General features: G+C 66.1%; 59 protein-coding genes (1 of these 59 only partly in view). 46 read left to right on the plus strand and 13 right to left on the minus strand.

Annotated features, from left to right (window positions below):
- Positions 1–542: DUF937 domain-containing protein (locus WMN78_RS04560; RefSeq protein WP_340532303.1), on the minus strand; the 542-nt coding region annotated here is incomplete at its 3' end.
- Between the two features lie 235 nt (positions 543–777).
- Here WMN78_RS04560 and WMN78_RS04565 point away from each other — a divergent pair.
- From WMN78_RS04565 to WMN78_RS04595, 7 genes are all read left to right on the plus strand, one after another.
- Positions 778–1,761: a bifunctional riboflavin kinase/FAD synthetase gene (locus tag WMN78_RS04565; RefSeq protein WP_340532305.1), complete on the plus strand. Its 984-nt coding sequence runs from the start codon at positions 778–780 to the stop codon at positions 1,759–1,761.
- A gap of 29 nt (positions 1,762–1,790) precedes the next feature.
- Complete coding sequence (gene kynA, locus WMN78_RS04570) at positions 1,791–2,645, plus strand: tryptophan 2,3-dioxygenase (RefSeq protein WP_340532307.1); 855 nt, start codon at positions 1,791–1,793, stop codon at positions 2,643–2,645.
- Complete coding sequence (gene kynU / locus WMN78_RS04575; protein ID WP_340532309.1) at positions 2,642–3,886, plus strand: kynureninase; 1,245 nt, start codon at positions 2,642–2,644, stop codon at positions 3,884–3,886. Before kynA ends, kynU begins: the two co-directional genes overlap by 4 nt.
- Positions 3,887–4,102: 216 nt before the next feature.
- The gene (gene rpsO / locus WMN78_RS04580; RefSeq protein WP_028271969.1) at positions 4,103–4,372 is read left to right on the plus strand and encodes a 30S ribosomal protein S15; all 270 of its coding nucleotides are present in this window, start codon (positions 4,103–4,105) and stop codon (positions 4,370–4,372) included.
- A 246-nt stretch (positions 4,373–4,618) separates the two neighbouring features.
- Positions 4,619–6,871 (plus strand): polyribonucleotide nucleotidyltransferase, encoded by a 2,253-nt coding sequence (locus WMN78_RS04585; RefSeq protein WP_340532393.1) that lies wholly within the window; start codon positions 4,619–4,621, stop codon positions 6,869–6,871.
- Positions 6,872–7,038: 167 nt separating this feature from the next.
- On the plus strand, positions 7,039–8,382 hold the full coding sequence (locus WMN78_RS04590) for a pitrilysin family protein (protein WP_340532312.1): 1,344 nt from the start codon (positions 7,039–7,041) through the stop codon (positions 8,380–8,382).
- Positions 8,383–8,474: 92 nt separating this feature from the next.
- Complete coding sequence (locus WMN78_RS04595) at positions 8,475–8,936, plus strand: DUF1579 domain-containing protein (RefSeq protein WP_340532313.1); 462 nt, start codon at positions 8,475–8,477, stop codon at positions 8,934–8,936.
- A 55-nt stretch (positions 8,937–8,991) separates the two neighbouring features.
- Here the strand turns inward: WMN78_RS04595 and WMN78_RS04600 are convergent, their stop codons facing one another.
- On the minus strand, positions 8,992–9,258 hold the full coding sequence (locus WMN78_RS04600) for a MoaD/ThiS family protein (RefSeq protein ID WP_340532315.1): 267 nt from the start codon (positions 9,256–9,258) through the stop codon (positions 8,992–8,994).
- Between the two features lie 7 nt (positions 9,259–9,265).
- The gene (moaA, locus tag WMN78_RS04605; RefSeq protein ID WP_340532317.1) at positions 9,266–10,396 is read right to left on the minus strand and encodes a GTP 3',8-cyclase MoaA; all 1,131 of its coding nucleotides are present in this window, start codon (positions 10,394–10,396) and stop codon (positions 9,266–9,268) included.
- A 68-nt stretch (positions 10,397–10,464) separates the two neighbouring features.
- On the opposite strand from moaA, the gene WMN78_RS04610 reads away from it, so the two are divergent.
- The 7 genes from WMN78_RS04610 (at position 10,465) to WMN78_RS04640 (ending at position 16,187) form a co-directional block, all read left to right on the plus strand.
- A complete protein-coding gene (locus tag WMN78_RS04610; protein WP_425341114.1) occupies positions 10,465–12,048 on the plus strand; it encodes a molybdopterin-dependent oxidoreductase in 1,584 nt (527 codons plus the stop codon).
- Between the two features lie 75 nt (positions 12,049–12,123).
- Positions 12,124–13,380, plus strand: a complete 1,257-nt coding sequence (glp, locus tag WMN78_RS04615; protein ID WP_340532319.1) for a gephyrin-like molybdotransferase Glp — start codon at positions 12,124–12,126, stop codon at positions 13,378–13,380.
- Entirely contained in the window at positions 13,368–13,862 is a 495-nt protein-coding gene (gene moaC, locus WMN78_RS04620) for a cyclic pyranopterin monophosphate synthase MoaC (protein WP_340532321.1), read from the plus strand. Before glp ends, moaC begins: the two co-directional genes overlap by 13 nt.
- Positions 13,859–14,383 (plus strand): MogA/MoaB family molybdenum cofactor biosynthesis protein, encoded by a 525-nt coding sequence (locus WMN78_RS04625; RefSeq protein WP_340532323.1) that lies wholly within the window; start codon positions 13,859–13,861, stop codon positions 14,381–14,383. Before moaC ends, WMN78_RS04625 begins: the two co-directional genes overlap by 4 nt.
- The gene (locus tag WMN78_RS04630; RefSeq protein ID WP_340532325.1) at positions 14,373–14,864 is read left to right on the plus strand and encodes a molybdenum cofactor biosynthesis protein MoaE; all 492 of its coding nucleotides are present in this window, start codon (positions 14,373–14,375) and stop codon (positions 14,862–14,864) included. Before WMN78_RS04625 ends, WMN78_RS04630 begins: the two co-directional genes overlap by 11 nt.
- Before the next feature lie 76 nt (positions 14,865–14,940).
- Positions 14,941–15,699, plus strand: coding sequence for a 4-hydroxy-tetrahydrodipicolinate reductase (gene dapB / locus WMN78_RS04635; RefSeq protein ID WP_340532327.1), 759 nt, complete (start codon positions 14,941–14,943; stop codon positions 15,697–15,699).
- A 5-nt stretch (positions 15,700–15,704) separates the two neighbouring features.
- On the plus strand, positions 15,705–16,187 hold the full coding sequence (locus WMN78_RS04640) for a hypothetical protein (protein ID WP_340532328.1): 483 nt from the start codon (positions 15,705–15,707) through the stop codon (positions 16,185–16,187).
- Here the strand turns inward: WMN78_RS04640 and WMN78_RS04645 are convergent.
- The gene (locus WMN78_RS04645; protein ID WP_340532329.1) at positions 16,184–17,419 is read right to left on the minus strand and encodes a heparan-alpha-glucosaminide N-acetyltransferase domain-containing protein; all 1,236 of its coding nucleotides are present in this window, start codon (positions 17,417–17,419) and stop codon (positions 16,184–16,186) included. The two genes, WMN78_RS04640 and WMN78_RS04645, sit on opposite strands and share 4 nt — an antisense overlap.
- A gap of 67 nt (positions 17,420–17,486) precedes the next feature.
- Here WMN78_RS04645 and WMN78_RS04650 point away from each other — a divergent pair, with 67 nt between their 5' ends.
- From WMN78_RS04650 to WMN78_RS04680, 7 genes are all read left to right on the plus strand, one after another.
- Positions 17,487–17,828, plus strand: coding sequence for a hypothetical protein (locus WMN78_RS04650; RefSeq protein ID WP_340532330.1), 342 nt, complete (start codon positions 17,487–17,489; stop codon positions 17,826–17,828).
- Between the two features lie 79 nt (positions 17,829–17,907).
- On the plus strand, positions 17,908–18,816 hold the full coding sequence (gene dapA, locus WMN78_RS04655) for a 4-hydroxy-tetrahydrodipicolinate synthase (protein WP_340532331.1): 909 nt from the start codon (positions 17,908–17,910) through the stop codon (positions 18,814–18,816).
- A gap of 43 nt (positions 18,817–18,859) precedes the next feature.
- Complete coding sequence (locus tag WMN78_RS04660; RefSeq protein ID WP_340532332.1) at positions 18,860–20,551, plus strand: ribonuclease J; 1,692 nt, start codon at positions 18,860–18,862, stop codon at positions 20,549–20,551.
- Positions 20,552–20,751: 200 nt separating this feature from the next.
- Positions 20,752–23,703, plus strand: coding sequence for an FtsK/SpoIIIE family DNA translocase (locus WMN78_RS04665; protein ID WP_340532333.1), 2,952 nt, complete (start codon positions 20,752–20,754; stop codon positions 23,701–23,703).
- A gap of 9 nt (positions 23,704–23,712) precedes the next feature.
- Positions 23,713–24,354: a CDP-diacylglycerol--glycerol-3-phosphate 3-phosphatidyltransferase gene (gene pgsA / locus WMN78_RS04670; protein WP_340532334.1), complete on the plus strand. Its 642-nt coding sequence runs from the start codon at positions 23,713–23,715 to the stop codon at positions 24,352–24,354.
- The gene (locus WMN78_RS04675) at positions 24,351–24,845 is read left to right on the plus strand and encodes a CinA family protein (RefSeq protein WP_340532335.1); all 495 of its coding nucleotides are present in this window, start codon (positions 24,351–24,353) and stop codon (positions 24,843–24,845) included. Before pgsA ends, WMN78_RS04675 begins: the two co-directional genes overlap by 4 nt.
- Positions 24,846–24,985: 140 nt before the next feature.
- Positions 24,986–25,438 (plus strand): helix-turn-helix domain-containing protein, encoded by a 453-nt coding sequence (locus WMN78_RS04680; RefSeq protein WP_078026444.1) that lies wholly within the window; start codon positions 24,986–24,988, stop codon positions 25,436–25,438.
- 92 nt (positions 25,439–25,530) lie between these two features.
- Here WMN78_RS04680 and WMN78_RS04685 read toward each other — a convergent pair whose 3' ends face one another.
- A complete protein-coding gene (locus WMN78_RS04685) occupies positions 25,531–26,040 on the minus strand; it encodes a MarR family winged helix-turn-helix transcriptional regulator (RefSeq protein ID WP_340532336.1) in 510 nt (169 codons plus the stop codon).
- A 41-nt stretch (positions 26,041–26,081) separates the two neighbouring features.
- Here WMN78_RS04685 and WMN78_RS04690 point away from each other — a divergent pair, with 41 nt between their 5' ends.
- The 6 genes from WMN78_RS04690 to dapF all read left to right on the plus strand — a co-directional run bounded on the left by WMN78_RS04690 (position 26,082) and on the right by dapF (position 31,606).
- Complete coding sequence (locus tag WMN78_RS04690) at positions 26,082–26,306, plus strand: DUF3046 domain-containing protein (RefSeq protein ID WP_340532337.1); 225 nt, start codon at positions 26,082–26,084, stop codon at positions 26,304–26,306.
- A 187-nt stretch (positions 26,307–26,493) separates the two neighbouring features.
- On the plus strand, positions 26,494–27,549 hold the full coding sequence (gene recA, locus WMN78_RS04695) for a recombinase RecA (RefSeq protein ID WP_043480159.1): 1,056 nt from the start codon (positions 26,494–26,496) through the stop codon (positions 27,547–27,549).
- Between the two features lie 64 nt (positions 27,550–27,613).
- Positions 27,614–28,117: a regulatory protein RecX gene (locus tag WMN78_RS04700; RefSeq protein ID WP_340532395.1), complete on the plus strand. Its 504-nt coding sequence runs from the start codon at positions 27,614–27,616 to the stop codon at positions 28,115–28,117.
- 17 nt (positions 28,118–28,134) lie between these two features.
- Positions 28,135–29,703 carry a tRNA (N6-isopentenyl adenosine(37)-C2)-methylthiotransferase MiaB gene (miaB, locus tag WMN78_RS04705; RefSeq protein ID WP_340532338.1) on the plus strand — a complete coding sequence of 523 codons (1,569 nt, stop codon included), beginning with the start codon at positions 28,135–28,137 and terminating at the stop codon, positions 29,701–29,703.
- Between the two features lie 3 nt (positions 29,704–29,706).
- Positions 29,707–30,609 (plus strand): tRNA (adenosine(37)-N6)-dimethylallyltransferase MiaA, encoded by a 903-nt coding sequence (miaA, locus tag WMN78_RS04710; protein WP_340532340.1) that lies wholly within the window; start codon positions 29,707–29,709, stop codon positions 30,607–30,609.
- Positions 30,610–30,661: 52 nt separating this feature from the next.
- Positions 30,662–31,606: a diaminopimelate epimerase gene (gene dapF / locus WMN78_RS04715; protein WP_340532341.1), complete on the plus strand. Its 945-nt coding sequence runs from the start codon at positions 30,662–30,664 to the stop codon at positions 31,604–31,606.
- Here dapF and WMN78_RS04720 read toward each other — a convergent pair.
- Complete coding sequence (locus WMN78_RS04720; RefSeq protein WP_340532342.1) at positions 31,587–32,201, minus strand: class I SAM-dependent methyltransferase; 615 nt, start codon at positions 32,199–32,201, stop codon at positions 31,587–31,589. The genes dapF and WMN78_RS04720 overlap by 20 nt on opposite strands.
- A 471-nt stretch (positions 32,202–32,672) precedes the next feature.
- On the opposite strand from WMN78_RS04720, the gene hflX reads away from it, so the two are divergent.
- On the plus strand, positions 32,673–34,241 hold the full coding sequence (hflX, locus tag WMN78_RS04725; RefSeq protein ID WP_340532343.1) for a GTPase HflX: 1,569 nt from the start codon (positions 32,673–32,675) through the stop codon (positions 34,239–34,241).
- A complete protein-coding gene (locus WMN78_RS04730) occupies positions 34,234–36,306 on the plus strand; it encodes an ATP-dependent DNA helicase (RefSeq protein ID WP_340532344.1) in 2,073 nt (690 codons plus the stop codon). The genes hflX and WMN78_RS04730 overlap by 8 nt, the downstream gene beginning before the upstream one ends.
- Positions 36,307–36,358: 52 nt before the next feature.
- Here WMN78_RS04730 and lexA read toward each other — a convergent pair whose 3' ends face one another.
- The gene (gene lexA, locus WMN78_RS04735) at positions 36,359–37,108 is read right to left on the minus strand and encodes a transcriptional repressor LexA (protein ID WP_043480173.1); all 750 of its coding nucleotides are present in this window, start codon (positions 37,106–37,108) and stop codon (positions 36,359–36,361) included.
- A 397-nt stretch (positions 37,109–37,505) separates the two neighbouring features.
- Here lexA and WMN78_RS04740 point away from each other — a divergent pair, with 397 nt between their 5' ends.
- The 8 genes from WMN78_RS04740 (at position 37,506) to WMN78_RS04775 (ending at position 43,875) form a co-directional block, all read left to right on the plus strand.
- Positions 37,506–37,889, plus strand: coding sequence for a LysM peptidoglycan-binding domain-containing protein (locus tag WMN78_RS04740; protein ID WP_340532345.1), 384 nt, complete (start codon positions 37,506–37,508; stop codon positions 37,887–37,889).
- A 100-nt stretch (positions 37,890–37,989) separates the two neighbouring features.
- Complete coding sequence (locus WMN78_RS04745; RefSeq protein WP_340532346.1) at positions 37,990–39,108, plus strand: histidinol-phosphate transaminase; 1,119 nt, start codon at positions 37,990–37,992, stop codon at positions 39,106–39,108.
- A 91-nt stretch (positions 39,109–39,199) separates the two neighbouring features.
- Entirely contained in the window at positions 39,200–39,826 is a 627-nt protein-coding gene (gene hisB / locus WMN78_RS04750) for an imidazoleglycerol-phosphate dehydratase HisB (protein WP_340532347.1), read from the plus strand.
- Complete coding sequence (gene hisH, locus WMN78_RS04755) at positions 39,823–40,584, plus strand: imidazole glycerol phosphate synthase subunit HisH (RefSeq protein ID WP_340532348.1); 762 nt, start codon at positions 39,823–39,825, stop codon at positions 40,582–40,584. Before hisB ends, hisH begins: the two co-directional genes overlap by 4 nt.
- Positions 40,585–40,743 (plus strand): hypothetical protein, encoded by a 159-nt coding sequence (locus WMN78_RS04760; protein WP_340532349.1) that lies wholly within the window; start codon positions 40,585–40,587, stop codon positions 40,741–40,743.
- 53 nt (positions 40,744–40,796) lie between these two features.
- A complete protein-coding gene (gene priA / locus WMN78_RS04765) occupies positions 40,797–41,543 on the plus strand; it encodes a bifunctional 1-(5-phosphoribosyl)-5-((5-phosphoribosylamino)methylideneamino)imidazole-4-carboxamide isomerase/phosphoribosylanthranilate isomerase PriA (protein WP_340532350.1) in 747 nt (248 codons plus the stop codon).
- Between the two features lie 13 nt (positions 41,544–41,556).
- Positions 41,557–42,504: an SseB family protein gene (locus tag WMN78_RS04770; protein ID WP_340532351.1), complete on the plus strand. Its 948-nt coding sequence runs from the start codon at positions 41,557–41,559 to the stop codon at positions 42,502–42,504.
- A 57-nt stretch (positions 42,505–42,561) separates the two neighbouring features.
- Positions 42,562–43,875: an MFS transporter gene (locus WMN78_RS04775; RefSeq protein ID WP_340532352.1), complete on the plus strand. Its 1,314-nt coding sequence runs from the start codon at positions 42,562–42,564 to the stop codon at positions 43,873–43,875.
- 188 nt (positions 43,876–44,063) lie between these two features.
- On the opposite strand, the gene WMN78_RS04780 is transcribed toward WMN78_RS04775, so the two are convergent.
- A complete protein-coding gene (locus tag WMN78_RS04780; RefSeq protein ID WP_340532353.1) occupies positions 44,064–44,462 on the minus strand; it encodes a DUF1844 domain-containing protein in 399 nt (132 codons plus the stop codon).
- Between the two features lie 385 nt (positions 44,463–44,847).
- Here WMN78_RS04780 and infC point away from each other — a divergent pair, with 385 nt between their 5' ends.
- The 4 genes from infC to WMN78_RS04800 all read left to right on the plus strand — a co-directional run bounded on the left by infC (position 44,848) and on the right by WMN78_RS04800 (position 47,747).
- Positions 44,848–45,915, plus strand: a complete 1,068-nt coding sequence (infC, locus tag WMN78_RS04785; protein ID WP_425341115.1) for a translation initiation factor IF-3 — start codon at positions 44,848–44,850, stop codon at positions 45,913–45,915.
- Between the two features lie 115 nt (positions 45,916–46,030).
- Positions 46,031–46,225 carry a 50S ribosomal protein L35 gene (gene rpmI / locus WMN78_RS04790; protein WP_009358635.1) on the plus strand — a complete coding sequence of 65 codons (195 nt, stop codon included), beginning with the start codon at positions 46,031–46,033 and terminating at the stop codon, positions 46,223–46,225.
- 118 nt (positions 46,226–46,343) lie between these two features.
- Positions 46,344–46,802, plus strand: coding sequence for a 50S ribosomal protein L20 (gene rplT / locus WMN78_RS04795; RefSeq protein ID WP_340532355.1), 459 nt, complete (start codon positions 46,344–46,346; stop codon positions 46,800–46,802).
- Between the two features lie 48 nt (positions 46,803–46,850).
- Entirely contained in the window at positions 46,851–47,747 is an 897-nt protein-coding gene (locus WMN78_RS04800) for an RNA methyltransferase (protein ID WP_340532356.1), read from the plus strand.
- A gap of 90 nt (positions 47,748–47,837) precedes the next feature.
- Here the strand turns inward: WMN78_RS04800 and WMN78_RS04805 are convergent, their stop codons facing one another.
- Positions 47,838–48,104 carry a GlsB/YeaQ/YmgE family stress response membrane protein gene (locus WMN78_RS04805; protein WP_305940431.1) on the minus strand — a complete coding sequence of 89 codons (267 nt, stop codon included), beginning with the start codon at positions 48,102–48,104 and terminating at the stop codon, positions 47,838–47,840.
- 234 nt (positions 48,105–48,338) lie between these two features.
- Between WMN78_RS04805 and WMN78_RS04810 the strand changes: the two genes are divergently transcribed.
- The gene (locus WMN78_RS04810) at positions 48,339–49,256 is read left to right on the plus strand and encodes a cation diffusion facilitator family transporter (protein ID WP_340532358.1); all 918 of its coding nucleotides are present in this window, start codon (positions 48,339–48,341) and stop codon (positions 49,254–49,256) included.
- 78 nt (positions 49,257–49,334) lie between these two features.
- On the opposite strand, the gene WMN78_RS04815 is transcribed toward WMN78_RS04810, so the two are convergent.
- Positions 49,335–50,546, minus strand: a complete 1,212-nt coding sequence (locus WMN78_RS04815) for an MFS transporter (protein WP_340532359.1) — start codon at positions 50,544–50,546, stop codon at positions 49,335–49,337.
- 179 nt (positions 50,547–50,725) lie between these two features.
- Here WMN78_RS04815 and WMN78_RS04820 point away from each other — a divergent pair, with 179 nt between their 5' ends.
- On the plus strand, positions 50,726–51,178 hold the full coding sequence (locus tag WMN78_RS04820; protein ID WP_340532361.1) for a (deoxy)nucleoside triphosphate pyrophosphohydrolase: 453 nt from the start codon (positions 50,726–50,728) through the stop codon (positions 51,176–51,178).
- 33 nt (positions 51,179–51,211) lie between these two features.
- Here the strand turns inward: WMN78_RS04820 and WMN78_RS04825 are convergent, their stop codons facing one another.
- Entirely contained in the window at positions 51,212–52,342 is a 1,131-nt protein-coding gene (locus WMN78_RS04825; protein WP_340532362.1) for an Rv2578c family radical SAM protein, read from the minus strand.
- Between the two features lie 87 nt (positions 52,343–52,429).
- On the opposite strand from WMN78_RS04825, the gene pcp reads away from it, so the two are divergent.
- Positions 52,430–53,104 (plus strand): pyroglutamyl-peptidase I, encoded by a 675-nt coding sequence (gene pcp, locus WMN78_RS04830; RefSeq protein WP_340532364.1) that lies wholly within the window; start codon positions 52,430–52,432, stop codon positions 53,102–53,104.
- Positions 53,105–53,116: 12 nt separating this feature from the next.
- On the opposite strand, the gene WMN78_RS04835 is transcribed toward pcp, so the two are convergent.
- Complete coding sequence (locus WMN78_RS04835) at positions 53,117–53,761, minus strand: SIMPL domain-containing protein (protein WP_340532365.1); 645 nt, start codon at positions 53,759–53,761, stop codon at positions 53,117–53,119.
- Position 53,762: 1 nt separating this feature from the next.
- On the minus strand, positions 53,763–54,239 hold the full coding sequence (locus tag WMN78_RS04840) for a hypothetical protein (protein WP_340532367.1): 477 nt from the start codon (positions 54,237–54,239) through the stop codon (positions 53,763–53,765).
- Between the two features lie 278 nt (positions 54,240–54,517).
- On the opposite strand from WMN78_RS04840, the gene pheS reads away from it, so the two are divergent.
- A complete protein-coding gene (gene pheS / locus WMN78_RS04845) occupies positions 54,518–55,579 on the plus strand; it encodes a phenylalanine--tRNA ligase subunit alpha (protein WP_305940439.1) in 1,062 nt (353 codons plus the stop codon).
- A 2-nt stretch (positions 55,580–55,581) separates the two neighbouring features.
- A protein-coding gene (pheT, locus tag WMN78_RS04850; RefSeq protein ID WP_340532368.1) for a phenylalanine--tRNA ligase subunit beta crosses the window boundary here: on the plus strand, positions 55,582–55,824 show its beginning. 2,301 nt of this gene lie beyond the right edge of the window; the window shows 243 of its 2,544 coding nt (coding positions 1–243); the start codon lies at positions 55,582–55,584; its stop codon lies beyond the right edge, outside the window.

Genomic DNA, 55,824 nt, shown 5'->3' on the forward strand with positions numbered 1-55,824 from the left:
CCACCCTGCGAGCCGCCGCCCTGCGCACCGCCGCCAAGAATGCCGCCCAGAATGCTGCCGAGGTCGATTCCACCCGGTCCTGCCGGGTTGCCGGCAGGACCGCCGCCTACCCCGCCGCCTGCCGGCGCGTTCCGGCCGCCAAGAACCTTGTTGGCGAGGTAGGACATCACGATGGGCGCCAGAATGGGCAGGAGCTTCCGGACGAGGTCGCCGCCCACTCCGCCGAGATTGGCAGTCCCCGCGAGCTGGCTTGCCACCTGGTCCTGTTGTCCGCCGAAAACATGGCTGACGATCTTTTCGCCGTCGGCGGTGTCCACCTGCGAGGCATCCACGCCGCCGTCGATGAGGCCGTCCTGGTGCTGGGCAAGCGCGGATTCAAGGGAGGCGGCGCCCTCCGGCGCCTGTGTGTTGCTCTGCATGCCGGCGAGCAGGGTGGGCACTGCAGCCTCGACGGCGGCCTGGGCGGATGCCCTGTCCGTGCCGAGCATCCCGGCAATCTGGTCAACGGGTATCTGTTCCAGGATCTCGTGGATGTCAGTCATAGCACTCTCCTTCAGCCTGCTGCGCGGCAGCGGGCGTGGTTGGCTGCGGCGCGCACCTGCGTCGCCGGATGCTGCCCTTGCATCCTAGTCCGGGACGCAGGGCGGTGGAAGGCACGCGTCGGGGGACCGGCCGGTACGTCGGTTGCCGCGGGCAATTGCGGGTAATCTTAGAGAGTTCCGGGGCCCGGCGCGGCATTCCGGACGAGTCAATGGCAGGCAGTAAAAGGCGAGGTTGATGGTCCACATCTGGAACGATCCGTCCGAGGTCCCCGCGGACTTCGGCCCTACCGTCGTCACGTTCGGCAATTTCGACGGCGTGCATCGGGGGCACCAGCAGGTGCTTTCACAACTCATCCGCACCGCCCGACTGAACCATGCCCGCGCCGTCGCGATCACTTTCGACCCCCACCCCGCCCAGGTGCACCGGCCCGAATCCGCGCCCGAACTCATCATGGGCCTCGAGGACAAGCTCGTCGCCCTTGGTGAGCTGGGCCTGGATGCCGTCCTGGTGATGAAGTACTCCCTGGAACTGGCAAGCCTCACGCCGGAGGAGTTCGTTGCCAGCGTCCTCGTCGACAGCCTCAAAGTCAGCCATGTGGTGATCGGCCACGACGCCCGCTTCGGCCGCGGCAACTCCGGTGACTTGTCCACGATGCAGGAGCTGGGCGAGAAGTTCGGGTTCACCGTCCAGGTCATCAGTGAGTTCGGTTCCGAAGGCTTTCCCATTCACGACGACGGCGGCAAGGACCGCCGTTGTTCGTCGACCTGGGTTCGTGAGGCCTTGCGGGACGGCGACGTCTCCACGGCAGCTGCGGTGCTGGGCCGCTCCCACCGGATGCGCGGCCAGGTGGTCCACGGTGCTGCCCGCGGCCGCGCGCTCGGATTCCCCACTGCCAACCTGGCCTCGGACGCCAGTGGCTACATTCCGGCCGACGGCATCTACGCCGGCTGGCTCGTTGACCAGGCCGGCACCCGATGGCCGGCGGCCATCTCCGTGGGTTCCAACCCCACGTTCGACGGCGTCAGCAGGCAGGTTGAAGCGCACGTCATTGACCGGCCGGAAGAGCCCGTTGAAAACTTCGATCTGTACGACCAGACAGTAGTTGTGGAGTTCGTGGCGCGGCTGCGGGGCATGGTGGCGTACCGTGGGCCGGAGGCGCTCGTCGATCAGATGCGCCTGGACGTCGTCCAGGCCCACGACATCCTGTTCCGGCGCTGACCCCAGTCACTGGCAAGGAAGGCACCGCTGTGTCCGTAGAGAAAAACACACGGAAACTGGAAAAGGACATTGTCCGGGATTTCAGTTCACGGATGAGCTATGCGTCGTACCTGCAACTGCCCACGCTGCTCAGCGCACAGCAGCCGGTCAGCGATCCTGAACACCACGACGAACTGCTCTTCATCATCCAGCACCAGACCACTGAGCTGTGGCTGAAGCTGGTCCTGCACGAGCTGCGCAGCGCCGCGGCCTGGCTCCGCAGCGACGACCTCGGCTCCGCCTTGAAGGCGATTGCGCGGGTCAAGCACATCCAGAAGACCCTGACCGAACAGTGGTCCGTGCTGGCCACGCTGACACCCACCGAGTATTCACAGTTCCGTGGTTTCCTGGGCAACTCGTCGGGATTCCAGTCCAGCCAGTACCGGGCTGTTGAGTTCGTCCTGGGGAACAAGAACCGCAAGATGCTGCCGGTATTCGAGTCAGACCCGGAAGCGTATGAGCAGCTGAGCCGCGTCCTGGAAGCGCCGAGCATCTATGACGAATTCCTGGCCTACCTCCACAGGCAGGGCTTCGCTATTCCGGCATCATTGCTGGAACGCGACGTCACCAGGGCCCATGAGTTCTGCCCTGAGCTGGTCCCGGTGTTCAAGCACATCTACGAAAATGCGGCAGACAACTGGGGTGCCTACGAGGCCTGCGAGGAACTGGTGGACCTGGAGGACAACTTCCAGCTCTGGAGGTTCCGGCACCTGCGGACGGTACAACGGACCATCGGCATGAAAGCAGGAACCGGCGGGTCCAGCGGGGCCGCGTTCCTGCAAAAGGCCCTGGAACTGACCTTCTTCCCCGAACTTTTCGCTGTCCGGACGGAGATCGGCCAGTGAGCACGGTTCAAGAGACTCAAGACGCCCTCCTGCAGCGCGCCATCGAACTCGACGCCGCAGACCCGCTGGCGGGCTACCGCGACCACTTCATTGGAACGGACACCGACCTGTCCTATCTGGACGGGAACTCGCTGGGCCGTCCGCTGAAGCGGACAGCCACAGACATCAACAGCTTCATCCAGCACAGCTGGGGTGGCCGGCTGATCCGCGGCTGGGACGAGGAATGGCTCCAGCTGCCTGAGGCCATCGGTGACCAGCTCGGCCGGGCGGTGCTGGGCGCTGCTCCCGGGCAGACCATCATTGCCGACTCCACCACCGTCGTCCTGTACAAGCTGATCCGCGCCGCCCTCGCCGCAGTCAGGGACCCCGCCAGGACCGAAATCGTGCTGGACACAGACAATTTCCCCACCGACCGTTACCTCCTTGAAGGCATCGCCCGGGAAGAAGGACTGACGCTTCGCTGGATCGAAGCAGATCCCGCCTCCGGAGTGACCGTGGAACAGGTGCGGGAGGCGACAGGGCCGGCCACCGCCGTCGTGGTCCTCAGCCAGATCGCCTACCGCTCGGGCTACCTCGCCGACCTGCCGGCGATCACCGGGGCAGTGCACGACGCCGGCGCGCTGGTCGTGTGGGACCTCTGCCACTCCGCCGGCTCGGTGGAGATCAACCTGGACGCCGCCGGCGTCGACTTCGCCGCGGGCTGCACCTACAAGTACCTCAACGGCGGACCGGGATCACCGGCGTTCGCGTACGTCAATGCCCGCCACCTCCCCGGGCTGAACCAGCCGATCTGGGGATGGATGGGCCGCAAGGACGCTTTCGAGATGGCGGCCGGCTATGAACCGGCCCCCGGGATCCGCGGCTTCCTCAGCGGAACGCCGGCCATCTTCGGGATGATCGCCATGCAGGGGACGCTGGACCTGATCGAAGAAGCGGGTATGTCGGCACTCCGCGAAAAATCGCGGAAGCTCACGGCTTTCGCGCTCGAACTCCACGATGCGTGGCTCGCTCCGGCCGGCGTCGTCCTGGCAACGCCGCGGGACCCGGAGCAGCGGGGGAGCCACATCACCGTGGACCACCCGGGCTTCCGGGAGATGACTGCCGAGCTCTGGGCGCAGGACGTCATCCCGGACTTCCGGGCGCCGCACGGGATCCGGATCGGGCTGTCGCCGCTCAGTACTTCCTTCATGGAGGTCTACCGCGGTGTTGCCGCCGTCCGGGATCTGCTGGCGCGCCCATAGGTGCCGGCGCGCGCCACTCGTCGCGGCCGGGATGCAAAGCGTGTTTCGACAAGATTGCGGCCGGGCCGGTAAACTAAACGTTGGATCCGGCTGCAGTCCGTGGCGGCTGGCTCTTGTTATGTGCAGGAATCCCCGAATTAGCGGGGATCTTCGGCGCTGGCACACCCGGCAGTGAGTTACTGATTCGGGCCTCACGGCACATCTCTAGGAGTTATTGTGGCACTTGACGCCGCTGTAAAGCAGTCCATCATCAAGGATTTCGCAACGTCCGAAGGCGACACCGGTTCACCGGAGGTCCAGGTTGCAGTCCTGACTCAGCGGATCAAGGATCTCACTGAGCACATGAAGGAGCACAAGCACGACTTCCACACCCAGCGCGGTCTGCTGGCCATGGTTGGTCGTCGCAAGCGTATGCTCACCTACCTCAAGAACACTGACATTGCCCGCTACCGTGCGCTCATCGAGCGCCTCGGCCTGCGCCGCTAGTCAGGCTTAAGGGGCGGCCCCTTCCGTGACGGAAAGGGCCGCCTTCTTCAAACAAAACTAAACAGGAGGATCAACCGCATCACGCATTCGCGGTCCTCGGTAGTGATTCCCGGGAACGGCTTCGAAGAGTGAAGCCCGGCCCGTGGATCTCGATCGATGACCGGGTGCAGTGCAGGCCAGTAGACAGATGCTGGACTGGGTTGATGCGGCTGGACTTCCGTTAACCAAGAAACGGAGGTGACTCTCTTGGAGGGTCCCGAAATCCAGTTCTCAGAAGCCGTCATTGACAATGGCCGCTTCGGTAAGCGTGTAATCCGCTTCGAAACCGGCCGTCTTGCCAAGCAGGCAGCCGGCGCAGCCATGGTGTACATCGACGAAGACACCGCACTGCTGTCCGCAACCACCGCCGGCAAGCACCCGCGTGAAGGCTTCGACTTCTTCCCGCTGACCGTTGACGTCGAAGAGCGCATGTACGCCGCCGGCCGCATCCCGGGCTCGTTCTTCCGCCGCGAAGGCCGTCCCTCCACCGAAGCCATCCTGGCCTGCCGCCTCATGGACCGCCCGCTGCGTCCGGCCTTCATCAAGGGCCTGCGCAACGAGGTCCAGATCGTCGTCACCGTCCTGGCGATCAACCCGGACGAGCTCTACGACGTCGTGGCCATCAACGCCTCCTCGATGTCCACCCAGCTCTCCGGCCTGCCCTTCTCCGGCCCGATCGGCGGCGTCCGCGTTGCCCTCGTTGCCGACGAGAACGGCTCGCAGTGGGTCGCATTCCCGAAGCACTCCCAGCTCGAGAACTCCGTGTTCAACATGGTTGTCGCGGGCCGGGTTGTGTCGGGAGCCGACGGAGACGACGTCGCCATCATGATGGTTGAAGCCGAAGCCACGGACAACTCCTGGAACCTCATCAAGGAACAGGGCGCCACCGCTCCCACCGAAGAGGTTGTCTCCGAAGGTCTCGAGGCTGCCAAGCCGTTCATCAAGGCTCTCTGCGACGCCCAGGCCGACCTCGCTGCACGCGCTGCCAAGCCGACCGTCGAGTTCCCGGTCTTCCTCGACTACGAGGACGACGTGTACGCCGCCGTTGAGGCAGCCGCCGCTGAGAAGCTGGCTGCTGTCTTCCAGATCGCCGACAAGCAGGAGCGCGACACCGCTTCGGACCAGCTCAAGGACGAAGTCACCTCTTCGCTCTCCGGCCAGTTCGAAGGCCGCGAAAAGGAGCTGTCCGCAGCGTTCCGCTCGGTCACCAAGCACGTCGTGCGCCAGCGCATCCTGAAGGACCAGATCCGCATCGACGGCCGCGGCCTGACGGACATCCGCCAGCTCACCGCCGAGGTCGAGGTCCTGCCCCGCGTGCACGGTTCGGCCATCTTCGAACGCGGCGAGACCCAGATCATGGGTGTCACCACGCTGAACATGCTGAAGATGGAACAGCAGATCGACTCGCTGTCGCCGGTAACGCGCAAGCGCTACATGCACAACTACAACTTCCCGCCGTACTCCACCGGTGAGACCGGCCGCGTGGGTTCGCCCAAGCGCCGCGAAATCGGCCACGGCGCCCTGGCCGAGCGCGCGCTCGTGCCCGTGCTGCCGTCCCGCGAGGAATTCCCGTACGCCATCCGCCAGGTGTCTGAAGCCCTCAGCTCCAACGGTTCGACGTCGATGGGTTCCGTCTGCGCCTCCACCCTGTCGATGCTCAACGCCGGTGTGCCGCTGAAGGCCGCCGTTGCAGGCATCGCCATGGGCCTGGTTTCCGACCAGGTTGACGGCCAGACCCGCTACGCCGCGCTCACCGATATCCTCGGCGCCGAAGATGCCTTCGGTGACATGGACTTCAAGGTTGCCGGTACCTCCGAGTTCGTCACGGCCATCCAGCTGGACACGAAGCTCGACGGCATCCCCGCCTCCGTGCTGGCAGCAGCACTGAAGCAGGCCCGCGAAGCACGCCTGCACATCCTGGATGTCATCAATTCCGCGATCGACACCCCGGACGAGCTCTCCGAGTTCGCGCCGCGCGTCATCGCGGTCAAGATCCCGGTTGACAAGATCGGCGAGGTCATCGGGCCCAAGGGCAAGATGATCAACCAGATCCAGGAAGACACCGGCGCGGACATCTCCATCGAGGACGACGGCACCGTCTACATCGGCGCCACCAACGGCCCGTCCGCCGACGCCGCACGCTCCGCGATCAACGCCATCGCCAACCCGCAGGTTCCGGAAATCGGCGAGCGCTACCTGGGTACGGTCGTCAAGACCACCACCTTCGGCGCCTTCATTTCCCTCACCCCGGGCAAGGATGGGCTGCTGCACATCTCCGAGCTGCGCAAGATCGCCGGCGGCAAGCGCGTTGACAACGTCGAGGACGTCGTCTCCGTGGGCCAGAAGATCCAGGTCGAGATCACCAAGATCGACGACCGCGGAAAGCTGTCCCTGTCCCCGGTTATCGCCGAGGAAGAAGGCGCTGAAAGCGCTGAGTCCGTCGAGGCAGCTGCAGAGTAGACTGCAGAGCCTGTTGTAGTACCAGCAGTACGGCGGGGCCGGTGGATCATCCACCGGCCCCGCCGCCTTTAAGCCGAGCGATTGAACGACGGTTCCCGGAGCCGCGTGAGAACGGTCCGCTGGTACGATTGCAGGCAGATTTGGCACCGTTTTCGTGAAAGGCCTTGATGACTGTCGTACCCCTGCCGCTAGTGCAGAACCATCCCGGAGACACCCTGATCCACGGAGCCGATGGCGGGTCCGTTGTTCGCCGGTCCGTCCTCCCCGGCGGCGTGCGCGTACTGACGGAGGCCATGCCGGGCCAGCGTTCCGCGACCATCGGATTCTGGGTCGGCGTAGGGTCCCGGGACGAAGCCCACGGACAGCACGGGTCCACGCACTTCCTGGAGCACCTGCTGTTCAAAGGCACCAAGCGGCGCACCGCGCTGGAAATTGCGTCCGCCTTCGATGAGGTCGGCGGAGAATCCAACGCGGCCACGGCCAAGGAAAGCACCTGCTACTTTGCCCGCGTCCTGGACACCGACCTCCCGATGGCCATCGACGTCATCGCGGACATGATTACCGGCGCAGTCCTGGACCCCCAGGAGATGGAGCAGGAACGGGACGTCATCCTGGAGGAAATCGCGATGGACAGCGACGATCCCACGGACGTCGCCCATGAGCATTTCGTCGCGGCGGTGCTGGGAACGCACCCGTTGGGACGCCCCATCGGAGGCACCCCGGAGGCCATCCGGGCCGTGGCCCGCGATTCCGTCTGGGACCACTACCGCCGGTACTACCGTCCGGACGAGCTGGTCATCACCGCCGCCGGCGGACTGGACCACGACGTCGTCTGCGGACTTGTGGTGGACGCGCTCCACCAGGCGGGCTGGGCGCTGGAACCCGGTACGGCTCCCGTGGACAGGCGTTCCACCGAGCGGGCCGACATCACCGGCACGGCCGGGCTCCATGTGATCAAACGCCCCGTGGAGCAGGCAAACATCATCATGGGCTGTCCCACGATCGTGGCTACGGACGGTCGCCGCTACGTCATGAGCGTGCTCAACGCCGTGCTGGGCGGCGGCATGTCCTCGCGGCTGTTCCAAGAAGTCCGGGAAAAGCGCGGCCTGGTGTACTCCACGTACTCCTTTGCATCGTCCTATGCCGATGCGGGCTACTTCGGGATGTATGCGGGGTGCACTCCGTCGAAGGTCCGCCAGGTCGTTGAGCTGCTGGGAACCGAACTGGACAAGCTGGCGGAGCACGGTATTTCCGGTGAGGAACTCAAGAAGGCCGTTGGCCAGCTCTGCGGCGGGATTGTGCTGGCGCTCGAGGACACCGGTTCGCGGATGTCGAGGCTGGGCCGGGCGGAGCTGGTGTCCGGTGAATACCAGGACATCGAGGAAACGCTCCGGCAGATCAAGAGCGTTACCGTGGAGCAGGTACGCGAACTGGCGCAGGAGCTGGCAGCCGCGCCGCGGACGGTGACGGTCGTGGGACCCTTCGAGGAAGGCGAAACCTTCGGCCTCTAAGCCGGACCTTTCACGCCGGGCATCCCAACTCTACGCTGGACATCCCACCGCAGCGGCGTGATGATGAAGCCGGGGGTCACACTGGAGGAGCTATGGACCGTCTGCACCCGGGGACTGCGCAGGAAGAGCTGCACGCTTTCCTCGGGCATTGGACAGGGACCACGAGCATCGAGGCTACGCCGCGCCGCCCTGCGAGGACGGCAGCTGCTGAACTGACCTTCGCCACGGCTGCCGGCGGGTATGCGGTGCTGCAAAGCTACCGCCACACGGAAAATGACGGGATCCGTTTCGAGCGGCATGGCATGTTCACCATGGACGCTGACCACCCGGACACGGTCTGGTATCACGTGGACAGCGTGGGACTGCCGCGGGAGGCCCCGACGCGGTGCAGCCTGCACGGCGGAGTCCTCACTGTGGAACGCCGCAATGGCCGGGACACGTCCCGGCACACCTTCCGGGTGGACGACGGCGTGCTGACGCACACCTCCGCGGTCCGCCTCGCCGGCGCCACGGCCTTCGCTCCGTTCTTGACCTCCGTATGCCGCCGCACCTGAAAGCGCGAACGGACATTTGAGCCCCGCCGGGCGGCACTCGGAACCCGAGGACTGCCTAGCCGCCGGCGAACGGCGGCAGAACGTCGACGACGTCGTCCGGCTTCAGCGCCGCTGTACGGTTCCGCACCGCCACCTCGTTGAGCAGGAAGCTGCTCCGTGACAGCAGGCGTGCCAGCGGCGGTGTTCCTGCCGGGGGTTCCGGGCGCTCGACGGCGAGGATCGCCTCCAGGAGCGAGGCGACGGTGGCGCCCGCGGGGAGCTCATAGCGTTCCTCGTCGACGCCGGCGGCAGCGCGCGCGGCAGCGAAATATCGTACGTTCACAGGTGGTTCAGCCTCCGATGGCGCTCATGCTGCGGTCCGGCTGGACGAAGTCCGGAGCGTCCAAGCCAACGTGGTCCATGCCGTGGGCCTTTGGCTTGATCCACATGGCGTCCTGCCAGCGCTCGGCGAGTTGCTGGTCGGTGGCACCTTCGCGCAGCAGCCCCAGCAGATCGAATTCCTCGCGGGAGAACAGGCAGCTCATGATCTTGCCCTCGGCCGTGATCCGGGTGCGGCGGCAGTCGGAGCAGAAGGGTTCCGTCACGGAGGCGATGATCCCCACCGTTCCCAGCACTGGTCCGGCGGCCTCGGCCGTGCCGGGCACGCGGGCCCGGACCTCAAAGCGTTCGGCGGGTGCGCCGTCGCGGTCCCTCGGATCTGCGCTGAGCACGTAGTCCACGGAGAGAAGTTCGCGGATTCCGGCGGCGGTGATCATGTTCCGGCGGGTCCAGCCGTGGTCGGCGTCGAGCGGCATCTGCTCGATGAAGCGGAGCTCGTACCCCCGGTCCAGCGCCCAGGCGAGCAGGGACGGGGACTCGGCGTCATTGATCCCGCGCATCAGGACGGCGTTGAGTTTCACCGGACCGAGTCCCGCGGCCCAGGCGGCGTCCACGCCGGCCAGGACCTTGTCCAGGAACGGCCGGCGCGTCAGCTTGGTGAACGTTTCCTCGTGGAGGGAATCCAGCGAGACATTGATCCGGGACAGCCCGGCCGCCTTGAGCCCGGCCGCCTTTTTGTCCAGGCCGACGGCGTTCGTGGTCATGGAAATCGGCAGTTCGGGGTGGGCCCGGCGCAGGGCGGAAATAATGTCGAGCAGGTCGGCCCGGACAAGCGGCTCGCCACCGGTGAGGCGCAGTTCGCGCACCCCCAGCATGTCAACGCCGATCCGCACGATCCGGACGATTTCCTCAGCGGACATCACTGCCTGCTTGGCCAGCCATTCAAGGCCTTCGGCAGGCATGCAGTAGGTGCAGCGCAGATTGCATTTGTCGGTCAGGGAAAGGCGCATGTCCGTGGCGCGGCGTCCGTAACGGTCCATCAGGCCCGCAGACATGCCCGCCGGCCGGGACGGCAGTGGGGGTACTCCCGCGGCGGAACCGGCTCCCTCCCGGGGTTGCGGCATACCAAGCTGAACAGTCATAAATTCAGGCTACGCCACCTTGGGTCCAACCATCACGCCTATGTCATCTGCGAACCTATGCTGGAGGGGTGAACAAGTCCCAGCCGGCGCCGGCCCATGCCGCTGCCGCAGGCGTCGTGTCCGTGGCCGCGGGGGTGGTTGCCGGCGAACTCGCCGCAGTCCTCGTGAGCCCGGCGCTGTCGCCCATGACAGGCGTTGGCGGTGCGGTGATCGATGCTGTTCCGCCAGTGGTCAAGGACTGGGCGATCGCCGTCTTCGGTACCGGTGACAAGTTAGCGCTTCTCATCGGCATGGGACTGGCCATGGCGGCCCTGGCCGCGCTCGCCGGCGTCCTGGAATGGCGGCGCCGCTTCGCCGGGGTTGCGGTGATCGCCGTATTTGGCGTGGTGGGACTGGTGGCGGTCCTCGGCCGGGCCCAGGTGACAGGCAACGCCACTGTGCTGCCGCTGCTGGCCGCCGGAACGGGGATCCTGGTGCTGCGCTGGCTAGTGTCGCGACTCCGGGACTGGAAGACGGCTCCCACGGCAGCGGAGCGGCCCGGCCCTGAGAAGCCCGGCCTTGAGCGGCCTCCGGCCCCAGCGGCGGGCCGGCGCCGGTTCCTGCAGGCACTGGGCGGAGGCGCCGTTGTCGCCACTGCCGGGGGAGTGCTTGCCGCAGCGCTCCGCGGAGCCGCTGCAGGTGTCAGCGAGTTCCGGAGCAGGCTGGCCCTGCCGTCCGCGTCGTCCCCGGCTCCGCCGCTTCCGGCCGGCGCTGAACTGGGGCTTGACGGCATCAGTCCGCTGGTAACGCCCAATCGGGACTTCTACCGGATCGATACCGCGCTCACTGTTCCTGCGGTGGATCCGGACAGCTGGGTCCTGAAGGTCACTGGCCTGGTGGAACGGGAAATCGAGCTGGATTTCGCCACGCTGCTTTCCAAGCCCATGACCGAACGCCACGTGACCATCGCGTGCGTCTCGAACGAAGTGGGCGGTGACCTCATCGGCAATGCGCTGTGGCTGGGCTGGCCCGTCCGCGAGCTGCTGGCCATGGCCGGACCGAAGAGCGGGGCGGACATGGTGCTTTCCCGCAGCAAGGACGGCTGGACGGCCGGCACGCCGCTGGAGGTCCTCACTGATGACCGGGATGCCCTGGTCGCCGTCGGGATGAACGGCGAGCCGCTGCCGCTCGAGCACGGCTTCCCGGTGCGGCTTGTCGTGCCCGGCCTGTACGGCTACGTCTCCGCCACCAAATGGCTTACTGAACTGAAGGTCACCCGGTTCGCGGACGACGTCGGGTACTGGACGCCCCGCGGCTGGAGCGCACGCGGACCCATCAAGACGTCGTCACGCATCGACGTGCCGCGCGCCGGCCGTCCCGTGCGGGCCGGAACGGTGGCGTTCGGCGGTGTCGCGTGGGCCCAGCACACCGGAATCGGGAAGGTGGAACTGCGCGTCAACCGCGGAGACTGGCAGGCGGCGGAGCTTGCTCCCGGGATTTCCCGCGACACCTGGTACCAGTGGCAGCTGGCGCTGACACTGACGCCCGGGCAGTACGAAATCCAGGTCCGCGCCACGGACCTGCAGGGTGTGCCGCAGATCGAAGCGCCATCACGGGTTGCACCTGACGGTGCTACCGGATTCCACACCATTAGAGTTGACGTGACACCGTAGCGGGCGGCGCGCCCAGTACGCCCGGCACGCAGCTTGAGAAACGCAGCAGTACGCCCGGACCAAGGTAAGGAACGCATGCACCGCACCGACAACAGCCACGGTCACACCGCATCCGGGCACGGCAGCCAGACCCGCACCGTGGAGGCCCACCGGAACGCCGTGCGGGAGCTGCTGGCAGACCTCAACGGCCCCGGCCGCACAGAACAGCTGCCGCTGCTGGCCGCCCTGGGACGCGGGCTGGCGGGGGATGTCCCCGCTCCCGTGGACCTGCCGCCTTTTGCGAATTCCCAGATGGACGGCTTTGCCGTCCGCAGCAGTGACATTTCCGGCGGCGGGACGCTCCTCACGGTGGTGGCCCCCATCGCCGCCGGTGCCACCGCAGCCGCGCTTGAACCGGGCACGGCAGCCCCGATCATGACCGGAGCCATGATTCCTCCGGGGGCCGACGCCGTCGTACCCATCGAGAAGGCGGTGCCCGACGCCTTTCCGGATCCGGGAGCGGAAGCCACAGTCCGGCTGCCGGCAACAGAGCCCGGCACGTACGTCCGCAGCACGGGCAGCGATATCCGGGCAGGGGAGCTGGCGCTGGCCGGCGGAACCTTCCTGGGCCCCGGACAGCTGGGGCTCCTGGCGGCACTGGGCATCACCCGGGTCGCGGTGCACCGGAAGCTCCGGGTGCTGCTCGCCACCACGGGGGACGAAGTGGTGGAGCCCGGCAACCCGCTGGAACCCGGAAAGATCTACGACGCCAACGGCACGCTCCTCGAAGCAGCCATGCGCCAGGCCGGGCTGGAGGTTCTGCGGGCAGCCATTTCGACGGACAGCCCCGACCAGCTCACCGCCATGCTGCGGGAGCACGCCCCGCACGTGGACCTGATCGTCACCACGGGCGGTGTCAGCAAGGGCGCCTATGAAGTGGTCAGGCAGGCTGCAGCCGGGCAGGACGTGGAGTTCCTGCATGTGGCCATGCAGCCCGGGGGACCCCAGGGCATCGGCCGGTTCGACGGCGTCCCGTTCGTGGGCTTTCCGGGCAACCCGGTCAGCTGCCTGGTCTCCTTCGAAATGTTCCTGCGGCCGGTGCTCAGTTCACTGTTCGGCTCACCGGCGCCGCGGCCGGCCCTCCGTGCCAGGCTGGCGGAACCGGTGGAATCACCTGCGGGAAAGCACCAGGTCCGGCGCGGCACCCTCCTTCCGGACGGCACGGTCCGGCTGGAAGGCGGCGCGGGCTCACACCTGGTGCACGCCCTTGCCAATTCCAACGCCCTGATCCATGTGCCGGCAGGGACTGCTGCGCTCGCCGCTGGCGCAGAAGTGGAAGTATGGATGCTGTGAACACTGAAGACAATGCTGCCGGCCTGACGCATCTGCGCCGGGACGGAACAGCACAGATGGTTGATGTATCCGGCAAGGCCGAGACCACGAGGGAGGCCACCGCCACCGCTACGGTCCGCACCACCGCGGAGGTGCTCGCCCTCCTGGGCGCAGGGGACCTGCCGAAGGGCGACGCCCTGGCGGTGGCCCGTGTGGCCGGGATCATGGCGGCGAAAAAGACCCCCGAGCTCATCCCGCTGTGCCATCCGTTGCCCATCTCCAAGGTCACTGTTGACTTCGAACTAGGCCTGGATGCCGTCGCGGTGCTGGCAACCGTGAAGACCCGCGGCGTAACCGGCGTCGAAATGGAAGCGCTCACCGCGGCGTCCGTGGCGGCCCTGAGCGTGTACGACATGATCAAGGCAGTGGACAAGCATGCCGTCTTGACCGACATCAGGGTACTGGCCAAGAGCGGCGGCAAAAGCGGGGACTGGACAGCATGAGCAGCTTTGGACAGCAGCCCGAACCGCACCGCCACGGCGAAGCCACCGGCCGGAAGGCCGGCGTCGTGATTGCCTCCAACCGTGCAGCCGCGGGCATCTATCGCGACGAGACGGGCCCTGTGATCACCGACTGGTTGACCGAGCACGGCTTCGAAACGTTCCCGGCCATGGTGGTGCCGGACGGCGAGCCCGTGGGCGCCGCGCTGCGCGCCCTGCTGACGCAGCATCCCGCCGTGATCATCACCAGCGGCGGTACCGGTTTGAGCCCCGACGACCTGACCCCGGAGATGACGGTCCCGCTGCTGGAGCGCGAAATTCCGGGCATCATGGAGGCGATCAGGCAGGCCGGACTCGCCAAGACTCCGATGGCAATGCTGAGCCGCGGGCACGCCGGTGCAGCCGGACGGACGTTCATTGTCAATCTTCCCGGATCACCCAAGGGCGTCATGGACGGCCTGAGCGTGCTTGACCCGGTCATCAGCCACCTTTGCGACCAGTTGGAAGGCAGCCATGAGCACTGACAAGGCCACTGAAACCACAACCACATCAGGTCCGGAACCAGGATTTGAGATCGTCAACGCGGTGCTGAGCGCGGAGCCCATCTCCGTGGCCCAGGCGATTACGGCAGTGGAATCGGACACGGCGGGCGCAGTCGTCAGCTTCAGCGGCGTGGTTAGGAACCACGACGGCGGCAAGCCGGTTGAGCGGCTCAGCTACAGTGCACATCCCACGGCCCATCAGGTCATGGCCGACGTCGTCGCCCGGCTCGCCGCCGAGCACGCCGGCGACGGCGGGGAGCCTGTGCGGATCTGGGCAGCACACCGGGTGGGCATGCTGGAAATCGGGGATCCGGCACTGGTGTGCGCCGTGTCGGCCTCCCACCGCGGCCAGGCGTTCGAAGTGTGTTCGGAGCTCGTTGACCGGATCAAGGCGGAGGTGCCCATCTGGAAAGAACAGTTCTTCAGTGACGGGACCGTCGAATGGGTCGGGGCCGGGGCATAGGACAGTCCGGGACGGAGCGCAGTAACCTCCTGTCCCGGTTCATCCGGGCGGGCGGCCCGACGGTAGGGTTAACTCCATGACCGAACAACTTGCCGTCGCCGTCCTGGGCGCAAACGGGCGCATGGGCGCCGAGGCCGTGAAAGCCGTTGAAGCGGCCCCCGACATGAAGCTGGTAGCGGCCCTCGGACGCGGTGATTCCCTGGATGGGCTGGTCAACGCCGGTGCCCGGATTGTGGTGGACCTGACGGTCCCCGAAAGCACCGAAGCGAACGTCCGGTTCGCCGTCGAACACGGCATGCACGCCGTCGTCGGAACCACCGGCTGGGATGCCGGCAGGCTCGGCGAGCTGGCGGAACTGCTGGACCGGAACGCCGGCGTGGGCGTCCTCATCGCCCCCAACTTCGCCCTCGGCTCCGTGCTGGCGTCGGCGTTCGCCGCCAAGGCCGCCAGGTACTTCGAATCGGTGGAGGTCATTGAGCTGCACCACCCGGACAAGGTTGACGCGCCCTCGGGCACCGCGGTCCGCACGGCACAACTTATCGCGGCAGAACGCGCGGCCGCCGGAGTAGGCGCCAGCCCGGACGCCACCACCACCGAACTTGCCGGCGCCCGGGGCTGCGACGTGGACGGCGTCCGTGTCCACAGTGTGCGCCTCCGCGGCCTTGTGGCCCATCAGGAAGTCCTGCTCGGCGGGCCGGGGGAGCAGCTGACCCTGCGGCACGACTCCTTCGACCGGGCCTCCTTCATGCCCGGCGTGCTGCTGGGAGTGCGGAACGTTGCCGGCCACCCCGGGCTGACCGTCGGCCTGGACGGCTACCTGGACCTCGGAGTCTGACGGCAATGGGCAACATCCTCGCCGGCCTGAAGAAGAACCGCACCAAAATCTGGGTCGGCGCGGTAACGCTCCTGCTGGTTTTCTACCTGGTGGTGTCCTTCCAGCGCTCCCTGCTGCTCATCGCCGACCCCAACCCCGTGGCGAAGGCCATTGGAGCCGCGTACTTGATCCTGCCCGTCATCGGCGCCTGGGCCCTGGTCCGCGAGCTCATGTTCGGGGCCCGGACCGAACAGATGGCACGGGTCCTCGAAGCGGAAGGCGGCCTGCCGGTCGACAACCTGCAGCGCACGCCCGCCGGAAGGATCGTGCGGGAATCCGCGGACGCCGAGTTTGAAAAGTACCGGACCGAAACCGAAGCTGCGCCGGAGGACTGGCGCTCATGGTTCCGGCTCAGCTGTGCCTACGATGCCGCAGGCGACCGCAAGCGCGCCCGGGCATCCATGCGTGATGCCGTGAAGCTGTTCCGTGGGGGCGGCAGGCCCGCCTAGCGGATTCCCGCCCGCTGGTACCGGCCCACCTCGCTGGCAGCGTGGGCTACCCACTCCAGCGGCCCGCGCCAGTTGAGCGCCGCGAACGACCCGCCGATGAGCACGGCGGTCAGAGCCTGAGCCGCATACACACCTTCTTCGGTCCACCCGGCCGGCAGCGGCTGCAGGTACATGGCGGCCACGAGGCATACATGCGCCGTATACAGGCTGAGAGTCATGGCACCTGCACCCCGCAGCGGCAGCAACAGGTCCAAGGCGAGCCATTCGCCCAGCCTCCCCAGCAGCAGGCAGGCACCCACCGCGGCGGCGGCCACGGCCGAAGTGTGGAGCAGGTCCAGCGTGGTGCCCGAATGCGGTGCGCTGCTGGCAAGCCACCACCAGGAGCCTGATTGCTCGAGCCCCGCCAGGTTTACCTGCAGGAGGCTGTCCAGCGGGTAACGGGGATCCGCAAGCTGGGCCTGGAGCGCTTCCTTGCCGCCCCAGTCGTCCATCGCCAGCACGCCCAGCCATTTGGCCAGCACGGCCACCGCAGTTCCGCCGGCCAGCAGCATCACCTGGATGGCCGCCTTCGCCAGCGCCAGCCGGCCGATCACCAGCCCGATCAGCAGGTAGCTCAGCCACTGCAGGACGGGGTAGTAGCCGGTCAGGAAGATGTCCCCGAGCAGGCGTCCGGGCGTGGCGAGGTCGTCCCAGTTGGGATTATGGCCCAGCTTGAGTGCCGGGGAAGGTGCCAGGAGCCACGGCCGCAGCAGGTACGCCAGCACCGGCGAACCCACCACCCAGCCGGCAGCCAGTGCACAGAGCGGTTTGATGCTGAGCCCGATGAACGGAAGGACGCACAGGAACAACACGGCGTAGTGGACCAGGATCACCGCGACGTTCACTTCCAGGCCGCCCAGGAAGAGTCCGACGACGGCGATCACCAGGGCGCGGAGCGCTATTCCGCGGCGTGCGCCGCGCAGCTCCTGGCCTTGCAGCGGGCGCTGCTTACCAGTGGACAGGGCCAGCCCGATCCCGGCCAGGACGGCAAACAGCGCTGCCGCCCGTCCCGAGAAGGTCAAGCCGATCCATGTGGGCGTCAGCTGTGCGTCGGCTTCGAAGGTGGGCAGCAGATGCGTCGCCATCATGCCGAGCAGCGCCAGTCCCCGGGCCGCGTCAATTCCGGTGAGTCTCGTCGTCTTAGAGGTGCCTGGGGCGGTCCGCGAGGGTGAAGCAGTGCCACGGGAGGTCATGAGCCGATGGTCTCATATCCGGCTGGAAGCTCTTGTGTTCGAATATATGTTCGAATAACATCATTCCATGAATAATGCACCAGAACCTCGGTCTGCCGCTTCGGGGCCGCTCCGGGCCATGAGCCCCGGCGTGGTCGACTATCTCTTTAGGCAGCTTGTGGCCGGAGAGCCCGCCGAGGACATCCAGTGGAGCAGTGAGGGTGTGGCACTCTCGGCCCAGCCTCCCGGCGCAGAACTGGCGCGCAGGCTCTCCGAATGCGACCTGGAGGCCCTCACGCCCACGGAACTATTCGACTATGTCCGCGCTGCCCAGCGGCTCGCCGCGTGGGCCGAGGCGCTCCGCCAGGACGCTGTGGGCCGCTACTGCGGCACCCGCAGCCCTGAACCGTCCCACAGCCCAAAAAAGTGACGCCCTCCGGCGCGAATTTGACGATGATCACGCCGACGCCATTCTCCTAACAAGCAGGGAACAAGGTAACGTTTTTCCTATGGCTGAAACTTCCGCGAATATCCCTGCTTTCGGTACCCTCCTGACCGCCATGGTCACGCCGTTCACTGAGGACGGCAAAGTGGACTACCAGCAGGCGGCGGAACTCGCCGTGAAGCTTGTCGACGACGGCTGCGACGGCCTCGTTGTCACTGGAACCACGGGAGAAACGTCCACCCTCACCGACGAGGAGAACGTGGGTATGTTCCGTGCGGTCAAGGACGCTGTCGGCGGCCGCGCCGCGATCATTGCCGGCACCGGAACCAACGACACCGCACACTCCGTGCACCTTTCCAAGCAGGCGGCCGAGGTTGGCGTCGACGGACTGCTGATCGTCACGCCGTACTACAACAAGCCCAGCCAGGCCGGCGTCCGCGCCCACTTTGAGACCATTGCCTCCGCAACCGACGTTCCCGTGATGCTCTACGACATCCCCGGCCGTTCCTCAATCCAGATTGCTCCGGAGACTATGATCCGTCTCGCCGAGCACCCGAACATCGTTGCGGTCAAGGACGCCAAGGCCGATTTCGCTGCCGCGACGCGCGTCATGGCGCAGACTGACCTCCTGTTCTACTCCGGGGACGACGGACTGACCCTTCAGTGGATGGCGCTGGGCGCCGTCGGGCTCGTGGGCGTCACCACCCACGTTGCCACACGCCGGTTCCGCGAGCTGATCGACGCCGTCAACGCGAACGATCTCGGCACCGCCCGGAAGATCAATTTTGAACTTGAACCTGTTATCCGGGCCACGATGACCCGCGTGCAGGGGGCCGTAGCGGCCAAGCAGATTCTTAAATGGCAGGGAGTCCTGCCCAACTCGGTTGTCCGTTTGCCCCTCGTGGAGCCGGACGACGCCGAGATCGCAATCATCCGCGAGGATTTGGCGGAAGCAGGAATGATCTTTTCCTGATCGGCAAAGAACATACCTGCTTTCGTCCGGAAAGTAGTGCACTATGACCCAAACCGCCCTTCCCGGCCTTGTTACGCCGCCGAAACTGCCCAAGGACACCCTGCGGATCGTTCCGCTCGGGGGCCTGGGGGAGATCGGCCGCAACATGACCGTCTTCGAAATCGACGGCAAGCTGCTCATCGTCGACTGCGGCGTCCTCTTCCCGGAGGAGACCCAGCCCGGCGTCGACCTGATCCTGCCCGATTTCTCCTACATCGAGAACCGCCTCAATGACATCGTGGCCGTCGTCCTGACGCATGGCCACGAGGACCACATCGGTGCCGTTCCGTACCTGCTGCGCCTGCGCGCCGACATTCCCCTGGTGGGTTCCCAGCTGACGCTGGCCCTCATCGAGGCGAAGCTGCAGGAACACCGGATCAAGCCGATCACCCAGATCGTCACCGAGGGGCAGGTTCAGAAGTTCGGCCCGTTCGAATGCGAATTCGTAGCCGTCAACCACTCGATCCCTGATGCCCTCGCCGTGTTCCTCCGTACCTCCGGCGGTACCGTGCTGCACACCGGCGACTTCAAGATGGACCAGCTGCCGCTGGACGGCCGCATCACTGACCTCCGCCACTTCGCCAAGCTGGGCGAAGAGGGCGTGGACCTGTTCATGTCGGACTCCACCAACGCCGACGTGCCGGGCTTCACCACCGCCGAGAAGGAAATCGGCCCCACCCTGGACCGTCTCTTCGGCCAGGCGTCCAAGCGCCTGATCGTGGCGTCCTTCTCATCGCACGTGCACCGCGTCCAGCAGGTCCTGGACGCCGCGGCCAACCACAACCGCAAGGTTGCCTTCGTGGGCCGCTCGATGGTCCGCAACATGGCCATCGCCGAGAAGCTCGGCTACCTCGACGTGCCCCCGGGCATCCTGGTCGACATCAAGAACATCGACAACCTGCCGGACAACCGCGTGGTGCTGATGTCCACCGGTTCCCAGGGCGAGCCGATGGCAGCCCTGTCCCGCATGGCCAACGGCGACCACCGCGTCGTCGTCGGCCAGGGCGACACCGTAATCCTCGCCTCCAGCCTGATCCCGGGCAACGAGAACGCCGTCTTCCGCATCATCAACGGCCTGCTCAAGCTCGGTGCCGATGTCATCCACAAGGGCAACGCCAAGGTCCACGTGTCCGGCCACGCTGCGGCCGGGGAACTGCTCTACTGCTACAACATCCTCGAACCGCTGAACGCCATGCCGGTGCACGGCGAGACCCGGCACCTGATTGCCAACGGCAAGATCGCCCTCGAGTCCGGGGTGCCGGATGAGAGCATCCTGCTCGCGGACAACGGCACCGTCATCGACCTCCGGGACCACCAGGCCGACGTCGTGGGCCAGGTCGAGGTGGGCTACGTCTACGTTGACGGATCCAGCGTTGGCGAAGTCACGGAAGCCGACCTGAAGGACCGCCAGACCCTCGGCGACGAAGGCTTCATCTCCATCATCACCGTGATCCACCGGGCCACCGGCAAGGTGGTCTCCGGACCGGAAATCCACGCCCGCGGCGTGGCTGAAGACGATTCCGTCTTCGACGAAATCATTCCGAAGATCAATGCCGCGCTGGAAGAGGCCGTCCTCAACCACACGGACCACACCACGCACCAGCTGCAGCAGGTTGTCCGCCGCGTCGTCGGCACGTGGGTCAACCGCAAGCTTCGCCGCAAGCCCATGATCATTCCGGTGGTGCTGGAGGCGTAAAGCGCCTGGAACCGTGGACGGGGCCCTCCCCGCAGTGAAGTGAGCCTTCGGGCCGCCGCCTGCGGGGGAGGGCCCCGTCATTTAAGCCGGTTGAAGCCCGCCCCGAAACGGCCCAGGGCCGCTGTTCCGTCCGCAACATGCATCGTGGAACGCCCCGGAAATCCGCGGTTTTTGGCCGGGCTTCGGGTACCGTGGCGGGTATGGCGACACGTACTTCCTCCGCGCCTAGAGGCAACTCAAGCGGCAAATCAGGCAGCTCAGCGGGCAGGGGCTCCGGCTCCGCCGCGTCCAAGACCACCCGGGCCGGAGGAGCTTCGGGCACGGCACGCACGCGCCAGATGGCCGCCGTCGAACCCCGCCAGCCGTGGCTGGTGCGGGTGGCCGCAGGCGCCTGGCTGGGAATCGGGCACGTCGTGGGCGGCGGTGTCCGCCGGATCGGCCATGACGTCAGCGACCTGGCGCCCGAGGAGCGCCGGGACGGCGCAGCCCTCTTCAACCTCGCCCTGGGTGTGTTCGTTGCCACCTTCGCCTGGTGGGGCTTCAAGGGGTGGTTCCCCGACACCGTGTTCGCGATCGTCAACGGCACGTTCGGCTGGATGTCCCTCGTGCTGCCGCTCATGCTGTTCGTGTGCGCCTTCCGGCTGTTCCGCCAGCCTTCGGATGGGCGGGGCAACAACAGGATCGGCATCGGCTTCCTCATCATGACCTTTGCCGGCTGCGGCCTGGCACACATCATTGGCGGCCAGCCCACCGTCACGGACGGCTTTGACGGCCTGCGCCGGGCCGGCGGAATGCTGGGCTTCCTGGCCGCATCACCGCTGGCAGCCCTCCACACCGCGGTGCCCGTGGCCGTCTACAGCCTGCTCGCCTTCACGTCCCTCCTGATCGTGACCGCCACCCCCTTCGGCGCCATTCCCCGCCGGATCAAAGATGCCTATGAGCACCTCATGGGCATCGACCTGCAGGAGCCGGGCGACAACCACGACCGCAGTTACCTCTACGAAAACTCCGCCCCGGCTGCGCCGAAAAAGAAGAGGCGCGGCCGGCTGTTCGGTAAGGACCAGGAGAATGATCCCCGCCTCGAAGGGTATGTGGGCGACGAAGCTTTCGAACATGCCGTCATCGACGACGACGAGGCAACCGACAGCGCCAACGGCACCAAGGCAGGCGGCAAAGATCCCCGCCCGGCACCCGGCGTGCGCCGGCCCACCCAGGCCGAAATCGCCGTCGAGAAGATCAAGGCAGCCCAGGGGCTGGGCGCCAAGGGACAGGATGCAACCGGCGAGAACGCTACGGAGGCCATCCCGCTGGTGACCCCCGGGATGGTGGCCGCCGGATCGCTGAACCCCGGGGCCGGCGCCGCAGCCGGTGCGGCTGCCGTCGCTTCAGCTGCCCAAGTGCCCTCACGCCCCGTTGCCCCCGCGCCGCCGCCCACGCCGATCCCGCAGCGGACGGAACAGCTTTCGCTGGCCGGCGACGTCACGTACACCCTGCCGTCGTCGGACGTGCTGACTCCGGGATCCATCCCGAAGGAGCGCACCGAGGCCAACGACGCCATCGTGGCGTCCCTGACGGAAACGCTCAACCAGTTCAACGTGGATGCCCAGGTGACAGGATTCAGCCGCGGCCCCACCGTTACCCGTTACGAAATCGAGCTGTCGCCGGGCACGAAGGTGGAACGCGTCACCGCGCTGTCAAAGAACATCTCTTACGCCGTCGCCTCCAGTGACGTCCGCATCCTCAGCCCCATCCCGGGCAAGTCGGCCATCGGCATCGAGATCCCGAACACGGACCGCGAGACCGTCTCCCTCGGCGACGTGCTCCGCAGCCAGAACGCCCGCCGCACCGACCACCCGATGGTGATGGGCGTCGGCAAGGACGTGGAGGGCGGCTACGTCGTCGCGAACCTGGCCAAGATGCCCCACCTGCTCGTGGCAGGTGCCACCGGCGCCGGTAAGTCGTCCTTCGTGAACTCCATGATCACCTCCATCCTGATGCGCGCCACGCCGGACGAAGTGCGCATGGTCATGGTGGACCCCAAACGCGTGGAACTCACGGCGTACGAGGGCGTCCCGCACCTGATCACGCCCATCATCACCAACCCCAAGAAGGCCGCGGAGGCGCTGCAGTGGGTGGTCCGCGAGATGGACGCCCGGTACGACGACCTCGCCAACTACGGCTTCAAGCACATCGACGACTTCAACAAGGCCGTCCGCGCCGGCAAGGTCCACCCGCCGGTCGATTCCAAGCGCGTCATCCGCCCCTACCCGTACCTGCTGGTGATCGTGGACGAACTTGCCGACCTCATGATGGTGGCCCCGCGCGACGTCGAGGATTCCATCGTCCGCATCACCCAGCTGGCCCGTGCCGCCGGCATCCACCTGGTGCTCGCCACGCAGCGGCCGTCCGTCGACGTCGTGACCGGCCTGATCAAGGCGAACGTCCCGTCCCGCATGGCGTTCGCCACCTCCTCCGTCACCGACTCCCGCGTGGTCCTTGACCAGCCCGGAGCCGAAAAGCTCATCGGCCAGGGTGACGCGCTCTTCCTGCCTATGGGCGCCTCCAAGGCGATGCGCGTGCAGGGCGCCTGGGTCACGGAATCGGAAATCCACAAAGTCGTCGAGCACGTCAAGGGCCAGCTCAAGGCCGTGTACCGCGACGACGTTGCCCCCGAGGCGCAGAAGAAGCAGATCGACGACGACATCGGGGACGACCTCGAAGTCCTGCTGCAGGCCACCGAACTCGTGGTCACCACCCAGTTCGGTTCAACGTCGATGCTGCAGCGGAAGCTGCGCGTCGGCTTCGCCAAGGCCGGCCGGCTCATGGACCTGCTCGAATCCAGGGGAGTGGTGGGCCCCTCCGAGGGCTCGAAGGCCCGCGATGTGCTGGTGAAGCCCGATGACCTTGCGGCAGTCCTCGCTGCCATGAAGGGCCAGGAGGCCCCTGCAGCGCCGGATTCCCAGACCGCAGCGCTGAGCGACAACGCCAACGCGAACATCGCCCAGGGCGGCTACGCCGAGGACCTCGTGGCGGCAGACCTGGACAACCGCACCCAGAACGTCGAATACTACGACGGCGCGGACGGCGCCGACGGCAACTCCGGTGACGACGAAGACGGCTCCGAGGACGCCTGGTCGCTCACCGGACGGTAGCCTAGGAGAGTGACTAGCACTGAAGCCAACAGCTCAGGCTCCGCCTCCGGGATCTGGAACCTTCCGAACATCCTGACGATGCTGCGGATTGTCCTGGTACCGTTCTTCGTCTGGTTCCTCGTCGCGGACGCCCCGGGGCTGGACAGCCAGAACGGCATTTGGCGCTGGGCCGCTGCCCTGACGTTCGCCGTCGCGATCTACACCGACAAGCTCGACGGCGACATCGCCCGCAGCAGGGGCCTGATCACTAATTTCGGCAAAATCGCCGATCCGATCGCTGACAAGCTGCTCACCGGCTCCGCCCTCGTGATGCTCTCCCTGTTGAACGAGCTGCCGTGGTGGATCACCATCCTGATCCTGGTCCGCGAATGGGGTATCACGGCACTGCGGTTCTTCGTGATCCGGTACGGCGTCATCCCGGCGTCGAGGGGCGGCAAGCTAAAGACAGTGGTGCAGACGGTCGCGATCCTGCTGTACGTGGTCCCGCTCGCTTCACTGGCGCCGTGGCTGGGTGTGGTGGCCTTCCTGGTGATGCTGGTGGCCGTGGCAATCACCGTTTGGACCGGCGGCCAATATGTCGTAGAGGCGCTGAAGCTGCGGGCCAACGGCCGGCGCGCAGCCAGCCAGCCCGTCCAGGGAGAGCTGCCATGAGCAATCTGCACCGCATCGCTGAACAGGCCGTGTCCGGCGCCATTTCGCGGAGCCTGACTGTGGCCACCGCCGAATCGCTGACTGCGGGCATGGTGGCGGCGGTACTCGCGGATACCCCCGGAGCCTCGGGGATGCTCCAGGGCGGCGTGGTTTCCTACCAGAATTCAGTCAAGGCGGACGTCCTGGGCGTGCCCCGTGAGCTGCTGGACGCCGTCGGATCCGTCGACGGTGACGTCGCGGAAGCGATGGCCGCGGGTGCCCGGCGGGTCTGCAAGGCAGACATCGGAGTGGCCACCACCGGCGTCGCCGGTCCCGAACCGCACGGCGGGAAAGCCGTGGGAACGGTCTTCGTCGGCGTCGCCACGGCGGAGGGCACGACGTCGTTCGGTTATGTTTTCGAGGGGAACCGCGCGGACATCCGCGGCCAGGCATGTGCGGCGGCTTTGGAGCGGCTGCTTGAGGCCCTATCTTCCGGGGCTTACCCGGCGTAAAGTTGCCGGGAACAAAATTTGATTCCTAATAGTTGTTACATTGTGTCGCTTCCGAATGACTGAGGCGCCTAGGATGAATAAATAATTACGGTTCGCCTGATGAGGGCGGACCTGACGTACGAGGGAGCAAGGCGATACAGATGGTAAAGCAGCCCGTATCCGTGAACGGCGTTGTCCGCTGGAAGGATGTGGGCCTCGCCGATCAGGCAAAGAGCGAACAGAAGGAGCGCAAGATGGTAGTACTTCGTCACGAAATCGGTGATGTTCTGCGCGACGTTCGCCAGCGTCAGGGCCGAACCCTCCGCGAAGTGTCACACAGTGCCCGGGTTTCCCTGGGGTATCTCAGTGAGGTGGAGCGCGGCCAGAAGGAAGCCTCTTCGGAGCTGCTGTCTTCGATCTGCTCGGCCCTGGACGTCCCGTTGTCCAGCATGCTCCGTGAAGTCAGCGACCGCGTTGCCGTTGCTGAAGGCGTTGCTGTTCCGGACACCGTTCCGCAGGAATTCTCGCAGCGTTACGGCCGCGACCTTGACCGCGAACTCAATACTGAACTGTCTGACGAACTGGCCAAGGGGCTGCTCTCGGGCGCCCGCTGACCCGCATACTCAGAACCTGGACTTTAGCCCAAAGGGCCGCCGGCTATGCCGGCGGCCCTTTGGGTTTTCTCTGCGTGGTCCAGGCCGGGGGGCTATTTCGGTTCGTCCTTCGGGAAGCCGTCCCGTTCATAGGTTGCGTTGAGCTTGGCCATGTAGGCGGCGAGCGTCTGGAGGTCCTCCACCGGCCATTCGCCCAGCCGCTCACGGAAAACCTCGCGCCGCGCATCCTGCACGTGGTGCATCTTCTCTTCGCCCTTGGGTGTCAGCCGGATGGTCTGGGCGCGGCCGTCGAGCGGGTCCGCTTCCTTGGAGACCAGGCCGATGCTCTCAAGGAACGCGATCTGCCGGCTGACCGAGGGCTTGCCCACTCCGATGCACGACGCGAGTTCGGTGAGCCTGATGGGGCCCTCGCGCCGGATAACGGTCAGGAGGCCATAGGCCGCCGGTTCCATGTCCGGGTGGACCTGGCGGGATAGCTGCTGGGAGATGGAGCGTCCACGTCGCCAGAACAGGCTGATCTGGTGCTCCACGGTTCGCAGGGCCGCGTCGACGCTGTTTTCAGTGGCCCCGGAATCATCGGGTTCCACGGCTGGGTTGCTCATGGCAACCATTCTATTGGCCGCAGGCGTGAGAGACTTTATCCGTGCGAATCAGCGACTTTTGGCGGCTCATGGACGACGAGTTCGGTGCGGGGTACTCCCGCGTCCTCAGCAGCTCCCTGGTGCTGGCGGGCGTCGGCGGCCGGACAGCGGACCAGGCACTGGCGGCCGGCATCCCCCCGCGGCAGGTCTGGCTCGCGATGTGCGACGTCCAGGACGTCCCCGCTGACCGACGGCTCGGCCGGGACATCAAGCCGTCCCGGAAGTGAGTCCCCGGCCTGACACGCCGCAGGATTGTTCGAATATCTGTTCGGGTCGGGCTATGCTTTTTTCAGACCGTTTTCCACATACGCAATGTCATCCGGCAAAAATGTCGGTGGGTGCCGTTAGCGTCGGTGATGACAGATAAAGGGCCGCTCAGGCCACTCCACAGCGAGAAAACTAGAGGTGTGAACCATGGCGGCAGCCCCGGATCGTCAGAAGGCGCTCGATGCAGCGCTGGCCCAGATCGACAAGCAGTTCGGCAAAGGCTCCGTCATGCGACTGGGCGACGAAGTACGTGCTCCCATCGAAGTAATCCCCACCGGCTCCATTGCCTTGGATGTTGCTCTTGGGATTGGCGGCCTGCCGCGCGGCCGCGTCGTGGAAATCTACGGGCCGGAATCATCGGGTAAGACCACCGTCGCCCTGCATGCCGTGGCGAATGCCCAGCGCCAGGGAGGCATCGCCGCCTTCATCGACGCCGAGCACGCCCTCGATCCGGAATACGCCGCCAAGCTGGGTGTCGATACCGACGCACTGCTGGTATCGCAGCCGGACACCGGTGAGCAGGCCCTGGAAATCATGGACATGCTGATCGGTTCGGGCTCCCTCGATGTCATCGTCATCGACTCCGTGGCGGCCCTGGTGCCCCGCGCGGAAATCGAAGGCGACATGGGCGACAGCCACGTCGGCCTGCAGGCCCGCCTGATGAGCCAGGCCCTCCGTAAGATCACCGGACGCCTGAGCCAGACCAAGACCACTGCCATCTTCATCAACCAGCTGCGCGAGAAGATCGGCGTCTTCTTCGGATCGCCCGAAACCACCACCGGTGGTAAGGCACTGAAGTTCTACGCCTCCATCCGCATCGACGTCCGCCGAATCCAGACGCTGAAGGAAGGCGCCGATTCGGTGGGCAACCGCACCAAGGCGAAAATCGTCAAGAACAAGATGGCCCCGCCCTTCAAGATCGCCGAATTCGACATCATCTACGGCCAGGGCATCTCCCGCGAGGGCGGCATCATTGACATGGGCGTTGAGCACGGCCTGATCAAGAAGTCCGGTTCGTGGTTCACCTACGACGGCGACCAGCTGGGCCAGGGCATGGAGAACTCCCGGCGCTTCCTGCGGGACAACCCGGAGCTTGCCGCGGAACTGGAGCGCCTTATCAAGGAGAAGCTGGGTGTCGGCGTCAAGCCGGCTGCCGCGGAAACTGAAGAGTCGCCGAAGCTCAAGGCCGTTGACGGTTTCTAGGGGAACCCGGCGGGGCGGTTCGGGTCCGGAAGCTGAACAGGATGCGGAAGCGGATCCGGCTGCCGTGGCCCGGGCCATCGTGCTGCGGCAGCTGACCAGCTCACCCAAGAGCAGGCTGCAGCTGTCCCGCAAGCTTGCCGAACGCAACGTTCCGGAGGATGTGGCCGAGGCTGTCCTCGATCGTTTCGAGGAAGTCCGGCTCGTCGATGACGCGGAGTTTGCAGATATGTGGGTCCGGAGCAGGTCCCAGACCCGGAAGCTTGCCAAGGGAGCGTTACGGCGCGAGCTTGCGGACAAGGGTATTGAAGCCGACATTGCGGCCCGGGCCCTGGAGCAGCTCAGCGACGAAGCGGAAGAGTCCGCTGCCCGTGAACTCGTCGAACGCAAGCTGAAGGGCGGGCTTGACCTCGCGGACCGGGCGGAGCGGGACAAAGTCACGCGCCGGCTGGCATCGATGCTGGCGCGGAAGGGATACCAGCCGTCACAGGCCTTCCGGATCGTGGGGGAGGTCCTCGAGTCTGCAGGCGTGGACCCGGGCGGCGAACGGGCGGACACGGAATTCCTGTGAACCGGTACCCTTAACAGGTGAGTTTGACCATTCCCTCCCCAGCGTCCGGCACCAGCACTTCCGCCAGCATCGAGGCAGCACCTGCGGCTGCCGAGCCGCGCACCTACCAGGTGCGCACCTTCGGCTGCCAGATGAACGTGCACGACTCAGAACGGATGGCCGGCATGCTGGAAGGCGCCGGCTACGTGCCGGCGTCCGGCGAACACGCAGACGTGGTGGTGTTCAACACCTGCGCAGTCCGCGAAAACGCCGACAACAAGCTGTACGGCAACCTCGGGATGCTGGCGCCGGTGAAGGCAGCCAATCCCGGCATGCAGATTGCGGTGGGCGGCTGCCTGGCCCAGAAGGACCGCGAAACGATCCTGAAGAAGGCCCCGTGGGTTGACGCCGTGTTCGGGACCCACAACGTCGGCGCGCTACCCGCGCTCCTGGACCGCGCCCGGCACAACAATGAAGCACAGCTCGAGATCCTCGAGTCGCTGGACGTCTTTCCGTCCACGCTGCCCACCAAGCGGGACTCCGTGTACTCGGGCTGGGTGTCCATTTCGGTGGGCTGCAACAACACGTGCACGTTCTGCATCGTGCCTGCCCTGCGCGGCAAGGAAAAGGACCGGCGCCCGGGCGACATCCTCGCCGAGATTCAAGCGCTGGTGGACGACGGCGCCATCGAAGTCACGCTCCTGGGCCAGAACGTGAACTCCTACGGTGTGGAGTTCGGCGACCGCCAGGCCTTCTCCAAACTGCTCCGCGCCTGCGGAGAAATAGAAGGGCTGGAACGGGTCAGGTTCACCAGTCCGCACCCCGCTGCGTTCACTGACGATGTCATTGACGCCATGGCCGAAACCCCGAACGTCATGCCCCAGCTCCACATGCCGCTGCAGTCAGGCTCGGACAAAGTGCTCAAGGACATGAAGCGGTCCTACCGGTCCACCAAGTTCCTCGGCATTCTGGACAAGGTCCGGGAACGGATTCCGCATGCTGCCATCTCCACGGACATCATCGTGGGCTTCCCGGGCGAAACCGAAGAGGACTTCCAGGCCACCCTGGACGTCGTCGAGAAATCCCGGTTTGCCACGGCCTTCACGTTCCAGTACTCCAAGCGCCCCGGCACCCCCGCTGCCGACCTGCCGGACCAGCTCCCCAAGGCCGTGGTCCAGGAGCGCTTTGAGCGACTGACCGCCCTGCAGGACCGGATAGCGGCCGAAGAAAACTCCCGCCAGCTGGGCCGCCGCGTGGAAGTCATGGTCACGGCGCAGTCCGGGCGCAAGGCAGAAGAAACACACCGGCTGTCCGGCCGGTCGCAGGACCAGCGCCTGGTGCACTTCTCGGTCCCTGAAGGCTCGGAGAAGCCCCGTCCCGGCGACCTTGTCACCGTAACCATCACCGAAGCCGCAGCCTTCCACCTGGTGGCCGATCCGGCGTCGGCGGCTGAGTACACCCTGCGCCGCTCCCGTGCCGGCGACGCCTGGGACAGGTCCCAGGCTGACTCCTGCGGTGCCCCGGTGCCTGGCAGCAGTTCCGGCACGAACGGCGGCAAGGGCGGAGTGTCCCTCGGCATGCCGGCCCTTCCCGTCCGCAGCAGCTAGGCGATGGCCACCAGTCCTCCCGCCGTCATCGCGGTGGTTGGCCCCACCGGGTCCGGGAAGTCGGACCTGGCTGTTGCATTGGCGCTGGAACTCGGCGGCGAAGTCATCAACGCGGACGCCATGCAGTTCTACCGCGGCATGGACATCGGCACAGCCAAGGTCACTGCGGAGGAACGCAGGGGAGTCCCGCACCACCTGCTGGACACCCTCGACGTCACCGAAGAAGCTAGCGTTTCCGATTTCCAGCGCAAGGCCAGGGCCGCCATCGCCGAGATCCACGGGCGCGGCAAGCGGGCCATCCTGGCGGGAGGCTCAGGCCTCTACGTCCGGGCCGCACTGGACGTGCTCGAGTTTCCCGGCACGGATCCGGCCATCCGGCGCCGCCTGGAAGCCGAGCTCGACGACGCCGGCCTCGCCCCGCTGCGCACCCGGCTCGAAGCTGTCGACCCCCTTTCCGCCGCCCGCGTGGGTGACGCCCGCAGGGTTGTCCGTGCCCTGGAGGTCTTCGAGCTGACAGGGCGTCCTTTTAGTTCCTTCATGCCGGTTCGGGAGTACTTCCAGCCGGCGGTGCAGATCGGGCTCGAAGTGGACCGGGAACTCCTGAAGGACAGGCTGGCGCACCGTGTCCACCGCATGGTTGCCGACGGACTGCAGGCTGAGGTTCAGCGGTTGGACGCTGCAGGGCTGCGGAACGGCAAAACCGCAGCGCGGGCACTGGGCTATTCCCAGTTCCTCAAGGTCCTCGACGGTGAATGGGACGTTGGCCAAGCCACGGAAGACACCATCGTGGCCACCCGGAAATTCGCCCGCAGGCAGCTCACCTGGTTCAGGGCGGATCCGCGCATCACCTGGCTCGACTGGCAGGACCCTGAGCTGGTCGCCAAAGCTGCTGCTATCTGCCGCTGACCCGCGGCCCGGCGTTTTCCGGCCGGTCCAGCCGTGACGGTAACCTTGGACCATGGACGAAACCCTTGCACCCGCCCCTGACCGCATACTCCAGGGGCTGAGCGGCCTGGCCTTCTCCAAGGGCCACGGTACCGGCAACGATTTCGTGCTGGTTGCCGACCCCGAGGGCACCTGGCCCATTGCGCCGGAGCAGGTTGCGGAACTGTGCGACCGCCACCGCGGCATCGGAGGCGACGGGCTGATCCGCGCGGTACCGTCGCGCTACCTACCGGAAGGGCGTGAGCTGCAGGCGGTCCACCCTGATGCCGAGTGGTTCATGGACTACCGCAACGGCGACGGATCCCTATCGGAAATGTGCGGCAACGGAGTGCGGGTGTTCGTCCACTTCCTCATCTCCGAAGGACTCGTCCGGCTGGACGCCGGCGGCGCGCTGACAATCGGGACGCGTGCGGGCGTCAAGACGGTGGTTCGGACCGACAACGGCTACGCCGTGGACATGGGGCCGTGGGAATTCATCTTCCCTGGGGAGGCCACGGCCCGTGCCATGGACTCGCTCGTGACCGCGGACGGCCTCGAAGTGCCGCGCCCGGCGCTGTCCGTCAGCATGGGCAATCCGCACACCGTGGTGGCCCTGGCGGAACTCAGCGAGCTCGAGGCGACCCAGCTTTTCAAGGCACCGCAGGTTGACCCTAAGCCGGCCAACGGCACCAACGTCGAGTTCGTCGTCCCGTCCGAGCCCCTGGTCCACGACGGCGTCGGGACGGTCACCATGCGTGTCCATGAGCGGGGCGTGGGGGAGACGCAGTCCTGCGGCACCGGCGCATGCGCGGCAGCGGTAGCCATCCGTCACTGGGCCGGGCAGGGCGCTCCGGACGCCTGGAACGTCAAGGTGCCCGGCGGCGTCGTCGGCGTTAAGTTCTTCGCGGGGCCGGAAGGCCACGAACATGTGGAACTCAGCGGTCCGGCCGTGATCGTGGCTAGCGGGACGCTTTCCTGACCCGCAGGATCCGGAAGGACTTCGAGGTGCTCTCCCGGGTGACACTGAAGCTGCTGTCCAGTTCCGCGTCCAACCAGCGCTGAAGCGAATCCGAACCAAGGTTTTTCTGGACCACCAGCCAGGCGGTCCCGCCCGGGGCCAGCCGGGGCAGCCACTTCAGCAGCAAGGAGTGAAGCTCGTCTTTTCCGATCCGGATGGGGGGATTGGACCAGATCGTGTCGAACCGGATGCCGGGATCGACGTCGTCGGGCAGGCTGGCGGAGACGTTCCCGAGCCCCAGCAGGCCGGCATTTTCGTTGGTCAGTGCGATGCAGCGCTCGTTCACGTCCACGGCGTAGACATGCGCGTGCGGCGCCCGCAGGGCCATGGTCAGGGCGATGGGACCCCAGCCGCAGCCGATGTCCAGCAGGTTGCCCTGCGGGGACGGGGCAGGAACGTCGGCCAGCAGGACGGCCGTTCCCTTGTCGATGCCGTCGGGGCTGAAGATGCCATTGGACGTCTGCAGCCTGCGGGTTTCACCGGCAAGTTCCACAGTGAGCGGTTTGCGGGTGAACGGCCCGGCAGGCTGGGCGCTGAAATAGTGTGCAGACTCCATAACTCGCCAGATTAGTTGCCACGCGCGCCGATGGGAAACGAGGCCGGCAACGATGCACGGAAACCGGTCTGCTAAGGTTTAATCCATGTTCTTGATCTTTGAGTAGCCGGCACGGGCCCTGGCCCGTCCCGCAGCGACGCAGGTATTCACCTTCCGCTCAGTGCGCCGTCCTGCCGTGATTATCCGGCCCGACGTCCCGCCCGTACTACTTGGAGTCCAGCAATGCTGATCATCTGAACCGTGGTGTCTCAACTCTCACCGACGCCGCCCCAGCCCTTCGCAGAGCCGCCCGCCCCCTACGCCGGCCGCCTGCGTCACCACCCGCTTCACCGTCACTTCAGCCGCCCGCTGCGCCACAGCCGCCGGCACTCAGGAGCCCGAATGACCAATAGTCGTCAGCCCAGCGCGAATACCGCCCCGCAGACAACCAATCAGCATTATTCTGAAGGTGTCGAATCTTCAAAGGAGAACATGACCAACCAGCCCAACACCGGATCAGATTCAGCCTCCCAGGACATGAGTCCTGAGGAAATCCAGGCTGTCATCGACCGGATTCTGTCCAAGGATGTCCCGGCCCGTGCCGCCAACTCCGTCCCGGAAAATCCGCGCGGAGTTCTGGGCTCGGCGCAGGCGATTTCCCGCCAGGACAGCGAACACAGCATCTTCGACGGGGACCAGCAGGACCTCGAGGAACGCCGGGCCCTGCGCCGCACGGCAGGCCTTTCCACGGAACTCGAAGATGTCACCGAAGTCGAATACCGGCAGCTGCGTCTTGAACGAGTCGTCCTCGCCGGCCTCTGGACCGAAGGCACCCTCGCCGACGCCGAGAATTCACTCCGCGAACTCGCCGCTCTGGCCGAAACCGCGGGCTCGGAGGTCCTCGACGGCATTGTCCAGCGCCGCGCCAAGCCCGACCCCGGTACCTTCCTGGGATCCGGCAAGGCCCAGGAGCTCAAAGACATCGTAATGTCCACCGGTGCCGACACCGTGGTGGTGGATGCCGAGCTGGCACCGTCACAGCGGCGCGGACTCGAAGACATCGTGAAGGTCAAGGTTATCGACCGCACGGCCCTGATCCTGGACATCTTCGCCCAGCATGCCAAGAGCCGTGAAGGCAAGGCCCAAGTGGAGCTGGCGCAGCTTGAGTACCTGCTCCCGCGACTGCGCGGCTGGGGCGAATCCATGTCGCGCCAGGCCGGTGGCCAGGTGGGCGGGGCAGGTGCCGGCATGGGCTCCCGCGGTCCCGGTGAAACCAAGATCGAACTCGACCGCCGCCGGATCCGCACCAGGATGGCCAAGCTGCGGCGGGAAATCGCCGCCATGAAGCCTGCGCGGGAAACCAAACGGGCCAACCGCCGTCGTAATTCCGTGCCGTCCGTAGCCATTGCGGGGTACACGAACGCCGGAAAGTCCTCCCTCCTGAACCGGCTCACCGACGCCGGCGTCCTGGTGGAGAACGCCCTGTTCGCGACGCTGGACCCGACGGTCCGCAAGGCGGAAACGGCTGACGGCCTGGGCTATACGCTGGCCGACACCGTGGGCTTCGTCCGTTCCCTTCCCACGCAGCTGGTGGAAGCCTTCCGCTCCACCCTGGAGGAAGTGGCCGATTCGGACCTCATCCTGCACGTCGTGGACGTCTCGCATCCGGATCCGGAAGGCCAGATCGCCGCGGTCCGGGCAGTGTTCAGCGAAGTGGACGCACGCAAGGTCCCGGAGATCATCGTGCTGAACAAGGCCGACGCCGCGGATCCGTTCGTGGTGGAACGCCTCAAACAGCGCGAACCCCGCCATGTGGTGGTGTCCGCCCGCACCGGGCAGGGCATCCCCGAGCTCCTGAAGGCGATCAGCGAATCCATTCCGCGGCCCAGCGTCAAAATGGAACTGCTGATCCCGTACAACCGGGGGGATCTGATCAGCAAACTCCACGAAACGGACGCCGAAATTCTCCGCCTGGACCATGAAGAGCAAGGCACACGCGCCCTCGTCATGGTGCGCGAAGGACTCGCCGCTGAACTGGAATCCTTCATCAGCAATGTCTGATCCCGGGGCCGGAGAAACCAGCGGCTCCTCCGGCGAGGAGTTTGTCATCGAACTGCTCGACCGGGCGGTGTCCGGCATGGGCGGACAGAGCCGCAGCGGCCAGCACGAGATGGCCCGGCAGGTGGCGCGCGCAATCGACAGCGGCGACCACCTGCTGGTCCAGGCCGGAACAGGCACGGGAAAGTCCCTCGCGTACCTGATTCCGCTGATTGCCCATTCACAGGTCAGCGATAAACCCACCCTGGTGTCCACGGCTACCCTTGCCCTGCAGACCCAGATCGTGGGCAGGGACCTTCCCCGGCTGCTGGAAACGATCAACCCCGCCCTGGAGCGCCCCGTCAAGGTCGCCTTGGTCAAGGGCAGGGCAAACTACGTTTGCCGGCACAAGCTCGACGGCGGGTTCCCCTCCGAAGAACCGTCGGAGGGACAGCTCTTCTCCCTGGGTGAGGACACCAGCGTCCCGCACTTTGCTGCGTCTTTGGGCGGCCCGGCGTCACAGCTGGGCAAGGAAGTGGTCCGGCTCCGCGAGTGGGCGGAGAAGACGGCCACAGGGGACCGGGACGAACTGATGCCCGGCGTGACGGACCGTGCCTGGCGGCAGGTGTCCGTCACGTCGATGGAATGCCTGGGCGCGCAGAAATGCCCCATGGCCGCCGAGTGCTTCAGCGAACTGGCCCGGCAGGATGCGGCCGAGGCAGACGTTGTGGTGACCAACCATGCCATGCTCGCCGTCAGCGCGTTCGAAGGCCTCGCGGTGCTGCCGGAGTACGACGTCGTGGTGGTTGACGAGGCGCACGAGCTGCAGGACCGCGTCACGGGAGCCGTCTCCGGCCAGCTGTCCGTGGCCATGGTCCACGCCGCCGCCTCCGGTGCCCGCAAGAACACCGGGATCACGGTTGATGCGCTCAACAACGCCGCCGCGAACCTCGAACTTGCCATCGCCGGAGTTCCCAGCGGCCTCCTGCCCAACGGCCTCAACGACGAACAGCTCGACTGCGTTGACCAGCTGCGGGAAGCCTGCCGCGCGGCCCTCTCCGACTCAAAGGGCGACAGCGCCAACACGGCCGACGGCGGGCGCCAGCTTGCGCGCTCACGCCTCATGGTGATCCTCGAACTCTGTGAACGCCTGATTGCCGCCCGTGAAAACCGGGAGGTGGTCTGGTTCTCGCGGAACAGCACCTTTGACCCGCAACAGGGCTACTCGCAGCCGGACGACGCCGCGCCGGCCCTGATCAACATAGCCCCCCTGAGTGTGGCCGGTAAGCTCCGCGACGGGCTCTTTGCCGGTCACACCGTCGTCCTGACGTCTGCCACCCTGGCCATCGGATCGGCCTTCGAGCCGGCTGCGGGAGGGCTGGGGCTGGTAGGGCCCGGCGCACCCAGCTGGACCGGCGTGGACGTGGGGTCCCCGTTCGACTACCCCAAGCAGGGGATTCTGTACGTGGCCAGCCATCTGCCGAAACCTGGCCGGGGGACATCGCCCGAGGCGCTGGACGAGCTGGAGAAACTGATCCGGGCCTCGAACGGCGGGGCGCTGTGCCTCTTCTCGTCACGGCGTGCAGCGGAGGAAGCGGCAGAGGCGATGCGACCCCGCCTGGATGTCAGCATCCTGTGCCAGGGCGAATCAACCATGACGGCGCTGGTGCGGCAGTTTGCCGACGAACCGGACACCTGTCTTTTCGGCACCATGTCGCTCTGGCAGGGGGTGGATGTTCCGGGCGGTTCGTGCCGGCTGGTGGTCATCGACCGCATCCCGTTCCCGCGGCCGGACGATCCCCTCATGACGGCCCGCTCCCGGGCCGTGGCCCAGGCCGGCGGCAACGGCTTTATGTCGGTGTCTGCCACGCACGCGGCGATCCGGCTCGCCCAGGGGGCCGGCCGGCTGATCCGCTCCACGGGCGACAAAGGCGTTGTGGCCGTCCTTGACTCCAGGTTGTCCACCGAACGCTACGGGGGCTTCCTGCGGGCCGCCCTGCCGCCGTTCTGGCCCACCACCGACCCGGCGATTGCGGTTGCTGCGCTGTCAAGGCTCGCCAAGGCTCCGGTGGAGGTTGCCACCGCCTGACGGCGGAGGACGCCGCCCGCCGAACCCGGCGGGCGGCTGCTACAGCGGGCTGCTACAGCGAGCGTAGAACCGAAACCACCTTGCCCATGATGTTGGCGTGATCGCCGAGGATGGGCTCGTATTGCGTGTTCTGAGGCAGGAGCCAGGTGTGGCCGTCGCGCTGGCGGAACGTCTTGACCGTCGCCTCGTCGTCGAGCAGGGCGGCAACGATGTCGCCGTTGACAGCGTCACTCTGCCGACGGACCACAACCCAGTCGCCGTCGCAAATTGCTGCGTCGATCATGGAGTCGCCGGTCACCTTCAGCATAAAGAGCTCGCCATGGCCAACCAGCTGCCTCGGCAGCGGCATCACGTCCTCAACCATCTGGTCAGCCAGGATCGGTCCGCCTGCCGCAATCCGCCCCACCAAGGGGACCATGGCCGTGTCCGTTGCCGTGGCGAGTTCGGAGACGGCCAATCCGCCAACGGTGCGCAGCCGTGCAGGCTTCTCCACGCCGGAGATTTTGGCGGTGCCTTCGTCCAGGGTCAGCGGCATCAGGACTTCCATTGCGCGCGGGCGCTTGGGGTCGCGGCGGAGATAGCCCAGCTTTTCGAGCTGCGAGAGCTGGTGGGTAACGCTGGACAGGCTCGCCAAGCCAACGGTGTCACCAATTTCACGCATGGACGGCGGATAGCCGTTGTCGTTGACGGACCGCTGGATCGTTTCCAGAATCTTCTTCTGCCGTACCGTGAGGCCCTTCGGCTTCGCTGGTGACTGCTGGCTCCGCTGGGTAGCCCTGCCGCCGGTGGCTTGTGCTGCCATGTTCGCCAACGCCTTTCCGTTCCGCCCGGCATCCGTGGCTGCAGCTGCCGGGAACTTCCGGCCTGAAATGTCAGACCCTGCTGATCAACTGCAGAAGTGGTTGTTCTGTAGCTCAAACGTAGGCCAGCCTCAATGCTTTTTCAAACATTTGTTCTAGTGAGTCTCGACAATGTTCGTCAATAAGTGCTAGAACAGAACCAGCAAAGTTCGAATATGTGTTCTAGTCAGAAACTCCGTTCGGTTGTATGTTCGATAACCGCAAGGGGTGGATGACGGTTTGGGGAACACGGCGGGCGGCACAGTCAGGTCCAGGAGGGCTCAGTTCATGTCAGCAACAAGCGCTATTCAGGGTTCGAGTAATGAAGGTTCGTCTTTACGGGGAACCGAAGCTGCAGGAATGCTCGGCTTCAACTGGGAGGAGCGTCCTGCAGCGAAAGCTGTTAAGACGGCGAAGGCCAGGCCCGTGCAGCCGCCGCTCCGCCTGACCCGCAGGGGGCGAATCGTCCTTGTGGGCGTGCCGCTGATCTTGTTGTCCGTGCTCCTGATCTCGTTGGCCGGCTTCCTGAATTCGCCGGCGAAGGCGGCGGATTCGGCGTCCGAGCTGTCGCTGACCCCCACCGTGTCCGTGACCGTCCAGCCGGGGCAGTCCCTCTGGGAGATCGCCGGGACCGTGTCCCCGGAACGCGACACCCGGGACGTCGTCGCCGATATCGTCCAGCTCAACAACCTCGACGGCGGCAGGGTCATGCCCGGCCAGCAGATTTTTGTTCCCTCAAACTAATGCCTCGAGCATGCTGCTTGAGCCCCGGAACATCGGGCCTGCGGCGGCGCGGGGGCGTCACAGTTTCAATGGTCCGGCCACCCTCACTTAAACTGTTGAAGTGACTGACCAGCTAGAGCGACTGAACCGACTTCCCCTCCGCACCAACCTGAGGGGGCTCACTCCGTACGGAGCGCCGCAGCTGAATGTTCCCATCCTGCTCAACGTCAACGAAAACACCCATGGCGTACCGGCCGATGTCCTGGCGGCCATTTCGGAGGCCGTGACGGCGGCCGCCGCTGGACTGAACCGCTATCCGGACCGTGAGTTCACCGAACTCCGGGAGCGCCTCGCGGAGTACCTAGGCCACGGGTTGGGGGCCGAGAACATCTGGGCTGCCAACGGGTCCAACGAAGTGCTTCAGCAGATTCTGCAGGCTTTCGGCGGACCGGGCCGCACGGCCCTTGGGTTCCCGCCCACGTACTCCATGTACCCCCTCCTGGCGAGCGGCACGGATACCGGCTACATCACCGGCCAGCGTGCGGACGACTATGGCCTCAGTGCCGAATCGGCGGCCCGGCAGGTCAGGGAACTCCAGCCCAATATCGTCTTTCTGTGCTCGCCCAACAACCCCACCGGCACCGGTCTGGGACTCGATGTCGTGGAAGCCGTCTACGAAGCGGGCGAGGCCAGCCAGACTGTTGTGATCGTCGACGAGGCCTACCACGAGTTTGCCCACGACGGCACACCCAGCGCCCTGACCCTCCTTCCGGGCCGTGAGCGCCTGATCGTTTCCCGCACCATGAGCAAGGCCTTCGCCCTGGCCGGAGCACGTCTCGGCTACATGGCGGCGGCACCCGAGGTTACGGATGCCCTGAGGCTTGTGCGGCTGCCGTACCACCTGTCGGCCATCACCCAGGCCACCGCCCTTGCGGCCTTGACGCACCGCGAGGCCCTCATGGCCGACGTCGAAGACATCAAGCGGCAGCGGGACCGGATCGTCACGGAGCTGACCCGGATGGGCCTCAAGCCCGCCGCGTCCGACTCCAACTACGTCTTCTTCGGCGGCCTGGAGAACCCCCACGAGGTCTGGCAGGGGCTGCTTGACCGCGGAGTCCTGATCCGGGATGTCGGGATCCCCGGGCACCTGCGCGTCACGGCCGGCACTGAGACGGAAACCACAGCTTTCCTGGAGGCCCTGGAACTGATCCTGACCGGCCAGCCCAGCGTCCCGGCCTAAACTGGAGTCAGACCCCCGGTTCCCAGGGGAACCACTTCTCAAGACCCAGTACCCAGACGGTATTTCTCCTGACATCCAAAGGACACAACACATGAGCACCACCGGATCCACTGCTGTCGAGGCCCGGACCGCACGCATGGAGCGTTCCACGAGCGAATCCTCCGTGCTCGTCGAGATCAACCTTGATGGCACGGGCATCTCGGACATCAGCACCTCGGTTCCGTTCTATGACCACATGCTGACCGCTCTGTGCAAGCACTCGCTCATCGATATGACTGTCAAGGCGACGGGTGACATCCACATCGATGTGCACCACACGGTGGAGGACGTAGCCATAACGTTCGGCGAAGTGCTTCGGACCGCCCTCGGCAACAAGGCCGGGATCCGCCGTTTCGGGGAAGCCACCGTTCCCCTGGACGAAGCCCTGGCGCACGCTGTCGTTGATGTCTCCGGCCGTCCGTACCTGGTGCACGGCGGCGAGCCTGCCGGCCAGGAATACCACCTGATCGGCGGACACTTCACAGGTTCCCTGACCCGCCACATCTTCGAAGCCATCACCCTGCACGCCGGCATCTGCCTGCACATGAACGTCATGGCCGGCCGGGACCCGCACCACATCGTGGAGGCGCAGTTCAAGGCGTTTGCACGGGCGCTGCGCGCAGCCGTTGAGCCTGATCCCCGCGTGGAGGGCATCCCGTCCACCAAGGGCGCGCTGTGACCGGGCCGATCCTCCGCGACGGCGCAATTCTCGATCCCGCCGGAAGCGCGAAACCGGCGTCTCCCGAGGGGAAACCCACTGTCACGGTCCTGGACTACGGTTCCGGGAACGTCCGCTCAGCTGTCCGGGCGCTGGAGCGTGCCGGTGCCGAGGTCATCCTCAGTGCCAAGCCGGAGGACGTCCTGAATGCCGACGGCCTGCTGGTACCCGGGGTCGGTGCCTTCGAAACGGTCATGCGCGAGCTCAAGGCAGTGGACGCCATCCGGATGATCGGCCGGCGCGTCGCCGGCGGCCGGCCAGTCCTGGGTATCTGCGTGGGCCTCCAGGTGCTGTTCGAGGCCGGAGTCGAGCACGGCACCGAAGCCGAGGGCATGGGCGAGTGGCCCGGCAAAGTGGAACTGCTGCCTGCAGAGGTAGTTCCCCACATGGGCTGGAACACCGTGAAGGTGCCGGAAGGATCCAGGCTCTTCGAAGGTGTCGAAAACGAGCGCTTCTACTTCGTCCACTCGTACGGTGTGCAGCACTGGGACTTTGACGTCATCCAGCCGCGCATGGCGGCCCCGCTGGTCACCTGGTCCGAGCACGGCGCACCGTTTGTCGCCGCCGTGGAGAACGGGCCGCTGTGCGCCACCCAGTTCCACCCGGAAAAATCCGGCGACGCCGGCGCGCGGCTGCTCCGCAATTGGGTCAACGGCCTGCGGCGCCGCGAAGGCGATGCCACAGCACCCGCGGACGCCAGTACCGGACCGGCCGCCTAGATGTGGTCGATAGTCCTGATGGGCCTGGCCGGCCTGCTGGTTGGCGGGGCCCTGTCCTTCAGGCAGCAGCACAAGCCGCTCTGGACCCAGGTCGTTTTCTACGCGCTGGCCGGCATGTCGTTGCTGGCCGCCTACCTGCTTACCCTGCCGGCAAACTGACCGCGCCGGGCCCCCGATCACTGCAGCTTCACTACAACCCTGAGGACCCCATCATGACCACCGAAACGCCGCTGCCCGTACTGGAACTGCTGCCCGCCGTCGACGTCGTGGACGGCCAGGCGGTCCGCCTGGTCCAGGGCGAAGCCGGCAGCGAGACGAGCTACGGCACCCCGCTGGAAGCTGCCCTCAACTGGCAGGAACAGGGCGCCGAGTGGGTGCACCTGGTGGACCTGGATGCCGCGTTCGGCCGTGGCTCCAATGCCGACCTCCTCCGGGAGGTTGTGGGCCGGCTGGACATCAAGGTGGAGCTCTCCGGCGGCCTGCGCGACGACGAATCCCTGGAGAAAGCCCTGGACCTGGGCGTCGCCCGGGTGAACCTCGGCACGGCGGCCCTTGAAAACCCGGAGTGGACCGCCCGCGCCATCGACCGCTTTGGTGACAAGATCGCCGTCGGGCTCGACGTGCGCGGAACCACGCTGGCGGGCCGCGGGTGGACCAAGGAAGGCGGCGACCTGTGGGACGTGCTGGCACGGCTCGAAGAAGCCGGCTGCGCCCGCTACGTGGTCACCGACGTCACCAAGGACGGCACCCTGCAGGGCCCCAACGTTGAGCTGCTCCGCCAGATGGTGGAGAAGACCGGCAAGCCGGTGGTGGCCTCCGGCGGCATCTCCAGCCTGGAAGACCTCAAGGTACTGCGCTCCCTCGTCCCCCTGGGCGTTGAAGGGGCCATCGTGGGGAAGGCGCTCTACGCCGGTGCGTTTACGCTGCCGGAAGCACTGGACGTAGCAGGCCGCCGCTAGGCCCGCAGCCACCATGGAACAGCGACCTCCAGCATCCCGCGAACTGCCGGGCCACATCGCGGCCGCGCTGGCCGGCTCCGGCGGCGCCACGGATTCTGCCGGGCAGCCCTGGGCGGGGCGCAGCCTTGCCGGCGAGGATGCAAAGATCCACAATTTCGAGCACGACGACGGCACGGCCGATGCCGGTTACCTCGCCGCCGTGGCCGCCCTCCGCTCTGCGGACGGCGACGAGGCTGCCGTGGTGGCGTCCCTGGCCACTGCCAGGGTTTTCGTTCCGATCGTTGCCCAGCTGGCCGAGGAAAGCGAACACGCTCACGGCCCCCACGGTTCAGGCCACGGTTTCGTCCACGTTGACGACGAGCTGCACGGTCACGATGAGCCGCACGGTGACAAGCTGCACGGCGACAAGCAGGCGGACATGGCGCTCGTCACGCTGAAGGCGCCCGACGGGCGGACGGCGCTGCCGGTCTTCACCTCGGCGGCGACGCTGGAAGCCTGGCATCCGGAGGCCCGCCCGGTGGCAGTGTACGCCGCGCGGGCGGCCCTGTCCGCGGTGGCTGAAGGAGCCGAGCTCCTGGTCCTCGACCCCGGCTCCGAGTACACATTCGTGGTCCGCCGGCCCGCCGTCTGGGCCCTTGCCCAGCAGCACGACTGGCTGCCGTCCTATGCTGATCCGGAGCTTGGGCGGGCCATGGCCGAGGCAGCGTCGGGTTACACGGCCGTGAGACGGGTCGAGCTCGAGCCGGGAGGCGGCGTGGCCTCGGCAACAGCCGGCGGTGCTGTTGTCCGCGGCGGCGGACCGGGGCCGGAGCTCAGGGTGGTGCTGTACCTGGAAGACGGCCTGGATGCAGCAGGCGTCCAGGCCATCGTGGCAGGGCTCAACGCCGACTGGTCGCGGAATGCGGTCTTCGCCGAGCGCGTCGACTCGATCGAGGTAAAGTTGCAGCGCGCAGCCGAATAGCTGGCGGCAGCGGGGAAGCCTCCCGGTCCTGCCGCCGGCAGGATGAAGGACGTACCCGTGAATTTCGCTCTTTACCAGGAGCTCCTGGCAGTCAGGCCCATCAGGCGCCTGCTGACTGTCGGAATGATAGCCCGCATACCGCATTCCGCCGCCGGCGTGCTCCTGACGCTACATATCGTCCTGACACTGGGGGAGGGGTATGCCGCCGCCGGGGCGGCTGCCGCGGTGATGACCATCGGGATCGCCCTGGGCGCGCCGTGGCGTGGGCGCCGCGTGGACACCGTAGGCCTTCGCAAAGCGCTGATTCCCTCTGTCGTTTCCGAGACCGTGATCTGGTCCGTGGTGCCGCACGTTTCCTACGAGTGGGTGCTGGCGCTGGTCTTCGTCGGGGGACTCCTGACGCTGCCCATCTTCAGCGTGGTGCGCCAGTCCCTGGGCGTGCTGGCAAGCGGTGAACAGCGGCGGACGGCATTCGCTTTGGATGCCATCTCCACGGAACTTGTCTTTATGCTCGGCCCGGCGGCCGGGGCGATTGTGGCAACTGCCGGCTATTCGGTTGTCGGGCTGACCGTGGTGGGCGTGTGCACTTCTGTGGCCGGACTCTTCCTGATGTGGTTCAACCCGCCCACCCGCAGTGCCGTGCCGGATGACGACTACGAAACCGACCAGCAGGAAGGCGCGGAAGCTGCGGTCGTCGCGGCGGCTCCGGCGCACCTGCAGGAAGCTGCGGCGGAACTCGCTCCGGTAGCGGCCGGCGGCCTTCGCCGCACCCGGCTGCGGCCCGCCGGATTAAGGCGCAGCGTGGTACATAATTTCGCCTGGTTCACCGCCGCGGTGGCAGCGGTCTTCGCCGTGGCCTCCGGGGCAGGTATGGTGCTTAGCGGCACGGACGTGGGCATTGTTGCCGCGTTGGAGACCGGCGGCCGCCAGGCGGAGATCGGCCTTGTTTTTGTGTTCTGGTGCGCGGCGTCGGTTGTCGGAGGACTCCTCTACGGCGCCATGCACCGGCCCGTTTCCCCGATGCTCCTGCTGCTCGGCATGGCCGCCCTCACCATCCCGATGGGCTTCGCGCGCGACACTCTGACGCTGTGCCTGCTGTCGCTGCTCCCCGGCCTGCTGTGCGCACCGGTCTTGTCCGCTGCGTCGGAAAAGGTTGCCGATCTCGTGGAGGAGGGCCGCCGCGGCGAGGCCATGGGCTGGTACGGGTCCGCTCTCACGGCCGGAGTGGCGCTGGGCGCTCCCTTGGCCGGCGTGTTCATCGACGGGGTCGGGCCGTCCGCCGGATTTGTCTCGGTGGGCACCGCCGGGGTTGTCTTCTGCCTCTTGGGCCTGGTGCTGCAGCACCGGCGCCGCCGGCGCGCCCTCACCTGACCGGCCGCCCGGAGTTTTTGTCCAGATAACCCGGCTTCCGGGGTGCGTAAGTCCCTGTATCTGGACAAAAACTCAGGGAATTACGACGGCGGCGGGCGGACCTGGTTGGTCCGCCCGCCGCCGGTCCGCCCGCCGCCGGTCCGCCCGCCGTTGGTCCGCCCGCCGCCGTCGACGTGCCAGTGGATCGCCTAGTTAACCGGCCCGGTGTACTTTTCCCCCGGACCCTTGCCCGGGGCGTCCGGGATGATGGACTCCTCACGGAAGGCCAGCTGCAGGGAGCGCAGTCCGTCGCGCAACGGCCCGGCGTGCTGGGAACCGATCTCCGGAGCGGCGGCGGTCACGAGACCGGCCAGTGCGGTGATCAGCTTGCGGGCCTCGTCCAGGTCCTTGAGCTCCTCGGCATTCTCCTCGGCGGCGAGCCCGAGCTTTACGGCCGATGCGCTCATGAGGTGGACAGCGGCGGTGGTGATGACCTCGATGGCGGGGACCTCGGAGATGTCGCGGATTTGCTGCGACACCTGCTCCTGGCCGTCCCGCTGACCGGTGGCGGGCTCGAAAACGTGTGAATTACTGTCTGAAGTGCTCATACTGGTAAGCTTGTCACAGACCGACTGAATGTCGTTATTTTGCTATGTAAATCTTGCTGCTGCCAATGTGCAGTTTCCGGGGTTCTTTCTGTAGAATCGACTTTCAGTTTGCAAGCGGAGTTCTCTCCCACCCGCGTCAGCCGTTTTCCCGGAAGTAATGTCCAGGAAGCAAGGTTGCCGGGTACCTGGTCGGGCATTCCAAGGCGGCGTCAGCCGGCTGGAACGCGTACCGCCTCCCCGGAGGCCCGGTACATCCGATCATCGAGGCCTTCGATTGCTCCGGCAATTGGGGGCCTTCTCTGTTTGCCGGTGGAGTACTCATCTCAACCACAGGAGTTCTAACATTAGCGAGCCAAGAATCAATGAGCGTATCCGCGTCCCCGAGGTGCGGCTGGTCGGCCCTGCAGGCGAACAGGTAGGAATTGTCCGTATTGAGGACGCCCTGCGTTTGGCTGCCGAGTCCGATCTTGATCTCGTTGAAGTTGCACCGCAGGCAAAGCCTCCGGTGTGCAAGCTGATGGACTTCGGCAAGTACAAGTACGAAGCTGCTGTTAAGGCACGCGAGGCCCGGAAGAACCAGACCAACACGGTTCTGAAGGAAATCCGTTTCCGGCTGAAGATCGACACCCACGACTACGAGACCAAGCGCGGCCACGCCCTCCGCTTCCTCGGCGCCGGGGACAAGGTCAAGGCCATGATCCAGTTCCGCGGCCGTGAGCAGCAGCGTCCGGAAATGGGCATCCGCCTTCTCCAGCGCTTCGCCGACGACGTCGCCGAAGTGGGCGTTGTCGAGTCCAGTCCCCGGATCGATGGCCGCAACATGGTCATGGTGGTGGGCCCGCTGAAGAACAAGGCCGAGGCCAAGGCCGAAGCACGCCGTGCGACGCAGCGCGCTGAAGCAAAGGCCCAGAACGAAGCCAAGGCCAGCGGCCGGGTGGACGTCAGCCACGACCAGCCCGCCATGACGCAGTCCCTGGCGGACCTGCTGCCTGAGGGCTTTGCAGTATCGACCGAAGAGGCAGCACCCGAGGCGAACACCGAAGCCGTTGCGGCTTCAGTGGGCGTCGAGGCCCCTGCCGAAGCGGCCGCTGCACCGGAAACCGAAGCTCCGCAGCAGGAAGCCCCGGCCGAGGAAGCTCCGAAGCAGGAAGCCCCGGCCGAGGAGGCCCCGAAGCAGGAAGCTCCCAAGCAGGAGGCCCCGAAGCAGGCAGCGCCGAAACGCGAAGCCCCCAAGGCTGCGGCGGCACCGCGTCCTGCGGTCAGCAAGCCGGCTGCAGCCAGCAAGCCGCCCGTGGTCAAGGAGTCCGTTGCACCGAAGCCGGCAGAGGCCGCCCCCGTGGCGCCGAAGCCGGCCGGAGTACCTTCGCCGCCCAAGCCGGTAGCACGGCCCGCAGCACCGAAGCCCGCAGCACGGCCGGCTGCTCCCAAGCCGGGCAGCAAGAAGACCAACTAGTTCAAAGTTGCGCTAAGCATCGCCTGGCGCAGCAAGCAACCAGCACGCCGCCCGCAGGGGTGGCTGCACGAAAGACTGCAGACTTGTCTGCGGATACGTAAGGAGATCGGTTCCCATGCCGAAGATGAAGACCCACAGTGGTGCTAAGAAGCGCTTCAAGCTGACCGGCAGCGGCAAGCTGCGCCGCCAGCAGGCCAACCGCCGCCACTACCTCGAGCACAAGTCCTCCAGGCTGACCCGTCGCCTTGCCGGCGACAAGATCGTCTTCAAGGGCGACGCCAAGGTCATCCGGAAGATGCTCGGCATCTAAGTTCCAAGTTCTCTGACTGCTCGCCACCTGGCAGCGGTCAACTACCAAAAAGGCTTCTCAGGCCAGCCGGTTATCCGGCAGTAGACGCTTGGGATCAGAATTCTGAAGGAGTACGCACGTGGCACGTGTGAAGCGGGCGGTAAACGCCCACAAGAAGCGCCGGGTTATCCTCGAACGCGCAAAAGGTTACCGTGGACAGCGCTCACGCCTGTACCGCAAGGCTAAAGAACAGCTGCTGCACTCGTTTGTGTACAGCTACGGCGACCGCAAGAAGAAGAAGGGCGACTTCCGCCGCCTCTGGATCCAGCGCATCAACGCTGCATCGCGCGCCAACGGCCTGACCTACAACCGCCTGATCCAGGGCCTGAAGGCCGCTGAGGTCGAGGTTGACCGCCGCATGCTGGCAGAACTGGCCGTCTCGGACGCCAACGCTTTCGCTGCCCTGGTGCAGATCGCCAAGGACTCGCTGCCTGCTGACACTTCCGCGCCGGCCGTCTCGGCCGAAACCGCCCCGAAGGCGAAGGCTCCCAAGGCCAAGGCTGCGAAGAAGCCGGCTGCCGAAAAGGTTGCCAAGTAGCATCCCCGCCGTTCAGGGACCGGTGGCAATAGCCACTAAAGTTCTTATATGAACGAAACCGGGCGCCCGCAAGACTTTCCACTTTCCAATCCCCGAGCTGATCGGGTGAAGGATGTGGCAAAGCTTGCAGGGCGCCCGGCCCGTTTAAAGCGCGGGCAGTTCCTGGCCGAGGGACCGCAGGCTGTCCGGGAGGCCCTGGTACTCCATCGGAAAAGGGTTGCTGCGGGGCAGCCCGGCGTGGTCCACGAGGTATTCGCCAGCGAAGCCTGCCTGGACCGCCATCCGGAGTTTGAGGAGCTCGCCGAGGGTGTCAACGCCCGGCTCGCCACTGACGAGGTACTCGCCGCCATGGCGGACACCGTCAATCCCCAGGGCATTATCGCCGTCTGCGCTTTTGTGGATGCGGACCTTGAAACAGTGCTCGACGCCGGGCCCCGCCTGATCGCCGTGCTGTGCCAGCTTCGGGACCCCGGCAATGCCGGCACCGTCCTGCGGGCGGCCGACGCTGCGGGGGCCGACGCCGTTGTTCTGACGGCCTCCAGCGTGGATATCTATAATCCCAAGGCTGTCCGCTCCACGGCCGGGTCCCTTTTCCACCTTCCGGTGGTGCTGGGAACGAACCTGACGGACCTGGCCGAGGCCTGTCGCGAACGCGGGATCGGCATCCTGGCTGCCGACGGGTACGGTCAGCTGGACCTGGACCAGCTCCAGGACGAAAGCGCTGCCCGGAGGCTGGGCACGTCGGGCGCCGAATCCGCCTACGATCTGGAGCGGCCAACCGCCTGGTTGTTCGGCAATGAAGCCCAGGGCTTGTCCGACGCCGAGCTCGCCTTGGCGGACCACCGCGTGGCTGTCCCGGTCTACGGTGCCGCGGAAAGCCTGAACGTCGGAACGGCTGCCACGGTGTGCCTCTACGCGAGTGCGCGTTCGCAGAAGCGTGCCTGAACGCGAAGGCGGGGCCCGCCTTCCGGTGGGTCCCGCCGTCGTAATCTTCACCGTCGGGCACCTCGGTGCCTCAATCGGTTGAGGGTGTAGTTATGTGGTCCGATTCCTGCCGGTGATGAAGCCGTAGATGCCGGCCACAACGAGGCCGCCGACGATGGCAAGAAGCCAGGAGCCGAGGTTCCAGAATTCCATTCTGCCGCCGCCGAACAAGAGGTCGCCGATCCAGCCGCCGACGATTGCGCCGACGACACCAAGCACAAGGCTGGTGACCCAGCCGCCGCCGACTTTTCCAGGCATGATTGCCTTGACGATTGCTCCTACAATGAGTCCGAGAATGATCCAGCCAAGAAAGCCCATTTCTCCTCCTACATATTCGTCGGGACTCACTACAAGCCCCGATTATGGCTTCAAGCTAACACAGGGTGTGTTTCCTTGTCAGCAGGCGTAGTTGCAATGTTTTTGGTGTTGCATGCAGTGACCCGTGCTGCGTCCGGCAGCGGCGGGCGGGTACGGTATTCCTTGCGGGCATCAGCATTGTGCGGTGATCGCACTTGCAAATTTCCCGGCAATCCCTGAAGAGGTGAAGCTCACTTGGCTGCAAATGGCGGTACCAAGGCGATCGTCGCGGCTCTGGCTGCAAACCTGACCATAGCTGTACTAAAGTTCGTCGCGTTCATCCTGACGCTGTCGTCGTCAATGCTGGCTGAGGCCATCCACTCCGTTGCCGACTCGGGCAACCAGATCCTCCTGCTGGTGGGCGGCAAGCGCGCCAAGCGAGCCGCAAGCCCTGAACACCCTTTCGGCTACGGACGTGAGCGCTACATCTACGCCTTCATCGTCTCGATTGTGCTGTTCAGCGTAGGCGGCCTGTTCGCCTTGTATGAGGCCTGGGGGAAGATCCAGCATCCGCACGCCATCGAAGGCGACTTCTGGTGGGTTCCGCTGGCTGTGCTGGTCGGCGCCATCATTGCCGAGTCCTTCTCGTTCCGGACGGCAATCATCGAGTCCAACCATGTACGCGGCAAGCAGAGCTGGGTGCACTTCGTGCGCAATGCCAAACAGCCGGAACTTCCTGTCATCCTCCTCGAGGACCTGGGCGCCCTGCTGGGCCTGGTGTTCGCGCTGTTCGGGGTGGGCATGACGCTGATTACGGGTGACGGCATCTGGGACGCCCTGGGTACCGCGATGATCGGCGTCCTGCTGGTGGCCATCGCCATCGTCCTTGCCCTGGAGACCAAGTCGCTGCTGCTTGGTGAGTCCGCCACCAAGGCGGACGTCGTCAGGATCAGCGGCGCGCTCGAGGCTGACGGCACCAGGATCATCCACCTCAAGACGCTGCACCTGGGTCCCGAAGAACTTCTGGTTGCTGCCAAGATCAGCGTCGGCGCCGCCGCCACCGGCGCGGAGATCGCCACGGTAATCGACGACGCCGAACGCCGCATCCGCGATGCTGTGCCAATAGCGCGGGTCATCTACCTTGAACCGGACGTGGAACGCGCGCACGTCTGATCGCGCTAAACGCCTGATCACGCGTGCACGGGGTCGCCGTGAGCGGAAGGCCGCTGGTCCTAATCTGCCTGGAGCAGATTAGGACACCAGCGGCCTTTTGCGTTCCAGCAGGCCGCTGACAATGGCAACGCCCAGGCCCAGCACCGCCAGCACTGCGCCGACCAGTGCGGGTGCGACGTAACCCCATCCCCAGGCGATCACCAGGCCGCCCAGAAAGGCGCCGAGTGCGTTGGCCACGTTCAGGGCGGCGTGGTTAAGCGAGGATGCCAGGGACGGGGCATCGGGGGAGGCATCGAGCAGCCGCGTCTGCAGGGCGGGTACCAGCAGCGAGCCGGCACCGCCCACCACAAACACCATCACGAAAGCGGACCACGGCCAGTGGACGGCGATTGCGTAGACAACGAGTGCGATCGCGATTCCCGGCAGCACAAGGTAGATGGTGCCCATGACCGACTTGTCGGCAATGCGGCCGCCCACGATGTTTCCGGCCACCATGCCCAGGCCGTAGAGAGCCACCACCAGGGGGAGGAACGCCGAAGGAATGCCTGCCACGGAGGTCATGGTGTGCGCGATGTACGTGTAGGTGGCAAAGAATCCGCCGAAGCCAACGATGCCGATGAGGATGGCGAGCCAGACCTGGAGCCGCTTCAGGGCACCAAGTTCCCGGCGGATGCTGGCGTCCGGGTGAGCCGGCTGGAACGGGACGAACTTCCAGAGCATGGCAAGCGTCACCAGCCCGATCACGCCCACGAGCACAAACAGCAGGCGCCAGCCGAAGGCCTGGCCCAGCCAGGTGGCGAAAGGCACGCCGATGACGTTCGAGATGGTCAGCCCGGCCATCACCATGGAAATCGCCCAGCCCCGTTTCGTTGGAGCGACCAGCGACGCCGCGATCACAGCCGCCACGCCGAAGAACGCTCCGTGAGGCAAACCGGCCGCAAAGCGGGACACCAGCATGGTGCCGTAGTCCGGAGCTATGAATGACGTCAGGTTGGCCACGCTGAAGAACAGCATGAGGCCCAGGGCGAGGTGCTTGCGCGGGAGTTTGGCGCCGACTGCTGCCAGCAGCGGTGCCCCGATGACGACGCCGAGGGCGTAGGCGGAAATCAGGTGGCCGGCTTCGGGCGTCCCGATATTGAGGCCCTGCTCCACCTCCTTGAGCAGCCCCATCATGGTGAATTCAGTAACGCCGATGCCGAATCCGCCCATGGCAAGGGACACTATGGCTAAGGCGAGGTGCTGGGTTCCTGCCTTCGGCGGGGCGGGGCGGAGCGTGGGCGTGGAGGTCATTGGCCTGCTTTTCGGAAGTTCTGGTGCATCGGACGTGAGAGTCAGCACGCGGCATTAAATCTGATTACTGCAACACCGGGGGAGGGGGGCGTATTCCTGCACCACCACTTCTTGGTGCACGTTATCCCCGGGACGCCGGCGGAATCAGCCTCCATCATTGTCCCCCATAGACTGATGCGGTGACTGGACTCATCAATGTTGTTGGCGGAGCTGTTGTGGATTCCCTGAGTTCCCCTGCCCGGCTGCTGGTGGCGCGGAGGACTGCGCCGCCCCAGTTTGCCGGAATGTGGGAATTCCCGGGCGGAAAGGTGGAGCCTTCGGAATCAGCGGAAGAGGCCCTGCACCGGGAACTCCGCGAGGAACTGGGAGTCGGGGTCCGGCTCGGCGCTGAACTGGCCGCGGAGTCTGCCGCCGGCTGGCCCCTCAATGCGAAGGCTTCCATGCGCGTGTGGTTCGCCGAGATTGCCGACGGTGAACCCCGGCCGCTGGAAGACCACGACGAACTGCGCTGGATTACCTTGGCGGGAAGTGACGAAGCCCTCACCCTCCCCTGGATACCCGCTGACTTTCCGATTGTCCGGGCCCTGCTGGCAACTCTCGCCGGCCCGGAGCCGATTTCGCAGGAATCCTAGAATTTTCCGAGTGGGGAGCCTTGAGCGCGTCGGTCAGAACAGTGTGGGCTGCGCGGACTCCACGCCCCGACCGTTTCCCGGGCCGGTTCGCGCAGCCGGGATGCTGCCGGCGGGATACTGCGCCTCCTCGTCCCTCGGGTCCCCGGCCAGGTCCCGGTGGCTGAATCCGTGTGAACCGGAAAAACCGTGTCGGGACTTGAAGTAGCGGATCCGTCCAGCGAGCCACTGGCGATACTCCTTGGACGCATAGGACCCGGTGCCGTACAGCCGGCGGTATCGGCCCGCCAGCTCCGGGTGGCGGGCGGCGATCCACTGCATGAACCATTCACGCGTACCAGGCTTCAGGTACAGGGCCCCGGCGGTGACACCGGTGGCGCCGGCCGCTGCCAACGAGCCAAACAGCGAGTCCAGCGCTTCGTCGCTGTCGGAAAGCCACGGCAGGATAGGCATGGCCATCACGCCGCACGGAAGGCCCGCTTCGCGAAGCCTCGAGACGAGCTTGAGTCGCGCCCTGGGACCCGGCGTGCCCGGCTCGATTGCCTCAGAGAGTTGTTCGTCGGTCATGGCCAGCGAAATCCCGATCCCCACGGGCACCTGGGTGGCGGCGTGCTTGAGCAGCGGAATATCCCTGGCCAGCAGTGTCCCCTTAGTGAGGATGGACAGGGGCGTTCCCGAATCGGCAAGCGCCCGAATGATGCCGGGCATCAGCTGGTAGCGGCCCTCGGCACGCTGATACGGATCCGTGTTGGTGCCCAGCGCAACATGGTGATGGCCCCAGGAAGGTTTCGCCAGTTCCTTCCGCAGGACTTCGGCGGCATTGATTTTGACCACCACCTGGCTGTCAAAATCCAGGCCGGCATCAAAGTCCAGGTAAGTGTGGCTCTTGCGGGCGAAGCAGTAAACGCAGGCATGGCTGCAGCCGCGATAGGGATTGACGGTCCATTCGAACGGCATGCGTGAACCGGCCGCCACTTTGTTGAGCACTGATTTGGCGGTGACCTCGTGAAAAGTGACCCCGGCAAATTCGGGGGTGGACACGGAACGCACCAGCCCGGCCAACGGCAGCAACGGTTCAGCGGCCGGGGCGGCCGCTGCGGGATTGCCTGCGCCGCCGGCGGTATTGTCTGCCGGCGCGGGCCGGAGTGCTTGTGCGTCCCATCTCATGCGTACCATTCGAAGGTATGTTCGAATCAATGTCAAGGGGCCTGCAGCCGCGATCGTCGCAGCATGGCCGGTTGCTAGGCTGGGGCCATGATTCTCCTCACCGGGTTTGAACCGTTCGGCGGCGAAGCCATCAACCCATCCTGGATTGCGGCGGAGGCGGCATCGCGAATCCTTCAGGCAGAGGGCCACGCCGTCGCCGCAGTGGAACTGCCGTGTGTGTTCGGGCAGTCCATCGCGGTGCTTGAGGATGCGCTGCAGCACTACAACCCGGAGCTGGTGATCTGTGTGGGCCAGGCCGGAGGGCGGCCGCGGATCTCCCTGGAACGGGTCGCCATCAACTGCGACGACGCCCGCATCCCGGACAACGCGGGAAACCGTCCCGTGGACCGGGAAGTGGTCCCCGGCGGCCCGGCTGCCTATTTCAGTTCATTGCCGGTGAAGGCGGCGCTCGAGGCCCTGCGCAGTGCCGGGATTCCGGCCGAGGTATCGCAAAGCGCCGGCACCTACGTCTGCAACCACGTTTTCTATGCCCTCATGCATGCGTTGGACAGCGGCACGGCGGACGGTGTTTCCCCCAGCAACGGTTCACCGGCCACGCGGGGCGGCTTCATCCATGTCCCGTACGAGGCACAGCAGGTCCCCCGGGGCAGCGGCACCCCGTCCCTGCCCGCCGCCGTGATGGCGGAGGCGCTCGCCGTCGTCGTCCGTACCGCGCTGGTTACCACCGGGGACCTCAAGCTGGCCGCCGGCACCCTTCACTGACCGGTCCGGCCACTAACTGGTTTGGCGAAGCTCCCAAACGACCTCCACCGTGGCCGAGACACTGGACTGCCCCGCCTCAATCCCCACGGAGTCCGTGGCCATGGCGCGCTGCATTTTCGCCATCGGAATCGGCCCCGACGGCCCGGGCTGCTGCGTCACGGACACCACCGGGCCGACTTCGGAGCCCGCCAGCGAGGCAAACTGCCTGGCCGTGGCGAGGGCATCCTGCCAGGCGGCCTCGCGTGCCTGCGCCGTCACGGCGGCCGGATCCGCGAACCCGAGCTCAAGCCCGTTCAGCCTGACGTCGTTGCCGCCCGCGGCCACCGCCCCCGCAATGACGTCCGAGGAACCGGGAACGTCGCGCAGCCGGACGGCCAGGATGCTGGAGGCAACGTACCCCGCCACGGTCTGGCCCTGGCCCTCTTTCCACACCACGTCCGCGCGGACATTGAGGCCCGAGGTGGTGATGTCCGGGTCGGGCACGCCGTGTTCCCGCAGAATGGCGGAAATTGCGGCGGCCGCCCTGCCGGCTGCCGCATAGGCGGCGCCCACGTCGTCGCGCCGGCACTCCACGCCGATGGAAACAGTCAGCAGGTCCGGCACTGCTTCGGCAGTACCGGAGCCGGTCACGGTGACGGTCCTGGCGGGTTCGGTCATGTCATGCCTCAATTCCTTCGGAAGCGTTTTTGCCGGCGGGGCGCCTGCCCTTGCGGTGCGGGCCCCGGTCAACATGGCGCATGTCCACGTAGCCGCCGGCCTCCAACCCCGCCAGGCGTTCGAACACGTTGGCCGACCCCGGGTTTCCTGTCCTCAGCTGCGACCATCCGGCTGCAATGAAGTACAGCGGCAGGAACGGCAGGCCCAGGCACCAGGCGTACTGGCTGCAGTGCCGCTCCTCGTGTCCCAGCAGCACAGGATTGGACAGTGCCTCCGCAGGCGCCGCCCGGAATAGCACGACGTTCCCCACGGCGAACGCCTGGGCGAAGGGGAGCCGCCACCGGTAGCCGGTGGCGATCAGCAGGCCGCGGGGTCCGGTTCGCACGGCGGTCCGGGCGCACTTGGCCAGCAGCAGCCCCAGGAGCGTGGTTGCATTCAGCACGTTGGCGATCTGCCGCAGGCGCTGTCCGGAGGTCATGAGGCCATGGTAGCGGGAGCCGGTAATCCCCGCCCCTCCCGACGCTCCTCCCGGCAGGCTGTCACGAAGGGTGCTGTGGCGCTTCCGGCGGGGCGCCTTCAACTAGACTGGTGGAGAGTGCCCGCCGGACGAATTCCGGCGAGCCCTGCCCTTTGTCACTCCGCGGGGCCCGGAAACGGCCGTGTGGAAGACAAGCCAGTGACGGACCCGCTGCCGGTGGACCCGAATGCAGCTGGACAGCTCGCTGGCGATACCCGACTCGTAGCTAAGAACAGTAGATGACTGAAACTTTGCCGGGCGCTGACATCCCGAACCCTCTGGATGAAGCCGCCATCACTGCCGCCGTAGACCACGCCGTCGCCGCCATTGCCGCGGCCTCCACCCTTGATGAACTCAAGGCCGTGAGGCTGGCGCACACCGGCGAGAAATCGCCGCTGAGCCTTGCCAACCGCGGAATCGGCGGCTTGGCGAAGGACCAGAAGGCCGCCGCCGGAAAACTGATGGGCGCCTCCCGCGGACGCGTCAACAAGGCGCTCGCGGACCGCACTGCCGAACTCGAAGCTGAGAATGACGCCAGGATCCTCGTCGAAGAGACCGTCGATGTCACGGCAGCTCCGCGCCGCCGCCGGGCCGGTGCCCGCCACCCGCTCTCCACGCTGCAGGACCGTGTGGCGGACATCTTCGTCGGCATGGGCTGGGAAATCGCCGAAGGCCCCGAGGTCGAATCCGAGTGGTTCAACTTCGACGCCTTGAACTTCAAGCCGGACCACCCTGCCCGCGAAATGCAGGACACGTTCTTTGTGGAGCCCCCGGAAGCCCACCTGCTGATGCGCACTCACACCTCGCCGGTTCAGGTCCGCTCCATGCTGGAACGCGAAGTGCCCATCTATGTGCTCTGCCCGGGCAAGGTGTTCCGCACCGACGAACTCGATGCCACGCACACCCCGGTGTTCCACCAGTTCGAGGGCCTTGCCATCGACAAGAAGCTGAGCATGGCTGACCTCCGCGGAACGCTGGAGCACTTTGCCCGGCAGATGTTCGGCGACGAAGCCCAGATCCGGCTGCGCCCCAACTACTTCCCGTTCACCGAGCCGTCCGCCGAGCTGGACATCTGGCACCCGGGCGCCAAGGGCGGTCCGCGCTGGATCGAATGGGGCGGCTGCGGCATGGTCAACCCCAACGTCCTCCGGGCAGCCGGCATCGATCCGGACGTCTATTCAGGTTTTGCCTTCGGCATGGGCATCGAGCGCACCCTTATGTTCCGCAACGAGGTGGGCGACATGCGCGACATGATCGAAGGCGATGTACGTTTCAGCGAGCACTTCGGGATGGAGATCTAACAGTGCGTATCCCACTTTCCTGGCTGCGTGAATTCGCGCAGGTACCGGCCGGAGCCACGGCCGAAGACGTCATGGCCGAACTGGTCAAGGTCGGCTTTGAAGAAGAAGCGGTCCACCGCCCCACGGACGCACTCCGCGGTCCCGTGGTGGTGGGCCAGGTACTCAACCTGGTGAAGGAGCCGCAGACCAACGGCAAGACCATCAACTGGTGCCAGGTCCGCGTGGTCCCCGAGGGGCAGGAGCAG

Origin of the sequence: Arthrobacter oryzae (genome assembly GCF_037911235.1) — a bacterium.
In the GTDB taxonomy this organism is placed as follows: Bacteria; Actinomycetota; Actinomycetes; order Actinomycetales; family Micrococcaceae; genus Arthrobacter; species Arthrobacter oryzae_E.

What these genes read in the sequence shown, in the direction of transcription:
- lexA (WP_043480173.1), bottom strand. Translation starts at nt 37,108, where the DNA reads ATGGCAGCACAAGCCACCGGCGGCAGGGCTACCCAGCGGAGCCAGCAG.
- moaC (WP_340532321.1), top strand. Translation starts at nt 13,368, where the DNA reads ATGGATGCTGTGAACACTGAAGACAATGCTGCCGGCCTGACGCATCTG.
- WMN78_RS04800 (WP_340532356.1), top strand. Translation starts at nt 46,851, where the DNA reads ATGAACGAAACCGGGCGCCCGCAAGACTTTCCACTTTCCAATCCCCGA.
- WMN78_RS04660 (WP_340532332.1), top strand. Translation starts at nt 18,860, where the DNA reads ATGACCCAAACCGCCCTTCCCGGCCTTGTTACGCCGCCGAAACTGCCC.
- WMN78_RS04665 (WP_340532333.1), top strand. Translation starts at nt 20,752, where the DNA reads ATGGCGACACGTACTTCCTCCGCGCCTAGAGGCAACTCAAGCGGCAAA.
- hisB (WP_340532347.1), top strand. Translation starts at nt 39,200, where the DNA reads ATGAGCACCACCGGATCCACTGCTGTCGAGGCCCGGACCGCACGCATG.
- glp (WP_340532319.1), top strand. Translation starts at nt 12,124, where the DNA reads ATGCACCGCACCGACAACAGCCACGGTCACACCGCATCCGGGCACGGC.
- WMN78_RS04780 (WP_340532353.1), bottom strand. Translation starts at nt 44,462, where the DNA reads ATGAGCACTTCAGACAGTAATTCACACGTTTTCGAGCCCGCCACCGGT.
- WMN78_RS04675 (WP_340532335.1), top strand. Translation starts at nt 24,351, where the DNA reads ATGAGCAATCTGCACCGCATCGCTGAACAGGCCGTGTCCGGCGCCATT.
- dapB (WP_340532327.1), top strand. Translation starts at nt 14,941, where the DNA reads ATGACCGAACAACTTGCCGTCGCCGTCCTGGGCGCAAACGGGCGCATG.
- pcp (WP_340532364.1), top strand. Translation starts at nt 52,430, where the DNA reads ATGATTCTCCTCACCGGGTTTGAACCGTTCGGCGGCGAAGCCATCAAC.
- WMN78_RS04840 (WP_340532367.1), bottom strand. Translation starts at nt 54,239, where the DNA reads ATGACCTCCGGACAGCGCCTGCGGCAGATCGCCAACGTGCTGAATGCA.
- miaA (WP_340532340.1), top strand. Translation starts at nt 29,707, where the DNA reads ATGGCCACCAGTCCTCCCGCCGTCATCGCGGTGGTTGGCCCCACCGGG.
- WMN78_RS04720 (WP_340532342.1), bottom strand. Translation starts at nt 32,201, where the DNA reads ATGGAGTCTGCACACTATTTCAGCGCCCAGCCTGCCGGGCCGTTCACC.
- rpmI (WP_009358635.1), top strand. Translation starts at nt 46,031, where the DNA reads ATGCCGAAGATGAAGACCCACAGTGGTGCTAAGAAGCGCTTCAAGCTG.
- WMN78_RS04565 (WP_340532305.1), top strand. Translation starts at nt 778, where the DNA reads ATGGTCCACATCTGGAACGATCCGTCCGAGGTCCCCGCGGACTTCGGC.
- WMN78_RS04645 (WP_340532329.1), bottom strand. Translation starts at nt 17,419, where the DNA reads ATGACCTCCCGTGGCACTGCTTCACCCTCGCGGACCGCCCCAGGCACC.
- WMN78_RS04625 (WP_340532323.1), top strand. Translation starts at nt 13,859, where the DNA reads ATGAGCAGCTTTGGACAGCAGCCCGAACCGCACCGCCACGGCGAAGCC.
- WMN78_RS04595 (WP_340532313.1), top strand. Translation starts at nt 8,475, where the DNA reads ATGGACCGTCTGCACCCGGGGACTGCGCAGGAAGAGCTGCACGCTTTC.
- priA (WP_340532350.1), top strand. Translation starts at nt 40,797, where the DNA reads ATGACCACCGAAACGCCGCTGCCCGTACTGGAACTGCTGCCCGCCGTC.
- hflX (WP_340532343.1), top strand. Translation starts at nt 32,673, where the DNA reads ATGACCAACCAGCCCAACACCGGATCAGATTCAGCCTCCCAGGACATG.
- WMN78_RS04685 (WP_340532336.1), bottom strand. Translation starts at nt 26,040, where the DNA reads ATGAGCAACCCAGCCGTGGAACCCGATGATTCCGGGGCCACTGAAAAC.
- WMN78_RS04815 (WP_340532359.1), bottom strand. Translation starts at nt 50,546, where the DNA reads ATGACCTCCACGCCCACGCTCCGCCCCGCCCCGCCGAAGGCAGGAACC.
- WMN78_RS04630 (WP_340532325.1), top strand. Translation starts at nt 14,373, where the DNA reads ATGAGCACTGACAAGGCCACTGAAACCACAACCACATCAGGTCCGGAA.
- WMN78_RS04835 (WP_340532365.1), bottom strand. Translation starts at nt 53,761, where the DNA reads ATGACCGAACCCGCCAGGACCGTCACCGTGACCGGCTCCGGTACTGCC.
- WMN78_RS04650 (WP_340532330.1), top strand. Translation starts at nt 17,487, where the DNA reads ATGAATAATGCACCAGAACCTCGGTCTGCCGCTTCGGGGCCGCTCCGG.
- dapA (WP_340532331.1), top strand. Translation starts at nt 17,908, where the DNA reads ATGGCTGAAACTTCCGCGAATATCCCTGCTTTCGGTACCCTCCTGACC.
- WMN78_RS04680 (WP_078026444.1), top strand. Translation starts at nt 24,986, where the DNA reads ATGGTAAAGCAGCCCGTATCCGTGAACGGCGTTGTCCGCTGGAAGGAT.
- WMN78_RS04640 (WP_340532328.1), top strand. Translation starts at nt 15,705, where the DNA reads ATGGGCAACATCCTCGCCGGCCTGAAGAAGAACCGCACCAAAATCTGG.
- WMN78_RS04730 (WP_340532344.1), top strand. Translation starts at nt 34,234, where the DNA reads ATGTCTGATCCCGGGGCCGGAGAAACCAGCGGCTCCTCCGGCGAGGAG.
- dapF (WP_340532341.1), top strand. Translation starts at nt 30,662, where the DNA reads ATGGACGAAACCCTTGCACCCGCCCCTGACCGCATACTCCAGGGGCTG.
- pheS (WP_305940439.1), top strand. Translation starts at nt 54,518, where the DNA reads ATGACTGAAACTTTGCCGGGCGCTGACATCCCGAACCCTCTGGATGAA.
- WMN78_RS04770 (WP_340532351.1), top strand. Translation starts at nt 41,557, where the DNA reads ATGGAACAGCGACCTCCAGCATCCCGCGAACTGCCGGGCCACATCGCG.
- WMN78_RS04825 (WP_340532362.1), bottom strand. Translation starts at nt 52,342, where the DNA reads ATGAGATGGGACGCACAAGCACTCCGGCCCGCGCCGGCAGACAATACC.
- WMN78_RS04740 (WP_340532345.1), top strand. Translation starts at nt 37,506, where the DNA reads ATGCTCGGCTTCAACTGGGAGGAGCGTCCTGCAGCGAAAGCTGTTAAG.
- WMN78_RS04590 (WP_340532312.1), top strand. Translation starts at nt 7,039, where the DNA reads ATGACTGTCGTACCCCTGCCGCTAGTGCAGAACCATCCCGGAGACACC.
- WMN78_RS04805 (WP_305940431.1), bottom strand. Translation starts at nt 48,104, where the DNA reads ATGGGCTTTCTTGGCTGGATCATTCTCGGACTCATTGTAGGAGCAATC.
- WMN78_RS04760 (WP_340532349.1), top strand. Translation starts at nt 40,585, where the DNA reads ATGTGGTCGATAGTCCTGATGGGCCTGGCCGGCCTGCTGGTTGGCGGG.
- moaA (WP_340532317.1), bottom strand. Translation starts at nt 10,396, where the DNA reads ATGACTGTTCAGCTTGGTATGCCGCAACCCCGGGAGGGAGCCGGTTCC.
- recA (WP_043480159.1), top strand. Translation starts at nt 26,494, where the DNA reads ATGGCGGCAGCCCCGGATCGTCAGAAGGCGCTCGATGCAGCGCTGGCC.